A 57,671-nucleotide genomic window follows, 5' to 3' on the forward strand; every position below is an offset into this window, starting at 1 on the left:
TTTATTTCAAATTAAACTCTATCGCTAAAGTCAGCTCCCTTGGCAAACCGGCCGGTTTCAGCCCTACCGACCGAGCTTGTTGGATCGCCGTAAGGGCAGCCCGATCCAATTCATCAGCGCCTGAACTCTGCACTAATTGGTGATTCGTCAAATCGCCGCTATCCAGCAAGCTAAACCTGACCTGAACTATCCCTTGCTGCTTCATCTTCTTAGCCCGACGCGGATAGCGTTTATGTTTTTCAATCTCACGACGCAAGGCAGCCTGATAGCTTTGTAACTCATCAGCTCCCACGCCAGTCATTGGTTGACTGGTCGTCGCTTGACGGGCGCCAGCTTGTGAATCCGCAGCATCTCTCCCTGCTAATTGAGCGCTGCCTTCCGTTTGCTCTGGCTGATTTTGCTCTGCTCCCTGTTTACGCCCACGCTCTGCCAGTTTTGGTTGAGGATCTTCTACCGGTTCTTTCTGTGGCTGAGGCTTGTTCTTCGGTTTAGCATCCGCCTGTTTTTCTGGCGGCGGCTTCGGTCGTTCCTGTTTTCGTGGCTTATTAAGTACTATTTTTGCCTCATGCGGTGATTCCGCTACCGCTATCTCTGGCGGTAACGGGGGCGGACTAGGTTCCGGCTCTACCGGTCGTTCCTGTCCGGCCGGCGCTGCCGAAGCAACCATTTCTATTGACATACTGATTATTGGCGAATTCACTGATTGATTATTCGCACTGTCATCACGCAGTAAATGCCGCGCCATAAACCCGATAATACTCGCGTGTAACAGTAAGGAAGCAAACAAGCCAATATAAAAACGATTTTTCATCATAACTTCAAGCCATCTTTCCGTTCGTTATCTGTGGAGATTGCCAACGCTCTTAACGGCAACCGGCGAATCTCCCTCAAAGAGTCAGAACCGACTGGTGACACTAAGCTTAAACGTCCGTCCGGGCGCCGGCATCATGGAACGCGTTAACGGGTCCAGATAATAGCGATCGGTTAAGTTAGTGCCGGATAATTCAACGACTATATCTGGCGTAACCTGATAATTAATATAAGCATCTATAGTCATGACCGAATTCCAGTGCATCGGATTATTATTTATCCCTTTATAAGCACCGGGTAATTTCTTCATTAACCATTTTTCATCCTTATTCTCCACGCTACTGTGGTATAATACTCGGCTGCCAATTTCTAAATTTTCGTCCAATAACCTACCACCAATATTTAGATTAAGAGAATAACGCGGTGGAATAGTTGTCCTTAAATAACCACCGGGAAAACCACCATCAATACATTCAGGAACACCAAACTGGTTTCTAGGATCTAATACAAGCGATGCTGTTTTATCGCAAACTTTATTTTTAAGATTATAAGATAGACCAAAATGGGTAAAGAAACTGCCGTTATCATAACGTCCTTGTAGTTCTAAACCAGATAGTTTCTGTTTATCTAACTGAGTAAATACAAAGTTACTGTCACGATCAAAGACATTCTCAATGATGGTATTATAATAAGCGAATCTAATATCCGCATTACGCTCCGCGCCCAATAACTGGCTTAAATCATGTACATAACCCACTTCCACCGTTTTACTACGTTCAGGTTTAAAAGCGCGTGTCGGTTTATCAGTTAAACCAGAGGAAAAACCAACGGTATCTTCAAAAATACTCGGCATACGTACCGCTTCGGCATAACGGGTATAGATACGTGCATGATCACTCACATAAGCGGTTGCGGAAAATACCGGCGCCCAAGCATGATCTTTACGTTTAGGTTGTTTAGACCAACGCTCCTCTTCACTTTTCGCTTTATAAACGCCCTTATCACTATTATTTAATATTTCTCCAGAGCTATCAACATAACGGCTATTCTGTTGAGCGGCACTGTATTCATATTTATACACTTCTTTATTCGTCACAGGATCAATAACGCGCTCATTCATATCAAGCTCCCCATTGAAATAGGGATTATCTTGTTTATATAACTTACCATCGTCATGATATTTCCAAAGTACATCTACCGGTACCATAGGGCGAAAAATTGAATCTCGTTCTTTTGATTCTGTGATCTTCTTTTCTTCATATTCTAAATATTCATCTAAATCATCAAAACAATCATCAACACAATTGCTATATTTTTTATGCAACATAGCTTCCCGCTCAGTAAGTGTTCTCATATATTGCAACCCCTGACCAACCAATTTTTCATCCTTACTATAACCAATATCACGGGCAGCCAAACGTTCATTTAAAAAATCATCCTTAGACCAATAGCTTACCCGTCTAGCACCAGCACTTAACGCCAGCCATGAAGTAGGCCGCCAGTCAAAATTAAAAGCAATATTATTCTCCTGACGGCGCCCTTTTCTTGGTGGCGATCGAAAACTAGAAAAATTCTTCCCTTTATAATCATCATGGGAACCTAAACGTTCCTGTTGTAGGCTAGCTGATAAGGTTAAATCTAAACTTGAGGTCAATTCGAAAGCATTAGAGAGATCAACACCCCAACGGTTATTATGGGTATTGGTAGAAGCAGTATCTACCAGGCGACCATCTTTATTTGGATCTCTTTCCTTACCATTTACATCCCAAACGGCATCCCGCTCTCGCGGTTCACGTGGATATCCCCCGGCAGTATTGGTATCGCTGATAGTACGGGTAATCCAAAATTTCATATCAAAATCAACCCATTTGTTCCCGTCAGGTTTCCATTTATAATCCAGATTAAATGCCTGCTGATGTACATTCGCCAGCGGCCACTGTGGTACCACATTACTTTCTGCCCGAACCCAACCCAGCCGCGAAGGCATAATCTCACCATAAATCGTTTTAGTATCGCGGATACCAAACCCAATCGTCTGTTGATTAGCCAGGTACCAGTTATTTTTAAGCAACCAAGATTCCATTTCACTGGAGGTATTCGGCACCTCATTACCGGGGCGATATACACGTGCGATAAAAGGCAGATAAGGATCATACGGCCGGGTCCCACCATCAAGGATTTCTATATCCTTTTTATTAATGGGCTCATCATAGCGATGGGCGCCGCCCTTGCCAGCAAAATAGTTTCCTTTACTGCGATAACTATAAGCTGCCATTAAATCAAAATACTCCTGTCGGGTACCTATCGCCAGACGTATCGCATTATCTTTTAGGCCCAATAATTTATTATCTTTCGAGGTTTTTGGCGTAATTTCCAACGCGGGATCAACATAATTAAATCCCTGATTAAAACCGGGAATATCTCGATAATCTTGTCCCAATTCCAGATGCGGCACCCGTTCCTTAACGGCATTACTGCTGGTTTCCAATTTCAAGTTAATACCAAATCGCTCATCTATTGGCACCACATCATCGATCCCCAGAGTTTTGATCATTACCGCCCCACCGATCGAACCTTTTACTCCACGAGTCAATGATGGACCTTTTTCTATTTCAATGCTGCTGATCAAGTTAGGATCAATATAGTTACGATTGTTCGCACCGTTATAACCACGCCAGGTGGTAATTGCCTGCTCGGTACCATCAATGGTGACAGGTACCCGTCCCTGCCCTTGGATGCCACGAATATTAGGATCTAATGCACCACTGTTTCTCGAATCACCACTAAATACACCGACCGCGCTTTTTAAAACATCCGCCGGTGAAGCACCCTTATAGCGTTCTACCAAATCCTTACCCAAGTAAATATTAGTAATATCTTTATCATAAACCGCATCATAACCTGCTTTATCTTTTTCACTGGTCGCTGAAACGTTAATTTTACCGAGGTCAGCCTTATTTTCAGCGGGCTGTTTAGATGACTGAGCCAAAGTTATTAATGTTTCCGCATCAGAACGATAAGGCATCATACTGTAGGCCAATGCCAGCATGAATGTTATTTTGCTATATTTATTATTTAATTTATACATAATCATTATCTGCCATAGTGTGGATTGAAATAACTTGTTACTTCAACCAGTATCAAAAATACTTTTCAAACTTGACTAACACTTCATTCTTATTATAGGAATAGAGCCAATCAACATTACTACTATTTTTTCTAAATCGATATGTGATTACCGGGGTTAAACCGAAAACTTCAAATTTAGGCATACTCACAATTGCCGCATAGAATTGTTCATTATCTTTACGACGTGCATTTAGAGGTACACTGTAATCACCAAATTGCCGCTGGCGTAATGCAGTAAATACTACTGCATTAATTCCCGGATATAATTGAGTGGAAATGCCTGCCCGCACGCCTTTTTGCTGATAATTATCCGCTTTTTCAACACTGGTTTTATTAACCCAATCACCACCCGCAAAGGTAATGGTGTGATCAGTTAAATAATAAGATAAGGTAGCATAAACAGAAGTCATATTGCCGTCATTATGATTATAAAGTTTATGGTAACGAAACTGCTTATATTCACCTTCCAAATTCAATACCAGATTTTTAGATAGAATATTTATCCATTCGGATTTTATTCCCGTAGTACGATAACGGGAATGATTACCAACATAATTAAATTCAACAACTGGCCCCATTAGGAAATCATCTCTTTGGGTTTTATAACTATAACCCAAATAAGCAGAAGTGGTATTTTCATTCTCCTCACTATGATGATGATAACTTTCTCCATAAGTCATCGAACGTAAAAAAACACCGTGGTGACCACTTAGCGGATATATCTTACGTAACGTAGCATCATAACTAATACCATTTGCCTTCTTTGCCATAGGCAACTTGCGTTCAGTTATACAACCAACACCTTTATAATATTCAGTGCAGGCAGGGGGCTTATCTGGCGACATATTCGTATTATCGTTAAAAATATATCCCACAGAAAAAGATCCACGCCAAGAATTGCGCAAATTAATCGCCTCCTGATAATTAGTTATATTCTTAATGACTGCTGGTGGTAATTTATTTTGATTATCGCGACTAACCGCTGAAATCTCATTAAATAGTAAGCTAGCTTCTCTATTTTTTTGATTCTCATAATAGACCCTGGCTAACTCTAACTTAGCCCGGGTAAAATCAGGTTGCTGCTGCAATATGGCCTGATAATGTTGTTCTGCTGCTACCAAATCACCCTGAGAACGCGCCAGATTTGCCTGAGCAAAATGGACCAATTGGGTATCATGTCCAGGTAACTTCTGGTATATCAACAAAAAGCGCTCGACATCCTTCACTTGTTGATGATTAATGGCTAAATAGAGCGCTTGGCCGATATCATTTACATTATTCTCAACACTGAACGTTTGACCATTAAGTACTATCGATAAATGATCCGTTTTTTTATCCACGGTTTCATCCGTGACCAGCGCTTTTTCTTGATCCTGTAAATTTCGTTGTACGTTATGCCACAATCTTCTACCGGTATCTTCATCTGCCAGAACCAAAGAGGGATAAATAAACAAACAATTGATTAATATTGAAAAACGGATAATGGGTATATTTAACATCGGAATATCACTGCTTCATAATCGAGCCGATAAATAAACCAAATAAGACAAAGCCCATATGAACTTTGCCTTATTCAGCTAATACAAATTCATATTATGGGTTCTTAGTTCCACCAAAGGCAGTATCTTTACTGTGATCTGCATCAAATTTAGCCACACCAGCCAAACTAGATGCCTTATCACCAAAGAAGTGACCATTGTTTGTCCCGACAAGATTTCCAGCGGTTGCTCTACCCGTAAATGAACCATCAGCTTTAATAACGGAATTGATACCGACAGTAAGTGCGCTATTCGCTATTGAACCGGAGAGTCTTTTCTGCCCGAAATCAGCAGTAAATGTCCCATGTAGAGCATTGCTACCATTATATTGGTTAATTCCTTTAACCGTATAAGTTGCAACACCACCGGTAGGCAAATTAGCCGTGACATCTTTACCGGAATAATAAGCGGTATGACTAGTATCATCTATCTTGCCGGTTTGCGACCATTCACCAAAATAGACATCAGCGTTAGCCACTTTACTAAAATTAAATACTCCCATCCCGCTGTGGCTGCCCGATCCCGGCATAGAAATTTTGTGAATTCCATTCGCATCCGCTGCGGCATAACGGGTAAGCCCTGAAAAGCTAACAATTTGACCACCAGCAATGGAATGTACCCCAACTCCCGGTTCCCCTCCAGGACTTCCATGACCAGAACCACCTTGTTTAGTCACACCAACCTTAATGCTAGGTTTATTCGCATCAAACTTTTGAGTTTGCCCAAAACCTGGATCAGCCATAACTTGTGTTACTAATCCACATGTACCTAATACTGCAATTAACACTTTAACTTTGTTCATAGCATATTCCTTATGTTAACTAATTAAATGTTAGAGTATTGCTTAATTACATAGTTTTAGTACCGTCCGAAGACTGGCGCGCATATTAACGTACTTTTAATAAAAAATGAAATGATAATCATTATCATAAAACAATTGTATCTATTTGTATAGAATGGCAATTAATATAGATAACTATTTAATTATTAAATAAATATTTACCATAACCTTAATATAATTATGGACATAATATTAGGTGAATCACCAATAGTAAGCGTAAAAAAATCAATACATATAGATATATGAATGAGAAATTATTTCTATTGTAAATTAATTACAATGTTATTGTTTGAATGGTAACTATTTGATACCAAATTAGCTATTTCACATTAATTAAGAACTATTTAACAATGAAAAATAAAAATCAAAAATATATATTTCATCCAAATGATTTAAATAAGTAAAATTATTACGCCAGATATAAATATATTCATTCCGAGAATAATCACTAATATATAACTTACTAAATTCACTAAAATAAAAATATTACCAACATGACTTAAACTCTAACTAAACATTACCTTTCATTGATGAAAACTTAAATAACCATAGCCTTAGAGAGTAAATTTTTATTAACTATAATTTTTTACAAAACAAATGACAATATTGATACTCTTCTAACTCTAAGATTAAAGAGTTTAATTAAGTTATTTAAATAACTTAAGAAAAACCCCCTATCTCTCGACAGGGAATTTATGTGAACATGATAGTTTTTAAGTTAATACGCAATTACTTGGGAAATCATTCCTCTCTGTCTAACCTTTAATATGGCAAACAGCAAAATAGCATTCACAAAAAGGCCCAAAACCAATCCATACCAAAACCCTATAATTCCCATCCTCTCGGTTACCCAGTCTGTCAAAGCCAAAACAAACCCTAATGGCAAACCAACTAGCCAATAACCGAATAACGGCGCGTAAAATACTGATCGGGTATCATGAAAGCCCCGTAAAATACCGGATAAAGCCGCCTGACAAGAGTCAAATAACTGGAATAGGCATAACAAGAAGATTATGTTAAGCGCAATTACTATGACGCCATTGTCGTTAGTATAGAGTGAAATAAATGAACCAGCGAAATAGTAGATTAAAACGCCAATAACTGCGGAAATAGATAAAATTAAAGCAATTGAGATCCTTATAGTCCCTGTTAATGCTGTTCTATCCCCCTTCCCAATATAGGAACCGACTTTCACCGTCACAGCGGCTGCAATCCCCCCAGTTATGGTGTAGATGATAGAGGTAATATTAAGCATAATATTATGCGCAGCTATGACTTGAGCACCTAAAGGAGCAGCGGTTATCGCAATCACATCTAGAAAAACCATTTCAACAAAAAGAGCCAATCCACTTGGCATACCAATATAAAAAGTCCTAACCAAAGCATGATATTTCGGCAAGCTAAAATCTGGCCTATATCGGCGATATTCTTTCTTTAGCAAGAAATAGATAACCAGGCATACAGCAATTATATTATTAATAATTGCGGTTGTAATACCCGCGCCAATGCCTCCCATTTCTGGTAAACCCAGTTTTCCATAAATAAATATGTAATTTAATGGTATATTCAATAACAAGGAGCCCGCAGACAAATACATGGCGATTTTTGTGTCTTCCAATCCTTGTAGAAATGAACGAAACACATTAAATATCATAACACTAGGAACACCACACGCCAAAGCGATAACATAGCCCTGTGTAATTTCTAAAATATGCTCATCAATACCGATGAACGAAAGTAGCCAGCTCACTAACATCAATAAAAGAATTATTGGTATCGAAAGTATCACCGCCAGAAACAAGTAATTTTTAAGACTGTCTTTAATCCCTTCGTCATCATGTTGCGCTTTTTGCTTTGCGACATCTGCCGCCAACATGATAATCGTCCCATATCCTAATACAAATATAGGAAACCAAATACTACTTCCTAATGTTACCGCCGCTAAATCAGCCGTAGCGTAGTGACCAGACATCACAATATCAACAAAACTCATTGCTGTACGCGCTATCTGACTCACGATGATAGGGAAAGAGAAAAATAAAAGTTGTTTTAACTCCCGCCGGTTTGAAAACTTAGCCATAAGAATCCCATTAATTTATTGGTTAGTTCCAATAATTGATCATACTAACAATAAATTACGACCAAAATCATTTAAAAAAGTCTGAAAAAATTAGAATTACGAGTATACCTGCTATTTTCTCTCAGGCAACAGTGAATAAATAAATTAAAGCAATCTAACGAAAACTAACTATTTCAAAGAGATTTTTGTGATCCTTATAAAAGATTGGATATTTATTTCAGTATTTTGTTCCCATTTTCTATTTTAATAGCTAATGTTACTTGGCTGAAACTATTGAAGTATTTTGTGATAACATCCACATTATTAAAAAATAAATACACTAATATAGCTAAAGCAGATAATTAGTCACTTTTTCAAATTGTTTCTTTAATTAATAAATAATTAGCGGAAATATCATGTCTATACAGATATCTATTCTAAGTGCCTGTTCCAATTAGGCGTAATTGTTGCAGGCAGTTTGAACACGGACAGCGCGGAAAAACCGGAGCGTACACGTAGTACGTGAGGATTTTGAGCACTGCCCAGGTTCAAAATGGCAAATAAAATAGCCCTATTGGGATAGGCAGTAATAGTTCATCAATCAAAAAGAGATATAAATCAAGTTCCTTGTGAGCAATTGTAAACAATAGTAAGTCAGGCTATGGTCTTAACAAAAGCCGATTACACCTATTTATCAAAGATATATGTCATCTTACCGTAAAAAAAGAGATCGAAAATGAAACCAGAAACTCTTGCTATCCACGGCGGATATTCCCCTGATCCAACAACCAAAGCCGTTGCCGTTCCTATCTATCAAACGACATCCTACGCGTTTGACGATACCCAACACGGCGCCGACCTATTTGATTTAAAGGTTGAGGGCAACATCTATTCCCGCATTATGAACCCGACTAATGATGTATTAGAAAAACGGGTCGCTCTACTTGAAGGAGGAATCGCTGCTTTAGCCGTCGCATCTGGCATGGCGGCTGTCACCTGTGCGATTCAATCCATTGCCAGCGTTGGAGATAACATTATATCTGTCGCTAAGTTATATGGCGGCACTCATAACCTGCTAGCTCATACATTGCCTCGATTCGGGATTGAGACACGGTTTGCTGAACACGATGATATCGCAGCACTGGAATCACTGATTGATGATCGTACCAAGGCGGTATTTTGTGAATCTATTAGTAACCCGGCCGGTAATATTGTTGATCTGAAAAAATTTGCCGAAGTCGCCCATCGTCATGGCGTCCCTTTAATTGTTGATAATACCGTCGCCACCCCTGTGCTTTGTCGCCCCTTCGAGCATGGCGCTGATATCGTTATTCACTCTTTAACCAAATATATGGGAGGGCATGGTAACTCTATTGGCGGCATTATTGTGGATTCCGGCAATTTCCCCTGGAAAAAATATAAGCAACGGTTTGCTGTATTAACTACCCCAGATCCCTCCTATCATAACGTCATTTATACCGAACAATTCGGTAAAGCGGCATTTATCGGGCATTGCCGTGTGGTACCGCTACGTAATATGGGTGCCGCATTATCGCCTTTTAATGCTTTCCTTATCTTGCAAGGATTGGAAACACTGGCATTAAGAATGGAACGTCATACTGAAAATGCGCTGAAAGTCGCTCATTATCTGCAAGATCATCCTCAAGTTAGTTGGGTGAAATATGCCGGGTTGCCAAACCACCCAGAACATGAACTGGCTCAACAGTATGTCAATGGGAAGCCATCAGCGCTCCTCTCTTTTGGTATTAAAGGCGGGCAACAATCCGGTGCACAATTTATTGACGCACTAAAATTGATTGTGCGGCTGGTTAATATTGGCGACGCTAAATCACTCGCCTGTCATCCAGCGTCAACAACCCATAGCCAATTAAATGATGAGGAGTTAATTAAAGCCGGCATATCACAGGATATGATTCGCTTATCAATCGGCATTGAGCATATCGACGATATTATTGCTGATCTTGCCCAAGCTCTGGATGCATCGAAATAATTTAAATTTGTTATATACCCCGTTCTGACGAACGGGGTTTTATTCATCGATCCTCACTGTTTTTTTACTCTACCTATCTCAATTATTTTTTCCAACCCATGTTGCCGAATTTAATTCCATTTCATTTTTATCAACCAATGTTAACACTATATTGAATGACTAAAACGAAAAGTACAGAGAACTATGTGACCGGGGTGAGCGAGTGCAGCCAACAAAGAGGCAACTTGAAAGATAACGGGTATAGGGGTAATAAATTAAATCGGTAACCCCGTCGCCAATACTCGATAAAGTAACTCATATCTCCGTGACTAAACGGGGAAATCAATAATAGCTCTCGGATAAATAACGATTATTCACGCCAAATATACAAGGAAAATAGATGAAAATTCAGCTAACCTATACATTGTTATTAAGCTCTTTGATCTGCGGGTACGCTTCGGCGAAAGTCCCCAATGAATTTAGCTCCACACCGTCATTCGAAGATAATTTTAATGGCACTACGCTTAATACCCAAAAATGGGATTACCGTGGCTTGGGAGTTAGAAACAATTGTATTAATACTCAATCCGCCGTTATCGTAAAGAATGGTCATTTAACCATAAAAACCTATTCCGATAGTTCTTCTGGCAAGCTACAAAATTATTGCGGTATGATTTCAACACAAAAAAGTTTCCTGCAAGCATATGGCTATTGGGAAGCCGCTGTCAGATTTAAGCGCGCGGAAGGTAATCAGGTCGCATTCTGGGTCCAGTCACCAACAATGGGTAAAGACTTAACCAACCCAGAAAAATCAGGCGTCGAAATTGATGTATTTGAACATTTAGCCGAAGCGAAACAGGATCAATATGATCACGCTATTCACTGGAATGGTTACGGCAGCGCTCATAAGCAGTGGTCAAAGAAAATGTCTATGAGTCAACTTGCTGATGGTAAATTCCATAAATTCGCGGTGGCATGGACACCAAAAGGTTATACATTTTATATTGATGATATCCGCCAAAATCTGTCAGGATTAGATCAAGTTCCAATTTCAATCGCCAACCAATATATTATTTTAAGTTCCGAAGTACCGCGCAATTATCCAGCTCAAGGTTATGGCCCGATAAATACAACAACCGCAACATTCGATGTGGATTATGTAAAAGTTTATCCGTATATCGGTAATAAGAAATAATCATCGATCAGGAAAAAGGAAAGCAAATAATTGGCGCCCAATAATTGGACGCCATTTTTTTATTAAAATTTTATATCTAATTTCGCCCACACTGTCCGGCCGGGTTCATTCACTGAGCTATTCGCTGAATAACCAAAGGTGCTATTACCAGCAAGGTTGAGGTGTTCGCTGTATTCTTTATCCAAAATATTGTCGATACCCGCGCTCACTTTTATATTTTTGTTAACCTTATAGGCAGCATTTGCAGAAAGTACGCCGAAACCTGAACTATCTTGGAAATCTTTACCGACAACATTTCCCTGCCCCTCGGCAATCCGATGCTGGCTGCTCACCAATCGCCACAAACCGGTACTGCTCCAATCACCACGTTCATAGGTCAAGCCGAAGCGGGCTTCCAGAGGTGGGATCTGAGGCATCGGCTTGTTATCCGTCCGGTTTTCTCCCCAAGCATAGGCTAGGCTGGCATCCGTTTTCCAATGATCTGTCAATTGATAACCAAAGCCCATTTCCCCTCCCATAATATTGGCATTAACGTTATCAGCCTGGCTAATACGGGCGTTTGTCGGGCTATATCTAAATAAGATGAAATCATTTACACGCCCTATATAAGCGGATACCCAACCATTAAAACGTTCCCCGGTATATTGAGCGCCAATATCAAGCTGGGTGGTTTTCTCGCTTTTTACCCCATCAAAAGCACTGGCACTCCCCGCCGGACCATATTTAGGCGAAAACAGTTCCCAATAGTCAGGGAAACGCTCGGTGTAACCAATACCGGCATAAAACATCATTGGCATATCAGCCAAAGTATGCTCTAACCGCATAAAACCACTCGGTAAAGTATCATTACGCTCTTTTTCACTATTGCCAGCAAATTTCTTTACTCGGCTGCGATCAAGACGGGCGCCGGTTATTAATTCACTCTGTTCTGTGGCATACCAAGTTAGCTCGCTAAACAGGCCATAGTTATAAAATTGAGCATCCTTTTGCCAGCCATTACCTGCTTTATTACGGTGGGTATTGGTTTGTGTATCTGCGCCGCTTTCCAATTTGAACTCTTGCCATAGCCAAGTGCCCATGACTCGCCCCCCGACAACGCGACGATCCAGTTGCATCGACATACCGTGGTTCATATTCATGTGCATACCACATCCATGCTTACAACCCGAAGAAGGCATACCCATTGACATAGGGCTATTCGGAGAACGCAAAGTGATATTGTCCATAATATGGTTGGTATAGTTGTAATAAACTTGGGCTTCAACCTTATCAAGCACCTCACTGAGGTGGGATTTCTCAAAACGTAAACCGAGACTTTCACGTTTGAATTGCGAGCCATCCATGCTACGTCCAGCATAACGGGCCTCACCATCACCTTTCCCGGCGGTCAATTCAAGCAATGTATCTTTATCCGGCGTCCACCCTAACGCGAGATCACTATTCCATTTATCCCAACGTGAAGGAACACGATACCCACCACCATCTTTGTAGTCATTTGCACGGGATTTATTTGCCATTAAACGTAAATATCCCAATTCACTGCCGACACTAGCATCAACATTGCCATCCCAACGGTCATTTGAACCCGTCAATCCACTGGCATTGATTTTTGCTCCCGGCTCATCAAATCGGGGATGTTCACGTTCAAACCTGACGGTCCCAGCGGAAGCACCGGGGCCCCACAATACGGTTTGGGGTCCTTTAATGACTGTCAGCAAATCATAACTTTCCGGTGAAATATAGGATGAAGGGGCATCCATTCTACCAGGACAAGCCCCTAGCATTTCCGCGCCATCAGTCAGAAGTTTAATCCTCGAACCAAACATTCCGCGAAATACCGGGTCACCATTGGTGCCACCGTTACGGATTTGAGAAAATCCGGGTATGGTTTTCAAATAATCAGAGCCGTCACTTGCCGGAACCGGCTGACGAGGCGTTTTTGGCGAGGTGACAATTGACAAAGGAGAATGCAAAGGTGCTGTTACCGTGATCACATCACCATCATTGGTTTTTGAACCGTGCACATGGTCGCGTGAATCAGGTGAAGTTTCAGCTGCATAACCATTAAAAGCAGCTAACAGAAAAAGTGGCATTGCCGAATTAATACAACGGGACAGCATATTTTTTTTATAAGAAATATTTTTTTCGAATATCATCATCTTGCCTTAAATGTAAATCCACCTTCCAAAGTGATATTTCTATCAAAAGCGGAATACGTTATAGAATCCAACCAAATTATTTTTGGTATGAACAGACTTTTCCTGACTCAACAATGAGCAGGACAAGACATTTCATTATGTTTAAATTAATGAGATGAGATCTGTTCAGGCGGAGCGCGAGGCAATGAATCAGAAAAGATGAAATGCGGCAGAAAGGAAGCTACAGTTTGAATCGGTGGTGGCCGTGAAGTCAGCGAAGTTGACCAAAATAGCGGTGTATTCGCCAAATCCAGCATAGGTATATGAATCAGAAAGACACAGTATCCACAGGCAATATCCTCCAGCATAGACATACCACCACCGTGCATACCCATCTGCATGCCATCATGATGGTTAGTAACATATGATGCTGAAGAAACGTCAGAATGAGACATATTCCGAGGCATATCATCGTCAGATGACATCGCCACATGGCAATCGACCACTTTCGATGAATGAGCCTCCCCAATGCGCGCATGTTCCAGTGACCTAGAAATCACTGGCGCAATGAACAACATCAGTATCGCGAATATACCGAGCCAAGCTGGCAGACGACTCCGCGATGTATAAAATGGGATCAGTGACAAACTAAGCCTATTCTGTAGAGAACACATTCAGGGACGGGATTGTACGTATTTAACGACCAAATGTTAAAACACTTTATGCAAGAATGTCGCTTTGGCGACAAAATTTGTTGTTTTTCTAAAATCTGCGGGATTATTTTCACGCACATCGAGCAAAATCACAGAGATTAACGTCACGGACAAAGGCATTTCCTGTGCATAGCATCACGACAGCATAGAGAGTGAATCCCCGGGAGCACAGCAAACTATGTGACCGGGGTGAGCGAGTGTAGCCAACGAAGAAACAACTTGAAAAATAACGAGTATAAAAAGTTTTAAACCACATAATTTCTTCTTATGCTGAATAAGATGATAGAGCAACTTCATTTTCATTAGCTATTCTTCTTATAAAAAGAAGGCGATTTAACAAAAAAGGTGTAGATAAAATAACTCAACAAAAAAACAATGAGTCCTACGCAAAATGCCTTTATCACGCTATCCTCTTTAAAAAATATGCTTCCTGCTATGGCAAATAATATAATGAAACCAGTAGTCATCGTTTCCACAAAGAGGAAGAAAACAACACTTTTCCTTTCATCAAACTCATAAAGGGCTGTATTGATCGCAATACGAGTCATAATAAGACCAACGGATACACCTATCAGACTAAAAAATGAAAGCGCAATAAACTGACTAGCCCCAAGTGGAGAAATTAACAATAAAGTGGATGCAAGCAATGAAACCAAGACCAGTGACTGTTTTAGCTGAATACTCGTCTCGAACCGTTTAAGTCTGACCATAATTTGATTACCCATAACTGCGGAAAAAAGATAAATTACAAATGCAACAGATGAACTGCCAAGCCATGCAAGGTAATTGGGAAGATTAAGGTAAACTTGATATTTGTATAATAATCCAATGGAATACATAAGTACTATAGATTCAAATATATTTCCTGTAATAAAAAACAGGGAATTCGGAACGTTTAATTTTACTACCGATAGAAAGTCTTTTAATTTGTAAAATCCCAATGCGTTATTATTGTTTTTTTCTTTATGAATACAATCAAGATCCTTTTTAGATTGGAAAATCTGTATCAACCTTAATATCATGATCATAGAAAAAATTGCTATTGCGGCCACTTTCTCATTAAAAAAACCAATCAGCACAATTGTTATGCCAAGAAGAATAAATGGTAATATCAATCTGATGGAAAGATAGTATTTAAAAGAATTGACATAATCAGCGGGTTCACCGATTTTAAAAATGCTCATCATATTGTATGAAGGTCTGAATGTTGTTTTTAAGCATCCTGTTCCAGCCGCATCACATACAAATGACATAATAATAATAAACCAAGCGAGATAAAAATAACCAATATAAGATAAAGCAAAACCCGCTAAAAGAAGAAATGCGGATAATAGTTTTAACCCAAATCCAATTACAGTTGTTCTCGCTAACCCAAAATTAAAACTCATCAGACTGCCAGAGGCAAATTCGATAATTAACGAAATAACCAATTGGGAAATAAGTGTAAATTCTAGTGAAAAATTACCTAAATGTTCATTGGTTGCAATAAGGGCCAGCTCAAGTATCGTTACACTCATAGCAACACTGCTATACATAGCATCTGCTCGCGCAATAGTGAGAAGAACCATCTTTACACACTCTCCTTGTAGATTACACCTGGCTCAGTCAGTATCGTTTTATATAAAAATGAAGGAGCAGAAGCACGAGCATAAAACATAATACTTAAATAGAGTGACTCTAGATCATAAGGTACCAAAATATTCTTTTTATCCTTATTATCTTTACTATAAATATAATGTCTCCCTGGATGTTGATTCACATAATCCTCGTAGTCCAGTAATTCTACAAAGAGTTCATTGCCTGAATTTTTTATCTTGTTATAGAAAATATTACATGATGCTGCTGAAATACTATGGCTTGTAGAAGCTTTTATATGAAACTCATCAAAAACATCAATCAAAACACATTCATCAGAAAGAGAAAGAATATATTTCGAAACATAAATCCACCGTTTATGAACCGCACGAGTTATATCTAAAAACCGTCTGACTCTATCAAATAGCAAGTGATTTTCTGCAATGGTTTGGTTGATATTAAACTCTAATAAAGCTCTTCCAGAATAAAGATTCGACATTCTCTCTAAACTATCTTCATTCATATGTAAATCTTGGCGACGTTTCATAGATAGCCTCCCAAATGCTATTAATGTTTAGTTTTTCAACTTGATGGCTAGCACCTTCTTGTTCAAGTAACGTGTTTTCCAGTCGTTTGCACCGTGATTTACACTGTTTATATAACGAAATCAAATCCGCATCAAATGGATCTGAATGCTGATCTAACCACACCGATACCCCCCTCCATTTCCATTTTTTCATCCCGGAAATATGTATCGTTATAATTTTATCCCAAATCACATTATCCATATCAGGCAGAACAGTTGCATCGGACTCAAGTGTTCGGCAATACCCAATATAATGTCCTAAATCGAAGGCAAAATAAGCCTTAGATTCTTCACAAAGTTTAATATAATAATCCCAAAAGTTTATATCACCTAATTCGCTATATACGGGTGGGTTTTCCAAAGCAATCTCTTTTTCAAAAAACTCTCGTGCAAACAAAATATTTTTTGCAGTTACTAGGATACTTTCCTCATTAAGTACAGGATTCGTTTGATGAGGTCCTAGAAAAAGATCTCCACAACGCCATATACCAATATCCTCTTCTATATAAGAAATAGGTAGTTTTTTTATCAATTTTTTTAAACGAAGCATTTCTTCTTTAATAAGCTTACCTGAGAAATTGATATCAACCGGATGAAAAGAGATCGTCATGTTACCCATATTAGCCATCGCGACAATTTCATCATCAAATTCATCCCATACCCTTGCTCCCAGACTAAAATGCCCAATTTTATGAAAGATGCTATTCCTATCTTTATTTTTTCCATGATAAACGAAACGAAGTTTTTCAATATCACCACTCAGACCAATACACATGTCTTTTATCTCATCCATTGATTCCCCCAATCACTAATCTAATTTAAGAAAAAACTTATCATTGTGTATTATTGCCGTCCACGCTTTGTATCATCACAATTTCTCCTCTTCTTCCACCAACACCTACTGTTTCAATACCAAAATATTTTTTACTTATCCCAAAAAAACGGGTGTTCTCTTTTATGGTGTTGCTTATCACATCTGTGTAAATATTAAAATCTTTGACTGCGGAATTCATATCAGAGAGATCATCTGCATGACAAAGTTCCCACAATACTTTAAATGGAATGTGCCTCAGATATACATTCCTTAACGAAAGAGAAGAAGATAACAATTTATTTTTTCTATTGTTTCTTATTACCTCCAAATTTAATGATATCGCTTCTTCTAACTGATGAAGCCAAGGCTTAGCAAATTTATCAATGAATAAATGATAAATCTTTTTTACCCCATTATCACTAATAAGCTCTCGACTGTTAGGCAGCCTATTTAAACTGAATAATTTTCCCAGTTTTTTTTCGAGATTAATTCTAACTGGAGTACCAGGATACAACATCATTAAATTAAAATAATGATCAAGGGACTCATGCTCTGCCATACCAGATTTGATCAAAAATGTCAGATTCTCGATAATCTCAGTTTTTGTTTGATCATGGTAAAACATGATAAAATCTAATCCAATATCAATTTTATTTTCTTGTAACGCCCTGATAGCATCGATATTCTCCTGTACTGTCACACGTTTATTCATATAGTTGAGTTGAGTTTGAGAGCCTGATTCAACACCCATCTCAACTAACCTTAATCCCTCTTTAACCAGAGTAGGTAATTCTTCTCGTAGACGAAGTAAATAGCGAACTGTAGAAGAAGAGCTCCATGTAATATCACCATTTCCAATCTGATGTAACCCTTTAGAAAAGGCTAATACTCTATCTTTCTTCACAAAAAAATTCGCATCCATCATATAGACATGCTGGAAATCGTATTTTTCGCGTGCTTCTTTAATCCAATTAACCAAAATATCAGCGTCTACAGCACGCCATCTGGGGCCTTCTGCATCTGCGGCAATAATCGCACAAAATGAACAAGTTAGTGGACAACCTCGACTACTGGTAAAGGCAATAGCTTTTCTTTTGCGTCCATCCCGTCTGTCAGTAAAAATCAAATTTTGCAAGCGTTCTGAATCATACTCCATAAGAGGGTTTACCCACTCCTCTGAAGGAAGTTGGTATTTCTCAACTCTACTGACCTGCAACTGATCATTTCTGTCGAAATAGACAGCATTTACTATATTTTTTCTAAAATACTCAAAATACAAATAATTCTCTGCTGGTATTGATTCACCATACTGCTTTTTAAACTGGTTGAAAATCTCCGCCAGAATTTTTACAGAATATTCTCCCTCTCCTTTAAAAGCCACACTATAAATATCTCTTCCAGTTTGCATAAAATTTTCTGCGGCCAAACTTATATGCGGACCACCGCAAAAAAGGAGAGAGTTAGGAATTAGATTCTTAATTATTTTTCCCCAAACTAATGCTGTATCAACATGGCTGCTATAAATCGAAATCCCAACAATATCTGGTTTCCATTCAATTAAATCAGCTAACTCCTCTGTTCTGTCCTGAGTTAAATCTGAATAATCAAATATTTTAGTCTTGACAAAACTTGTATTTTTCTTGATATATGCGGAAATATTCTGAAGACCCAAAGGCATGATGACCTGCGGCCCTTCTCCATAAGGCAATGCAACTAATGCTAAGCGAATATTATTTTCACAGGACATTATATTATGGCAGTGTAAATCTCTGAACACTTTGTTCATATGAAAATATTCCATCATGAGTTACTTGGCATAATGTGAAAAAAAGTGGATATCTTTCAGAAAGTCGAATAGCCAAATTACTATCCTCAAAACTTTTCATAACCAATATTTTTTTTAGTTTTACCATTAATTCACCGTTATGGAAAAAACAAAAACCTAAGTCTTCCAAACAGATAATATCATCCTTAACTTTCAAATACATATTTTCAAGCCTTTAGTGTAGCCTTACTACTTATAAAAAGAAGTAAGGCTAAAAAATTAAAATTCAGGTGCTGTCTTACCCCCGATTGCTTCATAATCTACTTCAACAACAGCTGTTTCAATATCCATATCAGAAGCAATTTCTTCAAGAATTTCTATGTTTGTTACTTGAGTGATCATAGATACATCCTCCATTGTTATTTATGTGTAATGCAACACTGGAATTTTCATTACACATAAGTATTGTAGGTTTTTTTTAGCTGTCAAGTCATTATTGTATTAAAATGTTAATATTCAAAATACAAATGATCATGGTTATCGTTACATGAAACTATTACTCGTAATCACCGATAATACACTGAACCTTAAGTATTAAACCTCTCAAAAATACCCTCCAACATATTGTCTTTATTGGATTTTATTTTGGCAACTTCAACGCGTTTCCAAACCGATTCCACTCAATCAATTCAATTTTTAACTAAGAACTTCGTTGAAATTACACCTGAAATTTTTCATACCATTCCATATGGCGTTTCATTAAACGTCGGCACTCCCGTTATTGGTGCAACAGGACAACCAACCGCGTTTCTTCTCAATTCCGCTAAATGGCCAGTAAGTGGAATAAAGATAAGCAGAAATAATAAATCATCGTTACATACATCAATTCATTGATAATACTGAGTTTTCCACACCATATCATGGTCGTAGACACAATATTAGAACGTTCACGACCATGTACTGGCAAGAGGGATTTATTAACCGTGTTGGGTGGACTTATTGTTTAAATAAGAAGAAACCGCCACTGAATTTTTTCATTCGAGAGTGACGGTTTAAACAGAATTCCGGTTAACCTAATTCAGGAATCAACATCCGAATAAAATTGGCTTGTTCCGGTGATATATCATCGTCGTTATTTATGGAATGCTTAACAAGCTCTAGGTTCGTGTCATTAATAAAATTTTCAGTGATTGAAATTCCTGCCGCCAAATTTTTAACTTGATGATAGTGTGTACAAGGCGTGAAAATAATATCACCAGGATTCTGTATACAATGAACACCCCGAGCCTGAATAAAATCGGGATATAAAGCTAGATCAGGGTTAAAAGCATCAACTTTGCCATAACCTATTTTCGCTATTTCTTCCGGCCCATAAAATACCCACTCTTTCCGACCACTAATAACCGCATTCCAGGCATGAGTAGAAGCAATGTCCAAATGCAAACGAGAACCACTGTTTTTAGGCCCCATATAAATCCAGCGAAGTAAGAGTAATGCTGCTTCATTATGCAAAATATCGTCCGCAATACGCTGACGAATTAAGCAGGAAAAATAGTCAGGAACCTCATAATCACTCACCAACTCTTTAAAATAGAGCGAAAATTGCCACGCAGAAGCATAATAAGGATCAAATTCGTCCCCCTCTTTTATATAATCAATATAGTCACCAAGAGACATATATTTATTACCTTTATTATTTGATGATCGGAACACTTTTATCAGGTGATGACCAAACTTTTGCTGAAAATAGTCCCATGTCCACTTCGTTCTTGCTACCCACTGTTCAGCACCTCCTCGAATAATAAAAGGGATTCTATCCAGCATACAAGCAAACACATCTTCTGTGGATGGCATGGTGAATTCTACGCATTTCTGATAACCAGAATTAGAAAAATCTATCATATTTATATAGTTCCAAAGAATAAATAGTATTTTCTATAACTGGCTGAAGCAAGCAGCCAGTTAAATCCTCTAAAAATATTCCAACCAACGTTCAATTTATCACTATATCTAATGTTTGATAATGAATTCTGAAATAGTTGATCGTTTAATCTCTTCTGGCCGATAAGGCAACGGCGATAATTGTTTATAATGAGAATAAAACCCGCTCTGATCTGCAAAATACGGCGAATCAATATCAGAAGATTGCGAATAAGTGAGTAACCCTCGCGCATTAGGTCCTTGTTGATCAAATGCGACCAACATTATCCAACTAGAACCAAAACGAATATGATATCCCTGATCAGTTAACTTCGATTCCAATGCTTCACCACTTACCACATCATTACGCACAGCATAATGATGTTTGGGAAATAGAGTTTCATCCCAATCCCATGTAGCGATCATATTAAAGCCACCTTCTTCTTCAAATAATCCCGGCCAACTCATACGATTACTTGCCGGTTTACCATCAGGTGCAGTACTTTCAATAAATTGAAACTTACTCACCGGAATATCTAAAGCCAACCCCGCACTATTCACATTAGCAACCGCCCGTGCTAACAAGGTAATAAGCTCTTCACTTTGTTTTAATTGACGTGGTGTTGTTGCCGGGTGGGCTATGTCAAACGGTACGACAAAGTGTTTTTGCTGATCAATTAAAAATGCCAATTCACGAAATATAATAGCACCACGGCTACCCGCGTTAAATTCACCGTTCCATTGTGATAGCAATTGACATGCCTGAGTAATATCCACCTTTATTCCATTCTCCAATTTAATTAATCGGCTCGGTGTTTTATCACATAGGGTAATCACATCTTTTAATATCAGCTCAGCTAAATATGAACGCTCAGATAGTAACGCCCGTTCTAACTCTATTAAAGAAAATCGCTTATTATCACCCGCCGCATCCTCTATTAGTTGCAACCCCATACGAGTTCTGAACGACAATGGCTTTCGTTCGTTACCAAGAAGTGGAGAAAAACCTTCGAGCAAATGCTCCAGGTTCGTTGCCCAGTGAGAATCATTGGAATTTTGTACATAGGATGTTTCCACAAGTTGCGGGATCTGATCATAACCCAAAGCTTCGGTAAAAATCATTGATGATGAGTTACCCGGTAAAATAGTCACACCATATTTCTCGCGTGCTGTCGCCAGAGTTTCGTCGTTATTCAGCAGTTGGATAGCTTCAAGAGATAATGCCGGCACAGCTCTATCGCCAATAAAAATACCAACGCCTTCTTTACCGGTCAACAAAGTGTTATTAAAAGCCAAACCATTAAAGTCTTTATAAGATTGTTTTGCATCAGCAAGACTATTCGCTCGATTCAACGCCAACCAATGATCAATCATATCAAGGTTGTAAAGATTGACATCTTTTACAACATAAAATTCAGACTCGGACCAGGCAAAGTCTTCATTTTCAATAATAGGCCCAATATCAGTATAAAAATAATTTTTGGTGACAATTTCAATACCACTGTCGGTTTTGACTTCAATATGAATTGGCTTCGACATTACCGGCTTAATAACACCATCAATCACATAATTCAGCGGATTGTTAGCAGCAGTTTGCATTTTGTAAACAACGACATGTTCAGCCGGTGAATAAGTATGAGTCCAGGCAATATTATGGTTAAATCCAATATTAACTATGCCGGGTAAACCAATTAAAGCCGCGCCCATGACATCAATCTTTCCATTCATCACATGATGCACTTGCCAAAAACGCAGGTCGCCTTCATAAGGAAAATGGGGGTTCGCCAATAGCATGCCATTAGCCCCTTCAACTTTATCACGGCCTAACGCCCAACCATTCGAACCAATCGAATAATCATTATGCCTTGATGTATATGAAGCCAACTGTTTTTGATCATCATTATTGGGATCAGCCGCATAATAATCAGCAAGAAATTGAGCCGAACCAGGAAATGCCGCGATAGAAAACACATATGCCAATACATCCTCACGTTGAATAGGGACTACCCATTCTTGATCTCGGCAGGCTTTTGGCAAGGTATAACGCCCTGCCCTCACATGAGATAGGTAAGTATTATAACCCGCGACAAATCCATCAATAATTATCTTTGAATCGGCACTTAATTGAGGCCACTTTTCACGTGCTTGCTCCACCAAAGCTAAGGTTTTATAGCCGAAATCCTGAATTAAATTAAGTGAATCGCCCTGCTTCTTTCTATCAGCACCAAAGAAACGCGCACGCTCTCCCCTAATACGCACATAATTATCCGCTATAATACATATATTATCTTGTGCCTGAGCATACGCGTTACCAAAACTCAGACTTCCCAAGTCCTGTGCATAAATATGAGGTACACCATAATGTGTACGAACAATTTTCGCTTCAAACGCTGTCGTAGTCTTTGATGAGTAACTTTTAAATCCACCACAACTTATTATCAACAGAATAGTTGACAGTAATGTGATTGATTTAAATGATATTGCTTTAAATGATGTCATTTTTATTTCGCCCTTAAAGTGCCGGTATAAAAGCAATCTCTGGCTTTGAATTTTGATTCCAATATTAATGCTCTGAGTAACCAACGATCATAACCATCGTATCGAGGTTCATACTCGCTGCGTGCATGAGCGACTTTACGGTTATCAAACAGCAACATTTCTCCGGGAGATAATACAAAGGTCTCTCTATTTTCATTAATACATTGATTCAACTTTTCCAACGCGGCTTCTGCCTTTGGTGTTAAACAACGCATATAAGCGGGATCAAATATCATTTCTGGCTCTTCATGTTGACTTAATATGGCAACACAACGACGGCCAGCAATATTCGACACAAAGGTTGGATCGACATCGATCTCAAAGTTTGGTTTTTGCAATTCAGCAATAGTTTCAGCATCCAAATGAATATTTTTTGTTTGAAATAAGTAGGTTTCAGCATTTTTATCGCCGCGCAGACAATATAAAGCAACCCAATCCGCTTTTGCATCATGGAAACCATCTTCAACATGCCATTCCAAAAACTCCTTGTTTGTCCCTAACTGCGCATTCTTATATTGTTCCATTGGAAAGACATCATCGATAAAATTAAAGTTCTTTTTATTAACAAACGAATAAATATATCCAATTCGAGATAAAATCGTTGATATCAAAGTACGAACACCCGCCACCTCAGAACTATTTGTTTGTTCATAAGATAAAGGCGTTAAGCCAAGATCATCAGGGATAGGCAATCCCTTGATCAGCAAATAATTTTCATTTTCTAACGCACGAAAGTCAAATAGCTTTTTCTGTAAACGCACAGGCAAATTAAACGATTGATAAAAACATTGCCAGTAAAATTCTTCGAAATTATCAATGTCATATTTTAGAGTAGACTCTAAAAATTCCTGCTTTAAATATGTCTGTTCTGTTGAGTCAAGCTCAAAAATGAAGCCATCAAACTCCTGAATATCAGACACCATGCACTGCCTCTTTATATTCATAAAGGCTATCCTTTTAAACTGTGTTGCCAATACCCAACAACACATATCTAGGAAAATAAACTAACCAAAAAGTTTACGGATACCGGTAATGATCAACACCAGCGCTTCTCGTTCTGCAAATGATAAATTGGGATGCCAGATATCCATTAATAGACAAATTCTATGTTTATCTGAACGGTTATAAGCTTCATGCTGATAAGAATAATCAAAAAGTAAACATTCTCCTTCTTTCCAGCATCTGGCTTCATTGGCAACGATGATCTCACAATTGCTGGCAGGAATATCGACCGCAAAATGTAAATTAAGGGTGAAATTCCATAAATCACAATGCGGTTTAATCACCGTACCCGGTTGCAACACCGAAAAGTGAACTTCTAATAGCGGGCAATGCCAATCCCGTAACTCATTATTAAAAATATGCCATGTGTCAGGTAGAATATTGGCAACCGCGTTATTAGGTTGACCATTTTTAAATAGATATAATGCTTTCCAATCTTTTTGAGTTCCCAAATAGTGCTCATAATCGGTTATATGTTGGGACTCGCCACTGATGACCGCGTTAATTTCCTGTTTTATTTTACCCGCACTATTCATCAATGAGGTGACTAACGGCTGCAATTGCGGAAAAGAATTCGTATCTAACCACGGCGTGGTAGAAAGCCCAGGCATAACATACTTGGCATCTGCTTGTAATGGCGCTCTTTGTTGTAATAAAGGATAAAACATATCCTCTACTCTTTTTAAGCAACCACTCCCATATTTTTCTCTAATGCCAGCCAATTGATCTTCAAATAGTTCCAACATTATAACCTCCTGATATCTATTCTCTATTATGATTACATCTTCCTATTATAATGACATTTACTACTATAACGACATCTACAACTATAACGACATAGTAGAAATAGCAGGCTCTAAAGCAGCATTTTCTACTTTATCGGGGTGTACGTTGATTTCAATATTATCCACCAAACCATTATCCATAGTGATAACTCTATCCGCGATATGAAAATATTTATCGTCATGGCTAATAACGATGACCGTTTTTCCATTGCGCTTCATTTCGGGAAGTAATTCATGATAGAAAAATCTTCTATAATTAGGGTCCTGATCGGCAGCCCATTCATCAAACAAATAAATAGGCGCATCTTCCATATAAGAGATAACCAGAGCCAAGCGTTTACGTTGACCATGAGAAAGCTTAGTTGTGGACAATCTGCCCTCTTTCACCGTAACTTTTGCCGCTAAATCCAATTTTTTCAGATATTGACGAGTTAATTCATCATCGGCAAGTTCACCTTTTCGATTAATCACCGTATCAAACAGATAAAAATCCGAATGAATAACACTGTACATATTCAGATAATTCTCTCGGTTATCTTTATCAATTACCTTATCATCTATGAAAATATCACCATCAGATTTATTCAATAGGCCAATCAACAATTTGGCAAAGGTTGATTTGCCACTGCCATTACCGCCTTTTATAATGATAATTTCGCCACGCTGAATATCCAGATTAATCGGCCCAACAGAAAAACAATTCCCTTCACCGGCATATTTAAAGCTGATGGAACGCAGGGAAATTCGAGACCACTCTTTAAATTCTTCTGTGTTGGTTAAGGTTGGTTCCATTGATAAGTTTTCAGAGAATTTTAAGCGATCAATCTTACGTAGAGATATAAGCGCTTTTACTATGGTTTCCTGTGAGGATAGAATAAAATCAACAGGACCCAGTAAAAAGGTCATAATAAAGATAAAGGTAAGAATATCATTGCCTGCCCCTATCCCCCACATAACGTGAGAAAATAAAATAGACCCAAGCACCATAAATAATAATATTTGCCCCCAGTTTTCATTTAATTTCCAGAAAATTTCTGATTTAAGATCAGAATCATTAATCTTTTCTAATGATGGTAAAACACCTCGATTAAAAAACGAATGTTTGCGCTTTTCATTATTATTAAGCTCTTTAACACCATCCACCAAACTTTTAAATTGTTCATGAAGGCTATCATAATCATCACGATATACCTCATCATAAGCTTCGGCTTTACTAATAAAATAACGTGATACCAAAAGCCCTAACGGGAGAGTGACCAACGTGACCATAAACAGCTCAATCGATTTGAATGCCAGAAAACCGAAACATGCAATCACTGTAATCACATGATAAATAAACTGTGGCATGGTGGAAATAGCCCTGGAAATATCACTCACATCAGAAGTTAAACTAGCTTGAACTTTATGCCCGCCAATCCGATCCAAAATGGCATAAGGGGTATTCAAGATACGTTTCACTAAGGTACTACGAACTTCAAAAATAATTTTGACGCTTAACTTTGTCATTAAGTAATTAGCAAAAGAACTCACAATAAATAAACAAGCGAGTCCGATGAAGAACTTAACTGTCCATGATACTAAATCAGCACTAATCTGCTCCAATGCATCATCGGTAATCAAGGAAATTAACCAAATACTAAAGAAAGCACTAAAAGCACCAACGATACTATTAAAAATAATTTTTAACCGATTGGCTTTAACCAAATCAGAGATCATCGAGATTAACTCCTAAATAAAATTCTATTATTGCCAGACTTTAACAACCTTTACTTTGCCACAAAGTGATATTCCATCCCCCCATAAAACCTCGGCTAATTGTTTCTGACGTTAACCAAAGACAGTGTTGATAAATAGCATCATCACCATTAATTTGCAAAATCAACACTCTATAGCCTTTGTCATAAACATCTGTTTTCAACCGCCGTAGAAGTTGCTTAAGCTGATCATTTAAAAAACCATCAAAATTATAAATAACCACATGGTTTTCATTAAATTGATAATTATTTACATCAGTTTGTATTATCTCAATGTGATTTTTTTTATTTATAACGTTAACATTTTGCTGCGCAATTAATGCCAACGATTCAATCATTTCTACTCCGGTAATCTTGCTAAAATTGTAATCAGACGCACAGATAATCGTCCGACCTTTACCACATCCCAAATCGACAAATTCAAAATCACTGTACTCGATCGGCAGAGACATTAATGCTTTATGAATCACACTGTAATGAGCAGGCATATAACGAGTACAAACGGGAGAATTGGCATGCCATTTATCGTCAAAAGCAATGCCATCAGTTTGAACATCTAAATATTGATCTTGGCTATCTTGTTGATCAATCCAGTGAAAAATTTCATCAAGTTTCGTGATGCCAAAAACAATCCATGATAAGTGATACAACTCTTCTCCTCGTTGTACCCGAATTTTATTATCTAATATCGCCTTAGCGACAGCGGCGGATGGTTCTTCACTGGTTGCGCACGCTATCAATGCATCCACACTGATTTCAATTTCACTATCAAAATCATATTGTTCATACATTGCATCATCAGCGTTAAAATCAATATGTACACAACCATCCGCTATCTCAATAAACCAATATCCGGCCGGTGATATCCTCACTCGGTGACAATGATTGATATTATTTATAGGCCGATAAATATCGGCCCGATATTGCACAATGTCGAGCAACTCCTGATAGGTTAAGTTCGATTTTTTGAATGAAGGCTCTGGCAGGTAGCGTTGTCGCAATATAGCCTCAGCCAGACCTTCAACAGCACCCGGTTTTAATACTGAATAATGATCGCCGCTTACCATGCCACAAGTAATCGTTTGTGCGACATAATCTTGTAACGATGCAATAATTTTCTCTTTCTCTGCCCGTAGTTGTATGGAAGTTTCGCAATAAATGAATGTCATCTTGCCCTTTAATCTGGCTGATGGAACATAATTGCAAGTCATCATCGAGTAGCTTTTATAAACTTCAATAAAGCTTTCCAGCGCTTCACCTTCAATGCCTTGAGCTAACTCAGCACTGACTTCATCGATCTCCTCGCGGGTATAAGGCTGTTGCTCATAGGCGGTAAGAAAACTATCAAGTGCTATCAAATCAACCGTTTTTCCTTCGTTTTCTAACGCTAAAGCGACCTCGAAAGCAATACATGCCCCCACACAATCACCCACCAGTCGATAATGCTGTTGTGGATAAGCTTGCAAAAGTAATGCCGCATAGCGTTCAGCCAATGTTTTGACTGTCACTGTTTTCCCTCCCAAGAATAGGGAAGTCGCGTCAAATACTTTGAGGCAGAAATCGTTTTTTATTTCTCGGGCTAAATCAATAAAAGATGATACCGGCGCACCTGCGCCGGGGACCAAAAATAATGGCGTTTGGTCAGCACCCAATGACACCAATTTAATGGCTTCATCCGGCGCTAAAAAAGCAATAATGTCAGCTTTATTAGCAACCACCAGGTTTTTTAGTTCAGGGGTAAAAACACAACCTGACATGACCTTAAAACCCAATTTACCGTGCTCAACAAATAACCGCACGCCCGCAGCCGAAGTTTGCCGAATAATATCAACGACTCGCATTATTCCACCTTATTTATCAGCGTCTATTTTCATCATCATAACCAACCCTCTTCTGCCACCGAGTTATGTCCCTGATTGGCTTGTTCAGCTTGCTGCAACTGCTTACGCTCAATTATCAGCGCCAGTATGGCGAGATCACCGGCTGTCATGACATCGGCAACGCTTACCGCTACCGCAAAAGTCTGTTGTATCTGATGTAAAAACCTCAACAAGGTTAATGAGTTCCCGCCCAACTCGATAAAAGATGCGGTTAAACTCACCATGCTTAATGGTAATTTCAGTGCGTCGGCACACAGTTGTATCAACTGTTTTTCAATTTCAGTTTCCGCAACACGATCCAACCCACGGGTAATGCAAGGTTTTGGCTCTGGTAAGGCGGCAAAATCCACTTTACCATTAGCCGTGGTTGGTATGGCGGCTATCACGGCATATAGAGTTGGCGCCATATATTCCGGTAATCGGGTTTTCAGTCGCTCTCTTATCAAGGGAATGGCAGCATCCGTTTCAGCGCCCTCTGGCATCACCAACCAGGCACATAGCTGTTTTTCGCCGGTTGCATCGACAGTCACTCGCACAATACTTGTCGCCACTCCATCAAGAGCTGACAGTGCTGACTCTATTTCGCGGGTTTCGATACGAAAACCTCTGATCTTGACCTGATTATCAAGGCGACCGACATAAACCAGTTCACCATCGTTATTCCAATAAACACGATCACCAGTTTTATATAAACGTACTGTTTGTTCCGGCAAGATGACCATTTCAATAAATTGTGCCGCATTTTGCTCTGGGTTATTTACATAGCCCAAGCTCAAAGCGTCGCCAGCAATGTAGAGTTCACCAATAACACCTGGCGGTACCAATCCACCTTGAGAATCCAAAACATAGGTCTGACAATGTGCCAAAGGACGTCCTATAGGCACCACTGAATTTGTTAAAGTATCTAATTGTGTGACATCGATAGCCGTCGCTACAATAGTTGTTTCAGTCGGTCCATAAGTGTTGAATAAACGAATCTTTCCTTGTGTTTTTTGTTGCCATAACGCCAATAATTCCATTCGCATGGCTTCACCACCGACAATGCACAACTTCAAATGCTCAACAAGTCGCTCAACATCGTCAGCGGTTAATTGATACGTCCACTCATGCCATAAGGCTGTGGGTACTGAAATAAGTGTGACTTTTTGCGCATTAATGATCTGACATAACTGTTTAACGCTGTACGCTGTTTTATGACGATCCATAACCAGACGACCGCCGGAAAATACCGACAACATTAATTCTTCGATAAAAATATCAAAACCAATGTTGGCAATTTGCAATACACGGGCAGAATTTGTCGGATAACAGCGTTGAGTAGCCTGATAATAGCTCAATAAATTGTGATGACTGATCTTAATGCCTTTAGGCGTACCCGTTGAACCCGAGGTATACATGATGTAAGCAATACGCTCTTGCGCTGATAATGCCGTTTCTGGCGCCACAACAGCAGTATCAACCGACTCAAGCTCATCAACCATAACAATTCTTTGTTCATCAACAGGCAAAGTGTGGCTTTCAGAACGCTGTGAAACAATAAGCTGAATATCAGCATCGTTAATAATATGGGCAATGCGTTCTATTGGATAATCGGTTGCTAATGGCACAAATGTCGCGTTCGCTTTCAAAATGGCTAAGACACTAATCACCACCTCAGGACTACTTGATAAATAAATACCCACCGTATCATTTATCCCAATACCCCGCGCAACAAGAAGTGCCGCCAGCTTGTCCGCCGCTAACGCCAACTGAGCATAATTCATGCTTCCCCAAGGCCCTGACAAGGCCACTTCATCAGGTATTTGACGCGCAACTCGGGCAAATAATCGCGTCAGAGATGGGCAATCATTGGCAATAGATGACGCATTGTGGGCTAATTGATGCAAGTGTTGGATTTGACTTGGCGCCAAATAATCCGCATGCCCTAAGTGATGATGTCGTGAAACTAACATCGATTTTATTGCGGTTTCATAATAAGCTAATATTTGCCCCGCCTGATGTTCCCCAAATACCGATTGAGTTAACGCTAATTGCAGAACCAGAAAACTATTAGCGGAACTATGATGGCAAACAAAATCATAACCATAATCAACTCGTTCATATTCATGATCATCAGCCTGTTCAGGCTCAATATCCTGAGTTGGCTGTAATTCATCAGCCACATGAAAATCGACATAGTTAAATAAAGCACCAGAGTAGTCACACTTGAATTCCTCTTGCATCATAGCAACCGGATAATGTCGATAAGGCCAGCTTGCAGTGCTATATTCGGTTAATTGCTGAATTAGCGACGACCAAGTTTGTTGATGGATATCGGCATTAACCGGCGGCGTATTTAAGAATAATCCAAGACAAGATTCAGCCCCCTCCACTTCAAGTCTTCCGTGGCTGACCACCGAACTGGTTATGGAATCAGTGCCATTGATTTTCGCCAATATATAAACATGTACCGCCAACAGCAATGTGCGCAACGGCACGTTTAAGCTCGTCGCAAGTTGTTGCAAATCATCATGTAAATAAGATAGCTCAAGACGAGCGGCATAATGTTGTGTTGATCCTTTGCCGGTCCAGTCAGGCAATACCGCAGCGTTGGCAATGTGCTGCCAATAGGCTTTGTGTTCAGGAGCATCAATAGCCGCCAGCTCCTCAGCAATATATTCACCGTAATGCGGTAAGCCGGCTCTTGGTGGAATAGAACCGCCAGACAACACCGATAAATAGTTTTCCATAAACTCAACTTTTAGGTTGGCGACACTCCAACCGTCAAGAATGGCGTGTTGATGGGACAAAACCAGAGCAAAGGTATTATTAGCGTCAATAAATACAGTAACTCGCCACATTAATTCATTTTCAGCGAAAAAGTTGCTATTTTCCTGTTCTAAACAGTGCGCTAATTGATGCTCAAATTCCTGCGCGGAAAGGTGGCGACAATCATTAAACGTAACCGGCAAAGCAATCGTTTTATGAATATATTGCAGCGCTCTTCCTAATTCGAAGTTGTATGTCGCACGCAATAGTTCATGGCGTTGTATTATGGCGTTAAACGCTTGACAAAACGCTTGTTCATTCCACGCCATATTAATCGAGTAATGCTCTACAATATGGTAACTTTCATCTTTTAGCTGATGATAAATAGACCCCAGTTGCAAACTCGACAATGAATATGCATCATCCAATGTGGATTGCTCTTTTAATGCCGCCCGTTCGTCATCCGTGAGTAATGAAAAAGCGTGATAAGCATCTTTAGAAGAGATATTTTTGTTGTTTAAATCAGGTAATTGCTGCGTTATTTCATGAATACTTTGATAGGCCAAAATATCTTTTACACTGAGCGCCAAACCTGCCTGTTTAGCCATTGCAACAACACGCACAATTAATATTGAGTCACCCCCCAAAGCAAAGAAATTATCGTAACGACTTACTTTCTCCTGCTTCAAAACAACGGCAAAAATAGAGGCTAATATTCTTTCAACGTCATTTTGTGGCGCAACATATTCAGTACTGGTAAAAGCACTGGCCTCTGGTGCGGGTAGTTTTTCTTTATCCACTTTTCCGGTAATACTCACCGGGAAAGCGTCCAGACAGACAAATGCACTGGGAACCATGTAATGAGGTAATTGATGCCGTAGCTGTTCTCTGATCTGTTCAACCAACAACGATTGCGACGTTTGCAAATAAGCGATAATTTGTTTATTGCCCGGCTCTATTTCCCGCACCATAGTAATAGCATTTTGTACATCAGGTAATACACGCAGCTTGGCATCAATTTCAGCCAGTTCAATGCGGAATCCACGCAGTTTTATTTGATCATCATTACGCCCTAAAAACGCCAGCGTTCCATCAGATTTCAATCTCGCTTGATCACCGGTGTGATAAATATAACCACAACCACCAGAAAGATTGTCTTTAACAAATTTTTGTTGCGTTAATTCGCTATTGTGGTTGTAACCTCTTGCCAAACCAGGGCCGCCTACCGCAATTTCACCCACCACCCCCATAGGCACAGGCTCGCCATAAGCGTCAAGGATATAAATGTGGGTATTGGCAAACGGCGTACCAATGGGAACATAGGCATCATCAGGCAAAGAGAGATGAGTCACATCACCGTAACTGGCGTCAATCACTGATTCTGTTTGTCCATAAATATTGAAACAACGGCCATCAGGATGCATCAGCTTTTGCAAGCGGTTCAAATCACGACCATACCAAGCTTCGGAACCCACTAATATATGGCGCAGTGAATTTAATCGAACCCTGTTTTGTTCAGCATAATCGAGTAAATTTCTCAGAATGACCGGCACAAAGTCACCAAATGTCACCTGTTGTTGTTCAATAAGCTGATACAAAGCCTCTGTGGTAATTAAATCCGACTTGCGACAAATCACCAAGCGACCACCGGTGGTCAAGCTTTTAACGATGTCTCCCAGAAAAATATCCACCGCCAAACCCGCCATTTGCAATACGGTCGGCGGCCTCTGGAATAAGCCAAATACCGCATCCCAACCATAAAAACGCGCAATCATCGCCGTGTGCTCAACCATCACGCCTTTGGGATGACCCGTTGTGCCTGAGGTGTAAGTCATGTAAGCCAAATTGGTCGCGACTGAATGACGCCGCGTCGCCGCAATATTAGTATCAATCTGCGACTGGTTTAATATCTCATCCAATCTCCAGATGTTGTACGCCGAAGCCACTTCAACAGGCAAACGCTGAATATCATCCACCACAACCAATGGTGTACCGCTATCTTGAAGAATGTATTCAATCCGCTGCAATGGCTGATCAGCATCAAACGGCACATAGGCTAAACCCGCCTTCAAGATACCAAGTACGGTAATCACTGAAACCGCAGTACGCTCCATACAAACCGCAATAAAGGAATCCGAGGTATAACCTTTGTCCAACAAAAAGTGAGCGACCCGATTCGCTTGAGCGTTCACTTGCCGGTAAGTGAGATGCAACTCGCCGTCAATAACCGCTGTTTGTGCTGGACTCCGTTCCACCTGTTCTTCGAACAATTGATGAATGCACTTATCAGCCGGATAAGGCTGCCAATTGTCATTGATATCGACCAACAGATATTCTCTTTCCTGCACAGTTAACACCGGCAGTTTAGCCAAAGGAGCTGTTTGATATTGATCACTCACTAATGCAGACAATAAAGTCAGGAACCGTTGGCTGAATCGGGTTATTGTCGACCGCTCGAATAGTTCACAGTTATATTCAAAACTAAAATCAAGACTGTTCTCATCTTCACTAGCATCCAGGGTTAAATCGAACTGGGCTGTGACATGTTCGCTATCAAGGTACTCAAATTCAAGGTGACTCAATTGCAATACCTTGGACTCATTAGTATCCATTGAGAATACAACTTGGAATAGCGGCGAGTAACTTGTACTCCGCTCCGGCTGCATTTTCTCCACCAATAGTTCAAACGGCAGTAACTGATGTGCTTGAGCATCAATATTGACTTGGCGAATATGTGACAGATATTCAGCAAAAGTGAGATCGGCCTGGTATTGGGTACGCAGCACGAGCATGTTGACGAAAAAGCCGATAAGCGGCTCAACTTCCACCTGCAAACGATTCGCAACCGGCGTCCCGATGACAATATCCTTGCTTTGTCCATGACGGGCGAGTAACAGGGTAAACGCCGCATGCAATACCACAAACAGGCTAGTATTGTGCTGACTGGCAAGGGATTTGAGCCCAGTCAACAGAGACTTGTCAGCACTAAATTCAAATAGCCCGCCACGGCTGCCAAGCTGTAATGGACGTGAATAATCCAACGGTAAGTCGTGTACAGGAGGCAACTCATTAAGCTGAGTGAGCCAGTAGTTAAGATCCGTTTGTAACGTTTCACCCTGTAGTTGTTGCCGTTGCCAGACCGCATAATCTTTATATTGAATGGGTAGCGATGGCAAAGCCGGTTGCTGACTGCCCTCAAGCAGTTGGCTGTATATGTTGACAAATTCATCAGCAAGCACTTTGATTGACCAACCATCTGATGCGATATGGTGCATATTGAATACCATAACACACTGATTTTCCGCTATTTTTAGATAAGCTGCTCGCAGCATGACATCGTTAGCCAAATCAAATGCCTGCTCCGCGTGTTGCTGAATAAATTCTTGTACCTGCTGTTGGCCGCTTTTTTCCCCAAGGCTCTGGTAGTCAATGCGGTCTATCTTCACCGTTACCTTGTCCAACACTTCCTGCCATGCACCGGCGGTATCATGCCGATAGACCGTTCGCAACACTTGGTGCCGCTGGACAATCATGTTTATCGCACGTTCAGCGATAGCGAGATTGAAGTCCCCTTTGACGGTTAATGCCAACGGCATATTATATTGAGGCGTTTGCCCATCTAACTGGTCAATAAACCAAAGCCGTTGCTGGGCAAACGACAATGGAAGCCGCGCTATTTCAGCGGCAGGCGTAATTGGCGCTATCGCTGCATTGCCGCAAGTTGCTCTTTGTTGTTCAGCGATCAATTGCGCCAGTTCCGCCAAGGTTTGGCTTTCAAAGACGACCCGAACAGAGATCGATACGGCCAAGGTTTTCTGGATCTCCGAGACCAACTTAATCGCCAATAGGGAATGTCCCCCTAGCTTGAAAAAGTTATCGGTACGGCCCACTTTAGGATAGCCTAACAACTGCTGCCACATATCAGCCAGTTGTTCCTCCAGCGCCCCCTGCGGGAAACTGTTGTTCTCCGGTAACGGCTCTTGCATCTCTACACTCAGCAACGCTTTGTAGTCGACTTTTCCGTTTACCGTCATTGGAATACTGGCTAGCGCAATAAAGGTATTGGGGACCATATATTCCGGCAAGGTTTGGCTTATTTGTTCCCTCAGCGCTGCTGGCTCCAGCGGCGCATCAGCAACGTAGTATGCAATCAGTTGTTTGTTGCCGTTAAGCTCATTAACCGTGACAACCGCCTGTCTCACCCCATCAATCGCAATAAGTTGATTCTCAATCTCACCCGGCTCAATGCGGAAACCCCGAATTTTTATCTGGCTATCCTTCCGCCCGATATATTCAAGCTCACCATGAACATTAAACCTCACCAGATCGCCGGTTCGGTAAAGCCGCTCAACCTCACCGTCGAAAAAAGCAACTTGAATAAAACTTTTCTGCTGCTCCTCAGATCTGTTCAAGTAGCCGCGAGAAACGCCTTTACCACCAACAACCAATTCACCAATGACGCCTTGTGGCGCCAAATTCAAACGCTCATCAACAATATAGGCTTTAACATGACCACATACTCTGCCAATAGGCACCGATTGCTCAATCTGCAACGCGGATTCGATTAAGTAGTAGCTCGCCAAGACTGTTGTTTCGGTCGGCCCATAGGTATTCATCACCGGAGGACGGTTTGCTGATGCGAACCAATGTCTGACAATTTCAGCATTAATGGCTTCACCGCCAACGATAACCAACCGTAGCATGTCAGGCACCAAAGCGTCGCCACTACTCACCTGATGCCAAAATGCAGTGGGTAAACTCATTACGGTGATGTTGTGCTGACCACACTGTTGCCAAAATAGGTCAGCGCTGTCGAGCCAATCATCGTTCCTCAATACCAAAGCGGCCCCTGCACTTAGGGTGACAAAACACTCTTCAATGGAAATATCAAATGCAAATGAGGAGAACTGTAATACGTTGTCGTCAGGTTTAACGGCATACATTGCCAATGCTGCCGCCACAAAATGGCTCAACTGGGTATGCTCTACCATGACCCCTTTAGGTTTGCCCGTCGATCCGGAGGTATACATGACGTAGGCAAGTTGATCCAAGCGATGGTTGATATTCGGATTATCCGATGCAGCCCCTGAAAACAGCGCCATTTCCAGGGTTAATAGCTCAACAATGACATTCAGCTCAGCAAACTTGCCTGCATATGCGTTGTTCGTCAATACGATCACCGGCCGACAATCCGCAATAATGTGATGGATTCGGGACTGAGGGTTGTCAACGTCAATGGGGGTGTAAGCGGCGCCTGCTTTCAGTACCGCCAATATACTGATAATCATCTCAGGGGAGCGAGGTAAACATAACGCGACAATATTGCCCGGCTCAACCCCCTTTTCGATGAGGTAATGCGCCAACCGGTTAGCCCGCTGGTTTAACTCTCGATATGTCAGGGTTTGATTTTCTCCCGCAACCTGCCATACCAAAGCGGTGGCATCGGATCTTTGTTCTGCCTGACGTTCAAACCGGCATTGCACAGATTCTGTCGTTGTCGCGATAGAAGACGGTATTGCCAGTTGTCGCCCTAATCGGCGCTTTTCGTCTTCATCCAACAATGCCAAAGCGCCTAATGTTTTATAAGGATTTTTGGCGATATCAATCAGTAAGATTTCAAACGATTTGAGTAACCTTGCGATGGTGTGTTCATGGAATAAGCTACTGTTGTATACCACTTCAAATAGAATAGTGTCACCGTCATCAATCGCATCGAGTTCCAAATCGAATTTAGAGAACGCTTCACCCGAAGATACCGGCATAAATATCACGTCATCCAGTCTCGATTCGCTGGCCTCCGTCGTATCCATTGTGAACATGAACTGGAATATAGGTGAGTAAGCGATGTTCCGGCTCACCGCCAATTTCTCCACAAGAACATCAAACGGCAAATCCTGATTCATTTGTGCTTCAATGTTGACTTGCTTTACATGCTGCACAAACTGCATGAAATCAATTTCACCCTGATATTCGGTCCTCAACGCCAGCGTATTGACGAATAACCCGATCAGTGACTGTAACTCTTTTTGTTTACGGTTGGTGGCCGGGGTACCAATGACAATATCTGTTTGCCGGCTGTAGCGAGCGATAAATACTGAAAATGCAGCGTGCAATAACATAAATAGAGTGGCGCCGGCATCGCCCGCATGTTTACGCAACATTGCCGAAAATTGCCGTTCCAATCGGAATCGCACCTTAACACCGTAGTTGGTCTGTTTCACTGGCCGCTGAAAATCTAATGGAAATTGGTGAACTTGCGGTATATCAACTAATTTTTGTCGCCAATAATCAAGTTGCGCATCAAACACCCCGTCAGCAATCCATGACTGCTGAGTGTAAGCATAATCTGCATATTGTACCGGCAGTACAGGCAAGGATTCCGGCAGATTCTGCTTAATCGCTCGATAATGGGTGACAAATTCTTCCATCAATAGAGAAAAAGACAATCCGTCTCCCGCAATATGGTGCAAATTGATGATAAGGAATTGCCGCTGTGTATCAGTGGTAAAAAAGTCGATCCGGACCATGAGATCATTCTGTAAATCAAACGGAGCAGAAACATACTGATAAAATATCGCTTTCAGATCGGCAGGGTCACATGTCAAGTGCCGAACATTGATTTTTGCCTTAACATCCGACTGAATCTCCTGCCATACTTCACCTCGCTCTTCTCGGTAAACTGAGCGCAATACTTCATGGCGTTCAACAATTCGTTGCATGACTTTTTCAGCAATCGTTAAATCGAACGCGCCACTCACTTCCAACACTGTCGCCATGTTGTAATGTTCGCTGCTGCCAAAGAGCTGGTCGATGAACCACAGGCGTTGTTGTGCAAAAGAGAGAGGTAATCGAGTCAGCCCTCTGTCGACGGTCTTGATCGGTAATGGATTTGATTGTTGCCCTTGCAAATACGCAATGATCTCTGCCTTATGCGTTCTCAATTCAGTCAGCATATCTTGCGATACTGCGCCTTTAGGCGCGTTCAGCTTAAGCGAGTCAGATTCAAGGTACACCATAATGTCTTGCTGTTTTAAGTCAGCTAAAAATGCGGCGATATTCACAGTTCAACGACCTCCCTCTCTCCGTCAATCTGTTTCCGTCGTTCGGCAAGCTGCTGCTCAACATACTGTGCTAAAGCAAACAACGTGTCATAGACGTAAAAATCCTTTACCGACAGTTCGATCTTCAATTCTTCACTGATGGCACTGCCGAGTTTGACAAATTGCAGTGAGTGAATGCCGAGCTGTACAAACCGGGCCTCAATATTGATTGGCGTCAACCCAAGCTCTCTATGGAACAATCCAACTAGCTGCTTTTCAGTTGCCGTTTCTGGTGGCGTAAAAGGCTCCTCGGCGATATTTTCCACACATGGAGCAGGCAGGGCTTGACGATTAATTTTACCATTCTCAGTCCGTGGCATTTCCGGCAATAACACATAGAAGCTGGGCCACATAAACTCTGGCAAGATACGCTCGACTTTATCGCGCTGTTCACGTATGTCGAGCATCGACGGAGCGACCAAATAAGCCACCAAGGATTGCCGCTGCTTGTCATCCTGTCTCACACAAACCACAGCATCCGCGACATCAAAATGAGTACGGATACAGTGTTCAATTTCCCCCAATTCGAGACGAAAACCGCGTAATTTCACCTGGAAATCGTTTCGGCCAATGTAAGCAATTTCGCCTGTTGGCAACACCTTCACTAAATCACCGGTGCGATATAGCCGTTCGCTGTTACCTTTAGCGTCCAAATGATCAATAAAACGTTCAGCCGTCAGTTCCGGGCGGTTCAAATACCCTTTTGCTAATCCGACACCACCAACATACAGTTCTCCCACTACGCCGACCGGGCAGTGGGAGCGATCTTTTGCCAGCACATAAAGTGACACATGGGGAGCGGGACGACCAATCGTGACTGGATCAGTCGCCTTTTCAAAGATTTTCAACGAAGACCACACGGTGGCTTCCGTCGGCCCATATTCGTTGACAAGCGTTGCCTGAGGCTGATACTGGAAATGTTTTGTCTTTACGTTGTCCGACAAATTTTCGCCGGCGCCAATCACTTTACGGAGTGAATGTCCGACAAGGTAATCAAGAACAGCATCGTAGAAACTGGGAATAAAAAGAACGTGGCTAATTTGTCGACTGTCTATAATCTTTGCCACATACGATGCATCTTTCGCATCTTGAGGGGCCATTAAATGCAACGTTGCACCGCTGCCAAGCCCCCAATATATCGCCGGAATCGATGAATCGAAAGCAAAGGAGGAAACCAGTAAAAATTTCTCCGGTACTATCGAGTATGAATTAAACCGCCCAACAGTGGATGCGCTCAACGCCCCATGCTGGATCATCACCCCTTTAGGATTCCCCGTTGAACCCGAGGTATAAATGACATAGGCGAGGGAATCTGCTGTCACACTTGAGGCCAATATCGGTTCAGTACGGGCCTGGGCGGCAATTTCGGCGTCATCAAGCAAGATAGTGCAAACGCTACCCGTCGGTAAATCAACCTTATCGATACTTTTATTATCGGCGATAACCAAACCAACATTGCTGTCAGCCAAGATAAAACTTAACCGTGCCACAGAATAAGTGGGGTCCAATGGCAAATAAGCACACCCTGCTTTCAATATCGCTAGCATGCTGACAACAAAGTCAATGCCAGGCTCCATCAAAATAGCAACCAACGGGTTGTTGTCAGCGCCTTTAGTCAATAATAATTGAGCGATCTGATTAGCCCTTGCATCAAGTTCAGCAAAACTGAGGCTTTGTTCCTGATAGCGAATTGCCACTCGCTCAGGATACTCAACCGCCCGCTGTTGAATAAGCCGATGCACAAAAGGTTGCTCCTCAGGCAGTTGCCAAGCTGATTGATGAGATTTGTTCAACACAGCTTGTTCCTGCTCACTGATGATCGCCAATTGATTAATCGGCCTATCACCGTTGACCGCAATATGCGCCAACAATAACTGCATATTTTCGGCAAAACGGGCGATGGTGTCCGGGTTAAAGAGCCATTGATTAAACTCAAAAATCAGCGACAGTCCGTCCTTATCTTCTGCTGCGGTTAAGGTCAAATCAAACTGCGTTTGTCCCTTTTGCTCCATAACCTCTTCAAACTCAGCATCAGCAAGTTCCAACTGTTGAGATTCATAATTTTGCATTGAGAAAAGCACTTGGAATAAGGGCGTAAACGCGGTGCTTTGCTCAGCCAGCAGCTTCTCGACCAATAATTCGAATGGAATGGCTTGATTGCTCTGTGCATCAAGGTGCACCTGTCTTGCACTCTTCAACAACTCATGGAATGTCAGCGTCGGTGTACAATCCAAACGCAATACGAGCGTATTGAGGAAACAACCAATGAGCGACTCCAGTTTCTGTACCGGCCGACTTGTGATAGGTGTGCCAATAACCACATCCGGGTTATCACTGTAACGACCTAGCATCACCGCAAAAGCGGTATGCAAGAGCATGAATAAAGTGGCATTTGCCTCCGCAGCTAATCGCTTAAGTTGACTCACCGTCTCCATTGGTATCTTTTGCATATGCGTTGCACTGCGCATATCCAATTTTTGAGGACGAGCATAATCCAACGGCAATTCATGAACCAATGGCAAGTTAGCCAACTGTTGTTGCCAATATTGCAACTGCTCGTCAAACACTTGCTGAGTTTCAGCTTGATTCTGCCAATAGGCATAGTCCGAATATTGCAGTTCAAGCTCAGCCAGTAAGGCGGGTTTACCATGCACAATTTGCTGATAAAGAAGGGTAAATTCATCAATTAATATCGCCAGCGACCAGCCATCAGCAGCAATATGGTGCAAATCAAAAAACAATACGCCGACCAACGGCTTATCAGATGTCTCTGATTTTAGATCCGATGCTAAATAAGCCACTCTTAGCGGCAAATCCCTACTTAAATCAAATTTCCTCTGTCTCTGCCTCTCCAGCCAATCCTCTATGTGTTGCTGTGGATCAACATCATCGGCAAGGATCTCTTTGTCAATCTGGAAAACATAGTCGTCCAACACGACTTGTTCGGGCATGCCCTGTGATGCCTGATAAACAGTTCGTAAAATTTCATGTCGTTTAAGAATGGCCTCTATCGCCTGACTTGCGGCTTCCAAGGAAAATTGACCATATAAATTGAACGCGGTTGAAATCTTATACTGACGTTCAACTGTAGAGACCTGTTCGACCAGCCAAAAACGGCGCTGGGCAAAGGATAACGGAGCCTTGGTAAGGCGCCGACGTTGTAATGACGAAAGCTTCTGTTGCCCCGTCACCTCTGCATGAGAGAGAAAATCGATAATTGCTTGTTTGTTTTGTTTAATAAATTTTCCCTGTTCAGGTGTGATGGCACCCGGAGCAGACTGAGATTTTAGCGTCCCATTTTCAACAAAAAGACGAACTTCCTGCCCAGACAATCTATCAATAAAGTCTTTTAGGTTCATATTCACCACTCGGTTACCTCATATTCTTCCACTACATCCCCAACTGACTTGTTACGCTGAATCACCATTTCTTTTTCAAGCCAATCACATAACTGTTCCAATCTTGATCTTTCAAACACGATCGCAATGGGTACGCCAACGGAAAACGCCTGTTCAATTCGAGAAATTAGCTTCATAGCTAATAAGGAATGGCCACCTAAATCAAAAAAGTTATCGGCCATACTTACCTTGTCTTGTCGCAACAACCCCTGCCAAATTTTCGCGACGCTTTTTTCCAGCTCTGTTACTGGCGCGATGTATTCGGCTTTGACAAAGTTGTCCGCGCTAGGTTGCGGCAGGCGGCTACGATCTATTTTACCATTGGTATTCAGCGGAAAAGCCGCCATCCGCACATATGCGGACGGCAACATGTAATCAGGCAAACTAGCCGATAAATAGGCTCTAATTTCAGATAAATCCAATGGGTTAGCCGCGATAAAATAAGCGATAAGCTGCTTATCACCCGCCTCTGTATCGATAGCAATGACTACGGCTCCGGTTATGCCATCGAACTTACTCAATTGGGCTTCGATATCACCGAGTTCAATTCTAAAACCACGGATCTTGACCAGATGGTCGTTGCGGCCAAAGTAGTTGATTTCACCGTTTTGATGAAAGCTGGCTAAGTCCCCGGTTCGATACACGCGTTTCCCAAGAACCCAATCGCAATCAAGATAACGCTCTGCGGTGAGTTGAGGCTGCTGATAATAACCTCTGGATAAACAGTCTCCAGCTAAATACAGCTCGCCGATGGCTCCCATAGGGACTGGCTGCAAATACTCATCCAAAATATAACAGGCCAGGTTAGGCAATGATCGGCCAATCGTCGGCAAATCAGGCCATAAGACCGGTTCTCCCTGTAATGTCTTCGACGTTACGACATGAGTCTCAGCCGGGCCATAGTGGTTCACTAACTTACATTGACGATGTGTGGTGAAAAATTGTCTGATGGCCGCCGTGATTTTGAGCCTTTCAGCGCTCGAAATAATAACCCTTAATTCGGGAAACTGTAGCCCATTGGCTCCGCTATACTCAGCCAGATTCTGCAATACGGCATAAGGTAAATTCAGGACTTGAAGTTGCGACTGCTGGATTTGCTTCGCGAGCAGCCGAGTATCCAATTGAGTCGATTTATCAATAAGTTGTACGGAACCCCCAGACAACAGCGGCATGAATATGTCTTCAAAACTGAGATCAAAACCAATTGATGAGAATTGCAACCAACGGTTCGGCCCCGTAAGCGCTGGCTCAAGCTGGCGAATACCTTGTAATAAATTACTCAGCGCCCGCTGCGGCATTTCAATCGCCTTAGGTTTACCCGTCGAGCCTGAGGTGTAGAGCACGTAACCGAGGTAATCCAGAGAGTATTCGATTGTCAAATTGCTGGTTGGCTGTTTGTCCAAGATCTCTGTTGTACACGGATCATCCAACAGGACGATTTTCTGGCGTTTTGCCGCAAACCTATTACTCAAGGCGCACATCGTTACTAAGATTTCATCAGACAGATCACCAAGAATGATGTCTAAGCGTTCTGTCGGTAATGAGGTATCCAGCGGCACATAACCAGCACCCGTTTTTAAGATGGCGATAACAGTGATGACCATCTCAAAGGAGCGTTCAATGAACATCACAATGGGAGTATTCACTTTCGCCCCACAGTTCAGGAGATACTGCGCGAGTTGATTGGTTCGCTGATTTAACTCACAATACGTCATCGTCTCGCCAGCAAAATTCAACGCAATCTCATCAGGAGTCGCCTTAACTTGAGCTTCGAATCTATCAATCAGAGTGTGTGAGTTGTCATACGGGAATACCGTTTGATTTAACGAATGCAGCAGGAACACCCGCTCCTCAGCATCAAGGATATCAAGTGACAGTGCGTCAACCTGTACTTGACTTTGCAAAGCAGCAACAAGTTGCCCGCAGGCATTGATGAGATACGCCACCAAGCGTTCAGCATCAAATCGACTGTCGATTTGGGCTGCAACAGCAAAATCATCGCCAAAATCGTCAATGGATAGGGTAATCGGGTAATTGGTACGTTCTTTTACATCGACCAACTCGATGCCGGTTTTTTGCCAACGTTGGTTCAGCTCACTTGTCTCGCCACTCACTTCGGAGTGACGGTAATTCAAAATACTGTCGAATAAACGGCTAGAACCGACCAATTTGCTACACTGTTCAGCAACCGCAGTCGGGACTTGCTCGAATTGCAACAAGCTAACCAGTTTCTGTTGCATTTCCTGCATTAACTGAGCAACGCTCAACTGACTCAAATCAACACGCAGTGGCAAGGTATTAACGAATAAACCAACGACTCGCTCAACATTATCAACACCCTGCAAACGACCAGATAATACAGTGCCGAATACAACATCTTTAGCGCCGCTGGTTTTTGCCAGAACCAATGCCCACGCCATGTGAAAAATAAGCGCAGGACTTATCTGCCATACAGAAGAAGATCGACGAATCTGTGCGGATAAATCCGCAGGCAAGCCAATTTGGATTTCAGTGAATAAGTTATTGTCAACCATTCCACTTGTGATCCCAAAGGGCGCCGTGATTTCATCAACCCCAGCCAATTGCTCGGTAAAAAACTGCTGCGCCGCTTTGGTATCGGTTTTGCTGATGGCGTTTAAGACAAACTCCCGATAACTCAACGCCTCCGGCAGTGACTTTTCATCACCTGCCAAGATAGCCAGCAACTCTTCTTGAATAATCTCCAATGACACATGATCACTTATCAGGTGGTGCTCTTGAACCATAACATAACGCTGCTTTTGCTGGCGGTCGATAAACCGGGTTACTCTGACCAACGGCACCTGAGTAACATCCATCCATTGTTGTGATGGTTCCATAAACTGCGCTAACTGCTGCTGGATATCAACATCATCCCTCAAATCAATGTCAACCACCGGCAATGGCGCCTCTTTATAGACAACCTGCACCGGTTCATCAATACCTCTCCAAAAAATGCCGGTTCGCAGCGCATCATGCCGCTGTACTATTTTATCCAATGCTCCAATAAAGCTTTCCATCTCGCTGTTTGACGGAAATGAATACAGCATCGGCGTCACATAAAGGTCAGATCGCCCACACATCATGTGATGGAATAAGATCCCTTCCTGTAATGGCGCCAAAGGATAAATGCCGACAATATTTTGCTCACCTCCCGGCGACTGAGATACGATCAAGGCCCGCTCAGCCTCCGATAGGGAAACCCTACTTTCCAATGCTTCATGGGTTGTTAGCTGCGGTGATTCCTGCTCGGTTGCCTGTAGTGGATCGTAAAGTTGTTTCGCCATATCCCGTAATTTCGGGTACTCAAACAAGGCCCGAATATCCAATCGATAACCCTGCTTTTTAATATGGGATAGCATCTTCATGCTCAACAACGAGTGACCACCCAACTCAAAGAAGTTAGCAACAGCACTGACTTGTGCCAAACCAAACAGGATTCGCCAAATTTCAGCCAGCAATGTTTCCTGTTCAGTGGCTGGCGCGATATAGTCAATTTCCCCTTGAGCAACAAAATCTGGTTTAGGGAGCGCTTTACGATCCACTTTACGGTTGGCAGTAAGCGGTATCTCCTCTAGCACCACAAAAGCGGCGGGGACCATATAGCTTGGTAATTGCTGACTTAATAGGTGTCGAATCTCAACAATTTTCTGCTGACCATCAAGGGTGATATAGGCCGCCAAATACTTGTGAGATGATTCATCCTCCCGAGCAATAACAACCGCATCGCGAATTGCAGGTAGGCTGCGCAACCTTGTTTCTATCTCCCCTAGCTCAATACGGAATCCACGGATCTTAACCTGATGGTCATCACGCCCGTAATATTGGATATCCCCTGCCAGAGAGTAACGCCCCAAATCGCCGGTTCGATAGAGTTTTGGATAACGACTTACAAAAGGATTATCAATAAATCGTTCACGGGTTAATTGTTCTTTGTTGATATAGCCCCGTGCAACGCCGTCACCCGCGACACAAATTTCACCAACAGCACCAAAAGGCACAAGCTGCTGGTTTTTATCCAACAAGAAGATGGCCGTATTTTGGATTGGACGCCCGATACTGAGGGTGTCCCCCTGAAAATCGTAGGCAATGCAAGTATTGACTGTGTATTCCGTTGGCCCATAGGCATTGACTAAACGGGGTAAATGCCCCGGTCGCTGGTACCATGCAACCACTTTATCCGGCTTAATCTGCTCGCCTCCGACACTGATTTGGCGAATATGCTCAGGGACCAAAACCGTCTCTTCACTGACCACTTCGTGCCAGAACGTGGTTGGCAAATTCACCGCACTGATCTGGTATTCCCGGCACCTTTGCCAGAAAGTAGCGACATCCATCAACCAATCTTCGCCACGTAAGACTAAAGTACTGCCATTGCCAAGAGCGCCGAATATTTCCTCAATAGACATATCAAAACTGAGAGCGGCAAATTGCAGTACCCGATCCTGTTTTGAATAAAGATAGGCATCTGCAAGCCCCACCACCAGATTCACCAATGCCCGGTGTTCAATCATCACACCTTTCGGCATGCCCGTAGAACCCGATGTATAAAGAACGTAAGCCAAGTGGGTAGAACATAAACCCAATTCAGCGGCGGAAATATTGTCGGTTGAAAGTCCTGTAAACGAGGTTGTCGTCACATCAATGCTAAATGGACTATTTTCAGGCAATAACTTTTTGTTATGACTGTTAGTTATCACCATCAAAGGCTGTGCATCATCAATAATATAAGCCAGCCTTTCTTGCGGATAGGCAGGATCGAGAGGCAAATAGGCACTACCCGATTTCAAGATGGCAAGTACCGACACCATCATGTCAATACTTCGTTCAATACATATCGCAATCATTGAATCCGGTTTGGCGCCCTGAGCAACCAAATAATGTGCCAACTGATTGGCTCTGGCATTAAGTTGCGCATAAGTCAACTGCTGGTCCCCAAAGACCAACGCAATGGCATCCGGCGTTTGTTCGACAAACGTTTCTATCCGCTCATGGATACATTGGCTACGGTCATACTCTACTGTGGTCTGGTTCAGACTGTGCAACAGGTAATCCCGCTCTTCCGGCGGCAATAGATCCAAATTGCTAAGCTTGTCGGATGGAGAAGCCACTATGCTCATCAACAAGGTCGTAAAACGTACCACCAGCCGCTTGATCGTCTCCTCTGCAAACAAATCTGTGTTGTACTCGAAATTAAAAGTCAGACCTTCCTCTGTCTGGCTGGCATCCAGTGTCAATTCATACATCGCATTGCGAGTCTGCTCCGGCCTCGGACACAAACTGACCTCTTCCAATTGCAGCGCCACACTGTCATTCGTATTCATAGAAAACATGATTTGGAATAACGGTGAATAACTGGTGCTGCGTTCCGGCTGCAACCGCTCCACTAATAACTCAAACGGGACATTTTGATGCCGCTGGGCAGACAGGTTTACCTCCCGGACCGATCTCAGGTAATCGATAAACGATTGTTCCAGCGCACACTCGCTGCGCAATACCAGCGTATTGATAAAACAGCCTATCAACGGCGTTAATGATGTCTGCAAACGGTTAGCTATCGGGGTTCCCACCACAATATCTCGTTGCCCGCTGTGACGACTGAGTAGTACCGTAAACGCCGCATGCAACACCATAAAAAGAGTGCAACCCTGTGTCAGCGCCAGTTGCTGCAACCCTTTGCTAACCTCGTTGTCCAGGCTAAATTCATAACTGCGGCCATGACTGGTCTGGTTGGCTGGTCGCCCGTCATCCAGAGGCAACCCGTGTACCGGGGGTAAATCCGACAACTGTTGTTGCCAATATGCTAACCCTGCCGCTAACTGAGCTTCTCCCTCTGGGCTGCGCTGCCAGACCGCATAATCGGCATACTGAATCTCCAGCGCCGGTAACGGGTTAGTTCGACCTTGATGATAAGCCCGGTACAAACTCGTAAATTCCTGAACCAATACTCCCATTGACCAGCCATCAGAAGCGATATGATGCATGTTAAATAACAGCACACCTTGCTCCATTGAGGTGCTGATGTAGTGACAACGCACCATTATATCCTGCGCCAAATCAAATCGGTAAGTCATTTCATGCTGAATGGCCTGTTCAATCCACGCTTCTTGCCCGGCTTTGCCCATGCCACTGATATCCGATTGGGCTATCTCAAACGACCACTCCGGCTTGATAATCTGCCAGGTTCCATTTTCATCGCTGTGGTAAACAGTACGCAGCACTTCGTGCCGATCTATGATGGTTTGCAGGGCCAGATTCGCTGCCGCCAGTTCAAATTGACCGCTTACCGTATAGGTTGACACCATGTTGTAGGCGGTACTATCTCCGCCAAACTGCTCGATAAACCAGATCCGTTGTTGAGCATAAGATTGCGGCAATAAATTTGTCTTACGTTCAATAATAGGAATTGTTTGATAACACTTATCCGACGCCGCATAAGGCACTCTCTCTGCAAGTAAAGCCACTGTCGCAGCTTCAAAGATATCTCTCACCTGCAAACCGCATTGAAACTGCTCATTGATCTTTGTGATCACTTTAGTCGCAATTAATGAGTGGCCTCCAGCCATAAAAAAGTTGTCATCCCGGCCTATTTGCTCAATGCCTAGCATTTCGCACCAAATAGCTGCCAGTGCTTCTTCTGTTTCTCCGACAGGCGGCGTACTGGCTTTAACCGCAATATCACTGTCTTGCGGTGCCGGAAGCACTTTGCGATCAATCTTGTTATTGAGCGTCAGTGGCAATGTTTCGAGCTGAATAATTGCCCGCGGCAACATATAAGCTGGCAATGTCTGTTCAAGGTATTGACGTAGCGCATCAATATCAATTTGTCGCTCGGCGACCACATAACCCGCTAGATATTGCTGTGTTTGCTGATCGTTGAGCGCAACCACAACAGAACGGATTATCTGTGGAAACAGGTTAATAACCTGTTCAATTTCGCCAAGTTCAATTCGGTGGCCCCGTAATTTCACTTGGTAATCATTTCTGCCCAAATAGACAAGTGAACCCTCGGTAGTGTAACGGGCAAGATCACCCGTTCTATAAACCCTAGTGGTTAAACCATCGGAGAAGGTCAGGTTAATGAATCGCTCGACAGTCAGATCTTCACGTTTAAAATAGCCATCAGCAAGCCCATCACCACCGATGCATAGCTCTCCCACCGCCCCAAAAGGCACCGGTTTTAACTGTTCATCAAGTAAATAAATTGTGGTGTTGTTTAGCGGTAACCCGATAGTGACAAGTTGCTGCTCAAGTAGTTGTACGTCTAGTTTCGCAATGGTTGACCAAACTGTGGTTTCCGTCGGCCCGTACATATTCCAGAGAGCGTTACCTTTGCCCAACAATGCCGTTGCTGTCGCTAATGGCAAAGCCTCGCCGCCACTGATCATTTTTAACGACGAGCGCCCCTGCCAGCCGGATTGAAGCAACATATTCCAAGTTGTTGGCGTAGCTTGTAACAGTGAAATGTTATGCTGTTCGAGTAGTGCCGCCAGCCTGGCGGGATCAGTCACGTCCTGCTGCGCCGCCATGACACAGGCAGCTCCAGACAGCCAAGGCAGATAGAGTTCTAACACCGCAATATCGAAGGAAATAGTCGTGATGGCTAAAACCTTGTCCTGTGCCACACACTGCAAGTTATCTTGCATTGAGATTAAGAAGTTATTAACCGCAGCATGGCTGACCATAACACCTTTGGGCTTGCCCGTAGATCCTGAGGTGTAAATCACATAGGCCAGCGCAGATGCTGTTAAACCGATCGACTGTTTAGGAATATTTGTAGTGGGTGATTGGCTAAGGTCAATATGATCCAGTAAGCAGGTTAATTCCGCAAAACCGACTACTCGTGATGCACATTCGCGGTTACTTATAATACATTGTGGCTCCGCATCGCTCAGCATGTACTGCACTCGGTCAACCGGAAAGCTGGGATCAAGCGGAATATACGCAGTTCCTGCTTTCATCACGGCCAATAGTGCGGTAACCATGTCGATGCCTCTGTGCAACAACACAGCAACTCGCCCACCCGTTGAAACGCCCATAGCTCTTAATTGATGCGCTAACTGATTGGCTCTGGTATTAAGTTGCGCATAAGTCAGCTTTTGGTCACCAAAGACCAGCGCAATAGCATCCGGCGTTTGTTCAGCAAACGCCTCTATCCGCTCATGAATACATTGGCTACGATCATACTCTACCGCTGTCTGGTTCAAACTGTGCAACAGGTAATCCTGCTCTTCCAATGGTAACAGAGCCAAATCGCCAAGCTTTTCGGTCGGAGAGGCCACTATACCCATCAGCAAAGTCGTAAAACGCGCCGCTAGCCGCTTGATTGTCTCTTCTGCAAACAAATCCGTGTTGTATTCGAAACTAAAAGTCAGACCCTCCTCTGTCTGCTGGGCCTCTAACGTTAATTCATACATCGCATTGCGGGTCTGCTCTGGTCGCGGCCGCAAATTTACCCCTTCCAGTTGCAACTCCACTCTGTCATTCGTATTCATAGAAAACATGATTTGGAATAACGGTGAATAACTGGTGCTACGTTCCGGCTGTAACCGCTCCACCAACAACTCAAATGGGACATTTTGATGCCGCTGGGCAGCCAGGTTTATCTCCCGGACCGAGCCTAGGTAATCGATGAATGATCGTTCTAGATCACACTCGCTGCGCAACACCAAAGTATTCATAAAACAGCCTATCAACGGCGTTAATGATGTCTGCAAACGGTTAGCTACCGGGGTTCCCACCACAATATCCCGTTGCCCGCTGTGACGACCGAGCAATACCGTAAACGCCGCATGCAACACCATAAAAAGAGTACAGCCCCGTGCCTGTGCCAGTTGCTGCAACCCTTTGTTAACCTCGTTGTCCAGTCTAAATTCATAACTGCGGCCATGACTGGTCTGGTTGGCTGGTCGCCCGTAATCCAGAGGCAACCCGTGTACCGGGGGTAAATCCGATAACTGTTGCTGCCAATATGCTAACCCTGCCGCTAACTGAGCTTCTCTCTCTGGGCTGCGCTGCCAGACTGCATAATCGGCATACTGAATCTCCAGCGCAGGTAACGGGTTAGCCCAGCCTTGACGGTAAGCCTGATACAAGCCCACAAACTCTTTAACCAATATCCCCATCGACCAACCATCGGAAGCAATATGATGCATGTTAAATAACAGCACGCCCTGCTTCATCGAGGTGCTGATATAGCGACAACGCACCATCACATCCTGTGCCAAATCAAATCGGTAGGTCATTTCATCCTGAATGGCCTGCTCAACCCATGCCTTTTGCCCGGCTTCGCCTATATCATGGATATCTGATTGGGCTATCTCGAATGACCATTCCGGCTTGATAACCTGCCGGGTTCCATTTTCATCGCTGTGGTAAACAGTACGCAGCACTTCGTGCCGATCTATGATGGTTTGCAAGGCCAGATTCGCCGCCGCCAATTCAAATTCACCACTTACCGTATAAGCTGACACCATGTTGTAGGCGGTGCTCCCACCGCCAAACTGCTCGATAAACCAGACCCGTTGCTGTGAAGAACTTAGAGGCAACTCATGGGTTCGAAGAGTCGGTTCAATCACCGTTTCATTACCAAGGATATCCACTCTGTTTTTATCAAGAAAATCAATCAGCTCAGCTTTGTGTGCTTGAATCTTGGCTTTTAGTTCATCGGGGAAGTGAGCCCCTTTTAGCTTAAACCCTAACTTACCCTCTTTACTGAATAGCAATACACCCTGCTCATAAGCGTCTTTAACTAATTTAAACATGTCCATCATAACCACCCCTCTTCACCTGCCGTTTCAAGCTCACTTTGGATTTGCCCTTGTAATTGCTGATTGCAGATTAATTCTGCAAGTTCATGCAAGAGAGGTGTCTGGAAAACCTGCATAGCGCCAAGCTCAATGACAAATGCAGCATTGATTTCCGTTACTAATTTGATTGCCAATAATGAGTGACCGCCTAGTGCAAAAAAGTTATCGTTACGCGATATTTGTTTGATATTCAGTACCCTTTGCCAAATTGCCGCCAAAGAGATTTCCGCGTCACCAACCGGCTCAATAAAATTATCGCTTTTATCATGCTCTGGATTAGGTTCAGGCAGCCTCTTTCGGTCAATCTTGCCATTAGGCGTCAGCGGCCATTCTTCAACCATCATCATAACTGACGGTATCATGTAGTCCGGCAAGGATTTGGCTAATGCAGATTTGATATCCTGAATAAACTGAATTTGAGCCTGCTGCCATTCTGTACGCTCATTCATCAGCTTATCCGATACCTGTTTGATATAGGCAACCAGTTGTTTGTCGCCTGCCAAGGTTGTCGTGACCCGCACTAGAGATGAGTTCACCCCAGCTTGCTGATTGAGTTGATACTCAATCTCACCCAACTCTATTCTGAAACCACGGATTTTCACCTGATCATCAATACGACCAATGAATTCCAGATTACCGTCTGACAGGTAGCGCACCAAATCGCCGGTTCTGTACAAACGCTCACTACTATTGGTATTGGCTGTATCATGAAATGGGTTGGCAACGAAGCGTTCCTTCGTGAGTTCAGGACGATTGAGATAACCACGGGCTAAGCCCGCGCCGCCGATATAAAGCTCCCCCGTAGAGCCGTAAGGCACCAGTTGTTGCTCTTTATCCAAAATATAAGCCTGACTATTGCTAATGATCCTGCCAATAGCCGGTGTGGCGCGCACGGGAGAATCCAATTTCGCCCAAGTAGAATATGTCGTATCCTCTGACGGTCCATATAAGTTATAAACTGTTACACCTTGATTTTTCTCATATATTGCATTGACCAAATTTGCAGATAACGCCTCGCCGGCCAAATTAATAACCCTAGTCCCCTCCGGTATCGCATTTTGTTCAACCAGAGAGTTCATTGCCGAAGGTACTGTATTTATCAGGGTCACCTTGCAGTCAATGCCTTGATGCAGCACCAGAATGTCCTCAACAATACATGCCTGTGTACCCGAGACTAAAGGTAAAAATAGTTCAAATATTGATAAATCAAAGTTCAGAGAGGTTGACATGAGAACACAAGCAATGTCCTCCTTTGTATATTTCGAGCAAGCCCAACTGAGCATGGCAATTGTATTACGATGCTCAATCATCACCCCTTTAGGTTTACCCGTTGATCCTGAGGTGTAAATCACATAAGCCAGATGACCGGCAGTCAATGCCAATGAATGCTTATCCAGATTAGTGGTAGGGTAATGACTGTATGCCGTGCTGATTTGGCTACTCGCACAGCCAAGGTTATCTAATATCACCCGATGACCGTCGAAACCTGACAGCACCTGCTCCAGATGTGACTGGATCAGCACTACCTCAAGCTGTGCATCCTCCAACATGTAACCCAGACGTTCCTGAGGATATCTTGGGTCCAGCGGCACATAAGCGCCCCCCGCCTTGAGGATCGCCAAAATGCCGATGACCATCTCCAGTGAACGCTCCACACATAAACCCACTAGCGTATCCGGCTCAATAGCGTGGCGTTCCCGCAGATAGTGCGCCAACTGGTTGGATTTTTCATTGAGCTGCCTGTAAGTCAATTGGCGATCGCCGCACTCCAGCGCAACATTATCGGGGTTTTCTTCGGCCTGTTGTTCAAACAGCTCGTGGATACACTTGTTCTTTGGATATTCTACATAGGTATCATTGAGAGTATGCCGCAGGTACTCGATCTCCACATTTGACAGCATCGGCAGGTCGGCAAGCGAAACTCGTGTATCGTCATCGGCCTTCGGCGCTTCGGCCAGCCCTATCAGTAAACGCGACAGGTGATCATTGAGCTGCTCAATATGTTCATGACTGAACAAGCTGGTGTCATAGACCCAGTGCAAATGCAGTCTATTTTCACTAATACTTAGATCAATATTGAAATCAAACTTGGTTTGGATATGGTTCGGAGCTATTGAATTCAGCTTCATTCCCGGCAGGCTGAAAGTAACCTCGCCAACGTCACTAGTCAGTCCATAATCTGTATCAGTCGTCAACATGATTTGGAACAATGGCGTATATGCTGTACTTCTTGTTACTTGTAACTGTTCAACCAGTTGTTCAAACGGCACATCTTGATTGGCCTGAGCCTCCAGATGCACCTGTTTGACATGAGAAAGGTAATCACTAAGCATCGCATGCCTGGTATCCACTCGTAGTATCAAGGTGTTGACAAAGAAGCCAATCAGCGTTTCCAGCTCTGCCTGCAAACGGTTCGCCACCGGCGTGCCTATTACAATGTCATGGTTGTTGCTGTGACGAGAGAGTAATAATGCCAACGCAGCATGGAACAGCATGAACGGAGTCAGTTGATATTGTCTGGCTAAATTGACAAGTGCTTGCGTCGTCTCCTCCGGCAATGAGCCTGTCACCACCGCGCCTTGATGTTGCCTTATCTTCGGTCTCGGTCTATCCAGCGGCAAATCGTGTACTGGTGGTATCTCATCCAACTGCTGTTTCCAATAGCTGATCTGCGACGCTAAATACTCACTTTGCAGCCTGTCACGTTGCCAAACTGCAAAATCAGCATATTGAATATCAAGTTCCTTTATTTCGACATTGTTCCCATTGCGTAAAGCGTCATAACGAGCAACAAACTCATGGGTAAGAATATCTTCAGACCAACCGTCAGACGCAATATGATGAGCATTAAATAGCAATACGCCATTATTGGCTTGGCGCTGAATAAAGGTGGCGCGAATCATTAGATCGCGGCTTAGATCAAAAACTTGTCTAGCGTCCTCTGCCATTAATTCAGCCACATGCTGACTTTGTTGCTCCTTCGGCATACAGGTTAAATCAATATAAGTAAGCGTCAGATTTCTTCCAGATAAAATTTGCTGGAACGGATTGCCGTTTTTCTTAATGTAGACCGTACGTAATATTTCATGGCGCTCGATGATTTGATTGAGTGCGAGTTCAGCTACGCCAACATCAAATTCGCCCTCAACAGCAAATGCAATGGGCATATTGTATTCCGCACTACTTTGATCAATTTGGCTAAGAATCCACAAGCGTTCTTGCGCAAATGACAGAGGCAGTAATTCACCGGTTCGTGGCTGTTTGGGAATCGAATCCACTGTCGTCACTGTCTGCTGTTCAAGCATAGCCGCAAGCTCGGCAAGCGTTGGATGATCAAAAATAGCTTTAACGGCAATTTCCCGTCCAAATTCTATACGTATTTTTGAAATGACCCGAATGACCAATAAAGAGTGGCCGCCGAGGTAGAAAAAATTGTCGTTTCGACCGACCTGGTTAACATTGAGTACTGATTGCCAAATACCGGCTAATGCTTGCTCTATCTTGTTGGCAGGTTCAACCCACTCAACGTGATGATTAATTAAACAAGGCTTCGGCAATGCATGGCGATTAATTTTATCCGCCGCGTTCAATGGCATCTTATCCAGAATCTCATAGTAGCCGGGGAGCATATAATCCGGTAAGTGATGGCTTAATCCCTGCTTAATGTTATTAACAATCTGCTCGACCTGAGCAACATTTGCAGTTAATACCAGATAAGCGACCAAGCAATTTTCACCCGTTCTGTCTTTATGAACCAGTACCGCTGCTTCCGCCACTTGGGATAACTTCACTAAAGCCGATTCAACTTCCCCCAGTTCAACACGAAAACCTCGAACTTTTACCTGATTATCGATACGCCCAATGAGTTCGAGATTGCCGTTGGCGTTCCAATAACCTAAATCGCCGGTGCGATAAAGCCGAACTCCATGCCCATTCATGGTGTGGAAGGGGTTATCTTTAAAACTTTCTGCCGTTTTTTCAGGTTTATTCCAATAACCTTTGCCCACACCAACACCGGACACGCACAATTCGCCAATAACATGAGTCGGCAAAATTTGCATATGCTGATCCAGAACATACATGGTCAGGTTTGGCAACGGCTTGCCTATAGGAATATTTTTAACCTGCTCTGCTAGCGGTTTATCAATAATAAAATAGGTAATATCGTCCGATGCTTCGCTAGGCCCGTAACCATTCATCACCGGAATCTCAGGGTAATATTGCAACCAGCGATTAACCAAAGGCACAGGACAAGGTTCGGCAATAATCATTAACCATTTCAGATTCGGCAATGGCGTTGCTGCCTCACCCTGATTAAGCAAGTGTTCTAACAATATTTTCAACACAGACGGCGCAGTTTGAATCAGATGAATTTGTTCGTCTTGCAACACACGAACATATTCAGGCAAATCCATCGCATCAGGCAGAATGACTGTTTTTCCCCCACTTAACAAAGGCGCCAGAAATTGCCACACAGATACATCGGAAGAAGACGCTGCACTTTGTAGAAAGTTACGTGATAACAGTTGGTTATTACGTCCCATAAAACCGAGAACATCAAATTCGGCATCAATATGATTCAAAGCCCCGGCATGGTGTACCAACGCGCCTTTAGGTTTGCCGGTAGAACCGGAAGTATAAATCATATAAGCCAGATCATCAGGATGACACTCAATCTCCAAGTTAGTATTTGGGTAATGACCCAATGAGGGCCAGTCCACATCCAACCGAAAACGTTTCTGACCATTGAAAGTTAACCCATCTAAATGGCTTTGCGTTAAAACCACATTAACCCCAGAGTCAGCCAACATATACGACAAACGCTCAGATGGATTAGTGGGGTCCAAAGGAACGTAAGCAGCGCCGGCTTTCATAATGCCAAGTATGGCAATGACAAACTCAATGGAACGTTCGGCATAGATAGCAACAATATGATTGCGTACCACTCCTTGTTCTATCAAGTAGTGAGCCAACTGATTAGCGCGCTGATTAAGTTCAGCATAAGTGATGCGATTTGTATTACATACAGCAGCAATGGCCGCAGGTGTTTTTACTACCTGATGTTCAAAGCGTTGATGAATCGCCACTGTTTTATCATAAGCAACGACAGGGCTGTTAAATTCGTTAATAATCCGCTGTTGTTCGCGAATAGGCGTTATGGATAATGTCAGCAATGGTGTTTGCGGAGCTTGACCAAGCGCATGAATAATCGCTTCCAATGCTGTTCTCATATAAGTCAGAACATTATCCGCCCCGACTTGTGACTCAACATGAACTTGTATGATGAAATCATCATTGAGTTGCTCAACGCCCATTTCCAACGGATAGTTGGTGTACTCTTGAGTGCCTATCATTTCAAAATGATGGCTTTGGTTGGCGACAGCTAATTCGCTTTTATGACTGAAATTCAACAAACTGGTAAACAAGGGCGTGCCACCCGGCAAAGCACTGTAACGCAACGCCTCGGAAAGCGGAAAATGCTCATAGTCGGCTAACTCAATTAGCTCATCATGAATCTGCTTTAATGCTTCGCTGACCGACAAATCCGCCAAGTTGACGCGTATAG

The 57,671-nt window shown here is 42.4% G+C and carries 25 protein-coding genes (1 of these 25 cut by a window edge); 3 read left to right on the top strand and 22 right to left on the bottom strand.

Annotated elements, in window-relative coordinates; genetic code table 11:
• Position 1: 1 nt before the first annotated feature.
• The 5 genes from Phpb_RS02665 to Phpb_RS02685 all read right to left on the bottom strand — a co-directional run bounded on the left by Phpb_RS02665 (position 2) and on the right by Phpb_RS02685 (position 8,398).
• The gene (locus Phpb_RS02665) at positions 2-814 is read right to left on the bottom strand and encodes an energy transducer TonB (RefSeq protein WP_065389054.1); all 813 of its coding nucleotides are present in this window, start codon (positions 812-814) and stop codon (positions 2-4) included.
• A gap of 81 nt (positions 815-895) precedes the next feature.
• The gene (locus Phpb_RS02670) at positions 896-3,898 is read right to left on the bottom strand and encodes a TonB-dependent receptor domain-containing protein (RefSeq protein ID WP_205634725.1); all 3,003 of its coding nucleotides are present in this window, start codon (positions 3,896-3,898) and stop codon (positions 896-898) included.
• Positions 3,899-3,950: 52 nt separating this feature from the next.
• Positions 3,951-5,438 (bottom strand): surface lipoprotein assembly modifier, encoded by a 1,488-nt coding sequence (locus Phpb_RS02675; RefSeq protein WP_065389055.1) that lies wholly within the window; start codon positions 5,436-5,438, stop codon positions 3,951-3,953.
• Between the two features lie 94 nt (positions 5,439-5,532).
• Positions 5,533-6,279 (bottom strand): Slam-dependent surface lipoprotein, encoded by a 747-nt coding sequence (locus Phpb_RS02680; protein WP_065389056.1) that lies wholly within the window; start codon positions 6,277-6,279, stop codon positions 5,533-5,535.
• A 757-nt stretch (positions 6,280-7,036) separates the two neighbouring features.
• Complete coding sequence (locus Phpb_RS02685) at positions 7,037-8,398, bottom strand: MATE family efflux transporter (protein ID WP_065389057.1); 1,362 nt, start codon at positions 8,396-8,398, stop codon at positions 7,037-7,039.
• A gap of 715 nt (positions 8,399-9,113) precedes the next feature.
• Here Phpb_RS02685 and Phpb_RS02690 point away from each other — a divergent pair.
• Both Phpb_RS02690 and Phpb_RS02695 read left to right on the top strand, forming a co-directional pair.
• Positions 9,114-10,388, top strand: a complete 1,275-nt coding sequence (locus tag Phpb_RS02690; protein ID WP_065389058.1) for a bifunctional O-acetylhomoserine aminocarboxypropyltransferase/cysteine synthase — start codon at positions 9,114-9,116, stop codon at positions 10,386-10,388.
• 379 nt (positions 10,389-10,767) lie between these two features.
• Positions 10,768-11,562 carry a glycoside hydrolase family 16 protein gene (locus Phpb_RS02695; RefSeq protein WP_065389059.1) on the top strand — a complete coding sequence of 265 codons (795 nt, stop codon included), beginning with the start codon at positions 10,768-10,770 and terminating at the stop codon, positions 11,560-11,562.
• 62 nt (positions 11,563-11,624) lie between these two features.
• On the opposite strand, the gene Phpb_RS02700 is transcribed toward Phpb_RS02695, so the two are convergent.
• The 7 genes from Phpb_RS02700 to Phpb_RS27200 all read right to left on the bottom strand — a co-directional run bounded on the left by Phpb_RS02700 (position 11,625) and on the right by Phpb_RS27200 (position 19,555).
• Positions 11,625-13,718, bottom strand: a complete 2,094-nt coding sequence (locus Phpb_RS02700) for a TonB-dependent copper receptor (RefSeq protein WP_082302515.1) — start codon at positions 13,716-13,718, stop codon at positions 11,625-11,627.
• Between the two features lie 149 nt (positions 13,719-13,867).
• A complete protein-coding gene (locus Phpb_RS02705) occupies positions 13,868-14,347 on the bottom strand; it encodes a DUF2946 domain-containing protein (RefSeq protein ID WP_065389060.1) in 480 nt (159 codons plus the stop codon).
• Positions 14,348-14,715: 368 nt separating this feature from the next.
• A complete protein-coding gene (locus Phpb_RS02710) occupies positions 14,716-15,981 on the bottom strand; it encodes a hypothetical protein (protein WP_065389061.1) in 1,266 nt (421 codons plus the stop codon).
• A 2-nt stretch (positions 15,982-15,983) separates the two neighbouring features.
• Positions 15,984-16,535 carry a hypothetical protein gene (locus tag Phpb_RS02715; RefSeq protein ID WP_065389062.1) on the bottom strand — a complete coding sequence of 184 codons (552 nt, stop codon included), beginning with the start codon at positions 16,533-16,535 and terminating at the stop codon, positions 15,984-15,986.
• Positions 16,504-17,367, bottom strand: coding sequence for a multinuclear nonheme iron-dependent oxidase (locus tag Phpb_RS02720; RefSeq protein ID WP_065389063.1), 864 nt, complete (start codon positions 17,365-17,367; stop codon positions 16,504-16,506). The genes Phpb_RS02715 and Phpb_RS02720 overlap by 32 nt, the downstream gene beginning before the upstream one ends.
• 40 nt (positions 17,368-17,407) lie before the next feature.
• Positions 17,408-19,174 carry a B12-binding domain-containing radical SAM protein gene (locus Phpb_RS02725; protein WP_065389064.1) on the bottom strand — a complete coding sequence of 589 codons (1,767 nt, stop codon included), beginning with the start codon at positions 19,172-19,174 and terminating at the stop codon, positions 17,408-17,410.
• A gap of 258 nt (positions 19,175-19,432) precedes the next feature.
• A complete protein-coding gene (locus tag Phpb_RS27200) occupies positions 19,433-19,555 on the bottom strand; it encodes a hypothetical protein (RefSeq protein WP_258152180.1) in 123 nt (40 codons plus the stop codon).
• Between the two features lie 243 nt (positions 19,556-19,798).
• Here Phpb_RS27200 and Phpb_RS25680 point away from each other — a divergent pair, with 243 nt between their 5' ends.
• Complete coding sequence (locus Phpb_RS25680; RefSeq protein ID WP_131817490.1) at positions 19,799-20,047, top strand: hypothetical protein; 249 nt, start codon at positions 19,799-19,801, stop codon at positions 20,045-20,047.
• 174 nt (positions 20,048-20,221) lie between these two features.
• Here the strand turns inward: Phpb_RS25680 and Phpb_RS02735 are convergent, their stop codons facing one another.
• The 10 genes from Phpb_RS02735 to Phpb_RS02780 form a co-directional block, all read right to left on the bottom strand.
• Positions 20,222-21,007 carry a cupin-like domain-containing protein gene (locus tag Phpb_RS02735; protein WP_075489386.1) on the bottom strand — a complete coding sequence of 262 codons (786 nt, stop codon included), beginning with the start codon at positions 21,005-21,007 and terminating at the stop codon, positions 20,222-20,224.
• Positions 21,008-21,163: 156 nt separating this feature from the next.
• Positions 21,164-23,572 carry an acylase gene (locus tag Phpb_RS02740; protein WP_065389065.1) on the bottom strand — a complete coding sequence of 803 codons (2,409 nt, stop codon included), beginning with the start codon at positions 23,570-23,572 and terminating at the stop codon, positions 21,164-21,166.
• Between the two features lie 2 nt (positions 23,573-23,574).
• Positions 23,575-24,555, bottom strand: coding sequence for a TauD/TfdA family dioxygenase (locus Phpb_RS02745; RefSeq protein ID WP_240492388.1), 981 nt, complete (start codon positions 24,553-24,555; stop codon positions 23,575-23,577).
• A 60-nt stretch (positions 24,556-24,615) separates the two neighbouring features.
• The gene (locus tag Phpb_RS02750; RefSeq protein WP_065389067.1) at positions 24,616-25,359 is read right to left on the bottom strand and encodes an aspartyl/asparaginyl beta-hydroxylase domain-containing protein; all 744 of its coding nucleotides are present in this window, start codon (positions 25,357-25,359) and stop codon (positions 24,616-24,618) included.
• A gap of 81 nt (positions 25,360-25,440) precedes the next feature.
• Entirely contained in the window at positions 25,441-27,114 is a 1,674-nt protein-coding gene (locus Phpb_RS02755) for a cyclic peptide export ABC transporter (RefSeq protein ID WP_065389068.1), read from the bottom strand.
• 40 nt (positions 27,115-27,154) lie between these two features.
• Entirely contained in the window at positions 27,155-28,993 is a 1,839-nt protein-coding gene (locus Phpb_RS02760; protein WP_065389069.1) for a thioesterase domain-containing protein, read from the bottom strand.
• A gap of 35 nt (positions 28,994-29,028) precedes the next feature.
• Entirely contained in the window at positions 29,029-38,841 is a 9,813-nt protein-coding gene (locus Phpb_RS02765; protein ID WP_065389070.1) for a non-ribosomal peptide synthetase, read from the bottom strand.
• Positions 38,838-42,239, bottom strand: coding sequence for a non-ribosomal peptide synthetase (locus Phpb_RS02770; protein ID WP_065389071.1), 3,402 nt, complete (start codon positions 42,237-42,239; stop codon positions 38,838-38,840). Before Phpb_RS02770 ends, Phpb_RS02765 begins: the two co-directional genes overlap by 4 nt.
• A gap of 2 nt (positions 42,240-42,241) precedes the next feature.
• Positions 42,242-52,069 (bottom strand): non-ribosomal peptide synthetase, encoded by a 9,828-nt coding sequence (locus tag Phpb_RS02775; RefSeq protein ID WP_065389072.1) that lies wholly within the window; start codon positions 52,067-52,069, stop codon positions 42,242-42,244.
• Positions 52,066-57,671 carry the 3' portion of a non-ribosomal peptide synthetase gene (locus Phpb_RS02780; protein WP_065389073.1) on the bottom strand. 4,228 nt of this gene lie beyond the right edge of the window, so the window shows 5,606 of its 9,834 coding nt (coding positions 4,229-9,834); its start codon lies off the right edge, out of view; it ends in the stop codon at positions 52,066-52,068. The genes Phpb_RS02775 and Phpb_RS02780 overlap by 4 nt, the downstream gene beginning before the upstream one ends.

It is taken from the genome of Photorhabdus namnaonensis, from assembly GCF_001684335.1.
Classification (GTDB): Bacteria; Pseudomonadota; Gammaproteobacteria; order Enterobacterales; family Enterobacteriaceae; genus Photorhabdus; species Photorhabdus namnaonensis.

Coding starts and splice junctions, on each gene's coding strand:
- Phpb_RS02700 (WP_082302515.1), bottom strand. CDS start 13,718: ATGATATTCGAAAAAAATATTTCTTATAAAAAAAATATGCTGTCCCGT.
- Phpb_RS02770 (WP_065389071.1), bottom strand. CDS start 42,239: ATGAACCTAAAAGACTTTATTGATAGATTGTCTGGGCAGGAAGTTCGT.
- Phpb_RS02750 (WP_065389067.1), bottom strand. CDS start 25,359: ATGTTGGAACTATTTGAAGATCAATTGGCTGGCATTAGAGAAAAATAT.
- Phpb_RS02745 (WP_240492388.1), bottom strand. CDS start 24,555: ATGAATATAAAGAGGCAGTGCATGGTGTCTGATATTCAGGAGTTTGAT.
- Phpb_RS02710 (WP_065389061.1), bottom strand. CDS start 15,981: ATGGTTCTTCTCACTATTGCGCGAGCAGATGCTATGTATAGCAGTGTT.
- Phpb_RS02685 (WP_065389057.1), bottom strand. CDS start 8,398: ATGGCTAAGTTTTCAAACCGGCGGGAGTTAAAACAACTTTTATTTTTC.
- Phpb_RS02670 (WP_205634725.1), bottom strand. CDS start 3,898: ATGTATAAATTAAATAATAAATATAGCAAAATAACATTCATGCTGGCA.
- Phpb_RS02755 (WP_065389068.1), bottom strand. CDS start 27,114: ATGATCTCTGATTTGGTTAAAGCCAATCGGTTAAAAATTATTTTTAAT.
- Phpb_RS02680 (WP_065389056.1), bottom strand. CDS start 6,279: ATGAACAAAGTTAAAGTGTTAATTGCAGTATTAGGTACATGTGGATTA.
- Phpb_RS02775 (WP_065389072.1), bottom strand. CDS start 52,069: ATGATGGACATGTTTAAATTAGTTAAAGACGCTTATGAGCAGGGTGTA.
- Phpb_RS02725 (WP_065389064.1), bottom strand. CDS start 19,174: ATGAACAAAGTGTTCAGAGATTTACACTGCCATAATATAATGTCCTGT.
- Phpb_RS02740 (WP_065389065.1), bottom strand. CDS start 23,572: ATGACATCATTTAAAGCAATATCATTTAAATCAATCACATTACTGTCA.
- Phpb_RS02720 (WP_065389063.1), bottom strand. CDS start 17,367: ATGGATGAGATAAAAGACATGTGTATTGGTCTGAGTGGTGATATTGAA.
- Phpb_RS02675 (WP_065389055.1), bottom strand. CDS start 5,438: ATGTTAAATATACCCATTATCCGTTTTTCAATATTAATCAATTGTTTG.
- Phpb_RS02695 (WP_065389059.1), top strand. CDS start 10,768: ATGAAAATTCAGCTAACCTATACATTGTTATTAAGCTCTTTGATCTGC.
- Phpb_RS27200 (WP_258152180.1), bottom strand. CDS start 19,555: ATGATCACTCAAGTAACAAACATAGAAATTCTTGAAGAAATTGCTTCT.
- Phpb_RS02715 (WP_065389062.1), bottom strand. CDS start 16,535: ATGAAACGTCGCCAAGATTTACATATGAATGAAGATAGTTTAGAGAGA.
- Phpb_RS02665 (WP_065389054.1), bottom strand. CDS start 814: ATGATGAAAAATCGTTTTTATATTGGCTTGTTTGCTTCCTTACTGTTA.
- Phpb_RS02690 (WP_065389058.1), top strand. CDS start 9,114: ATGAAACCAGAAACTCTTGCTATCCACGGCGGATATTCCCCTGATCCA.
- Phpb_RS02760 (WP_065389069.1), bottom strand. CDS start 28,993: ATGCGAGTCGTTGATATTATTCGGCAAACTTCGGCTGCGGGCGTGCGG.
- Phpb_RS02735 (WP_075489386.1), bottom strand. CDS start 21,007: ATGCCATCCACAGAAGATGTGTTTGCTTGTATGCTGGATAGAATCCCT.